The sequence below is a fragment of the Stieleria varia genome (genome assembly GCF_038443385.1).
Classification (GTDB): domain Bacteria; phylum Planctomycetota; class Planctomycetia; order Pirellulales; family Pirellulaceae; genus Stieleria; species Stieleria varia.
Genome location: NZ_CP151726.1, coordinates 2,018,501 through 2,076,171 on the forward strand (window position 1 = coordinate 2,018,501; position 57,671 = coordinate 2,076,171).

Sequence of the window (57,671 nt, forward strand, 5' to 3'; positions counted from 1 at the left end):
TGCAGTGTTGAATCAATAGCGGCTTGACCGAAGACTCAAACGCAGACAAGTTGGGTTGCAGCGCTGAATCCTCTGCTGAGTCAGCCAGTTGTGGAGCCATCTCGGCTGCGTGTTGCTTGAACCTTGACCTCTCCCAGCCGGTAGCTTTCAACGTAGCCAGAGTCGGTCGCTGACTAGCTGCTGAGGTGGCGGTTTGTTGCTCGATGGGTTCCTCAGCGATAGCTGACAGCGTGATGACTGACAGCGTGATGACTGAGAGGGTAAAAACGATCGCGTAAGGCAACAGCAGCAATCGAACGGGCGTTCGCGGAATAAATGACATGAGGCGGGGGCGATCAAGCGGTGCAGGTCAATCGACAGGGAGGCAGGGCCGACAGGGAGGCGGGGCCAGAGGTCAACGAGGCACATTTGACGTTGTTTGGTGCCTGAGAAAGTTCCCGTCTGGTGAGTATCAGTTTAGCACATCAACCCTGAAATCAAGCAATCGGAGTGACGGACTGGGCAGAGAAGACATTGCTTTCGACGTGCGAGCCCCCGGAAATGGTACGAAACTCAGGGGCGAAACCCAGAGATCGTCAGAAATCCCGTAAAAAAGCACGCTCCAATGAAGACGCTAAACGAGGAGCTGCTACTGCGGGCGGAGTGACATTCCAACCATCTGAAAGCTCACTGCGAGCGATTGGCGTAGAAACGCGATTGCTTGTCTGTTCGGGCAATCATTCGGATTGACCTTGTGTAGGACCAAAACACCTCTACAGTGAATGCTGTGTCAACGTGAGGTTGGACCGTAGACAAATTTCATCTGGCGGCAACAGTGCCCTTGGGATGATCGACCCAACGTTGGTCTTGCTGTCAGCAAGCGATTGCTGTTCTGTCCAGGGACTGTGCCCTGTGGCTCATTTCCCGCCACGTTTCCCGAAGGCTCTCTCCTTCGTTTGTTGCGTGGCGAGGTGCTCTTTCGCCATGGAGGCGACGATGTTTGCTTTCTGTGTGGAGTCGGTGTATCGATACGTGCGTCGACCAGTGTGTCGTCCTATACGGCATCGCCCCCGCGAAGGTGCAAAGCGATCGCAAGCGGCTGTGCAATGAGCAATAGACGACGAGAGTTGTTGCTATTCCAGCCTCGTGACATAAAACCTGCTCAAATCGGATACGAGGTTGTTGGTGTTCTGAATCCTGGCGTCGCAGTCTGTGACAACGGATTGGTGATGCTAGCACGTGTCGCCGAACGCCCCTACAGAGACCCTAACGGATTGACACCCTTGCCGAGGTGGGACCGCCAAGGGGGAATTGCCGTCGATTGGATTGCCAGCGTCGACCTTTGTGAAATAGATGCTCGTGTCGTGTCGCTCCGCCGAACCGGGGAACTACGACTAACGTCCACATCACATTTTCAAATCCTACGCTGTTCGAGGGCGGATGCGACTTGGGATGCGGTCGAAAAAGTTCTACCCGAACAAGAGTACGAGGAATTCGGAATCGAAGATCCTCGCATCACAAAGATCGATGACACCTACTGGATTACATATGTTGCGGTCTCAAAATTCGGGGCGTGTACCGCTCTGATGTCGTCAACGGATCTGACCACTTTCGTCCGGCATGGAATCATCTTTCCGAGCGAGAACAAGGACGTCGTCCTGTTTCCGCACAAGATTGGCGGAGACTATTTCGCACTACATCGCCCCAACCCGAACTCGCACTTTAGCCCGCCGCAGATTTGGATCTCCCGATCGCCTGACTTGATCCATTGGGGACGCCATGAGCCACTGATACAAGGTTGCGAACCTTGGGAGAGTGATCGCGTCGGCAGTGGCCCGCCACCGATCTTGATCGACGAAGGCTGGTTGCTGTTGTACCACGGCAGCGAACGTTCAACCCAGCGAGGGAGAGTTGGCCGGTATGCAGTGGGTGCTGCTCTGCTGGACCGGAGAAATCCATGTCGTGTACTCGCCCGAACGTCTGATCCGATCATGACGCCGCAAATGGACTTTGAAAAGACAGGATTCATTCCGGGCGTCGTCTTCCCTACGGCGATGCTCGACCATGGTGACACTTTGCAAGTGTTCTATGGAGCCGCCGATTCGTGTATCGCGATGGCGGAACTTTCAAAACGAGCGGTGCTAGAAGCAATGACTCACTCCATCGGCATTCAAGATGACTATCAGAGACCTTCATAAAGTCGCCTTTATCGGCAACTACCTACCTCGCAAATGTGGAATCGCGACGTTCACACACGATTTGCGTGCATCTGTCTCTAAGGCCTCCGACGCTGATTGTATTGTCGTGACGATGGACGATATCGTCGGCGGCTACTGCTACGAGAAAGAAGTCCAATTTCAGGTGGTCGAGCAAGAACTCGAACACTATCGTGCGGCGGCAGATTTTCTGAACTTTAGCAATGTGGATGTGATCTCTCTGCAGCACGAATTCGGTATTTTTGGCGGTCCATGTGGTAGCTACATCCTCGCTTTGCTGCGTGATTTGCGAATGCCCGTGGTCACGACTTTGCATACGGTACTGTCAGATCCCAGTCAGACTCAACGCGCAGTGATGACGCAGTTGATCGGTCTTTCGACTCGACTGATTGTCATGACGGAGCGATGTCGCCGTACTCTCATGAGCACCTACTCGGTGCCGAGCAATCAGGTGGATTTGATCGCCCATGGAATCCCTGATCGCCCCAACGTCGACCAAGCTGACTTGAAAGAGCAATTCGATGTGGAAGGCAGGCCGGTCGCGTTGACGTTCGGACTGCTCTCGCCAGGAAAGGGTATCGAGCACGTATTGCAAGCGATTCCGGAAATCGTTCAACGTTTCCCAGATTTTATTTATCTGGTCCTTGGTGCGACGCATCCCAGCTTGATACGTGAACAAGGGGAACGGTATCGAATCGGACTGGAGCGAATGGCAAAAGAACTCTGCATCACGAAATACGTCAGTTTTTATAATCGGTTTGTTGAATTGGACGAACTGACGGAGTTCATCGGTGCAGCGGATCTCTACATCACACCCTATTTGAATGCTCAGCAGGCCGTTTCCGGTACGCTGGCGTACGCATTCGGATGTGGTCAAGCGGTCATCTCGACGCCGTACTGGCACGCCGAAGAGTTATTGGCCGACGGCCGCGGGGTGCTGGTGCCATTTGCAGATTCAACTGCAATCGCCAAGGAGGTGATCGGGTTGCTGGGAGACGACGAGCGACGTCTGGCAATGCGAGAGCAAGCCTATTTGATGGGCCGTAGCATGACCTGGGATCATGTCTCACTACTCTATCTGCGGTCATTCGACCAAGCGCTCAATGAACAGAGCACAAAAAGAAAGCCACTTGCGGTTCGTACCCTCGATGAACAACCGCTTGCATTACCACAGATGAACTTAGAGCATCTGCAGCATTTGAGCGACTCGACCGGTATCATCCAGCATGCGATCTACTCGATTCCTGACCATGGTCACGGGTACTGTACCGACGACAATGCCAGGGCACTCATCTTGACCGTCATGCTGGAAGAACTCGGCAGGGACTCGGCAGACATACACTCCCTCGCATCTCGCTATGCCGCTTTTTTGAATCTAGCGTTCGACCGCGATTCCGGTCGTTTTAGGAACTTCATGAGTTTTGATCGCCGCTGGTTGGAAAGCGATGGCAGCGATGATTCTCAAGGCCGATCTCTCTGGGCACTCGGAACCTGTATCGGTCGTTCTCGGCGCGTGGGACTCGCATCGTGGGCGCGAGAACTGTTTCACCGGGCGATGCCAGCGTGTGAGAACACCACGTCTCCCCGAACGTGGGCCTTGGGGATCCTGGGAATCCAAGAATACCTACGTCGATTCAGCGGTGATCGGGCCGCCAGCATGATGAGCGAACGATTGACTTTGCAACTGGTTGAAATGTACGAGCGGACTGCAACGAGGGATTGGCCATGGTTTGAGAACATCGCTTCTTATAACAATGCCAAGCTTTCCCAAGCCTTGATTGTCAGAGGTCGATGGTCCGATGACTCCAAAGCGGCTGAAATTGGTTTGAAATCACTGCGTTGGCTGTGTGAGATTCAACTTTCACCGGAAGGTCGGTTCCGCCCGATAGGTTCAAACGGATTCAGTCGAGAAAATGGTGTAACGGCGATTTTTGATCAACAGGCAATTGAAGCCCACGCCATGATATCGGCATCGATCGAGGCTTATAGGGCGACGCACGATCCGACATGGTGCGAACAAGCACACCTTGCATTCGATTGGTTTCTCGGTCGCAATGACCTCGGAAAACCACTTTACGATGCCTCCACCGGAGGTTGCTACGACGGATTGATGGCGAATCAAGTGAACGAGAATCAGGGAGCGGAATCAACCTTGGCGTTTCTGCTATCGCTCACGGAAATGCAGCAACTCGCTTCACTCGGTTAGTCGCTCTTTCCCTGAGGCACCGAACCGCCCATTCTCTTTCCCATCAGCAGACATGCAAATCAAGCGAACCGGAATCGTTCTTTCACCCAACAAACAAAGAGTTGTTCTGAGACCATTTCAGCCGCCGACCGACGATCGCATTTTGCGAGTTATCGCAAGAGTTTCAACACTGGCCGAGACGGAGGTCGATGGCTTGTTGAATCAAGTATTGGTAGAGTTTCATGGGCGTCACCAAAAACCCAAAGCATTCTTTGAGCGACGGTTTCAAAAGATTCGCCATCATCTACTGACAGATGCACCGCTGAGTGAAAACCGGCGTCTGCTGCTGGGTGCGTACTTCACTCAAGAATATGCGCTTGAATCCGCAGCGTTGTTCAACCCTTCCCTTGTTTGGCATCCCAACCAGTCAGAACTCGCCACGGGGTCACGTCGATTTGCAATGAGCCTGCGGGCGGTAGGAGAAGGCCACATTTCGTCGATCGTCTTTCGATCGGGAGCGATCACAAAGGACTTGAAGATTGAGCTCGACGAACCGGTAAGGTACGTGACCACGCCGCACTTTGTCCCAGACTCACGCTACCGACGAGATCTGTTCCGCCGCAAACTGGTCGAGCTAGGGCTGGGAACTCCATTTGTCTTTGACGTCCTCTCATCCCTCGAGAACGATTTCACCCTCGACCAACTCGAAAACCGATTGAAGGTTTCACTGCAGGATGACCGTTCACGACGAAATGAACTGGAGCCCATGATCGATCAGGTGGTGATGTTGGCGAAGTCAAACTACGAAATTCAGTACAGCCCAGACCATGAACTCTCCGAACGCGTCATCTTTCCGTTTAGTCCGACAGAAACAAACGGCATTGAGGACGCAAGGTTCGTTCACTTCTGTGACGATGATGGTCGTTGCACCTACTACGCAACCTATAGCGCTTACGATGGGAAAATGGTGTTGCCCCAGTTGTTGGAAACACCGGATTTTCTACAGTTCAAAATGCACACTCTCAACGGACCGGCTATCGCCAACAAAGGAATGGCGTTGTTCCCGAGAAAGATCAACGGCCACTACGTGATGCTCGGACGACAAGACGGCGAACACTTGTTCCTGATGCGCTCGAACATGCTCTATTTTTGGTACACGAAAGAGCTGATCATCAAGCCGACATACCCCTGGGAGTATGTTCAGATGGGGAATTGCGGTTCACCAATCGAAACCAAAGCCGGTTGGTTGGTCCTGACGCACGGAGTTGGTCCGATGCGCAAGTACTGTATTGGGGCGATGCTGTTGGACTTGGATGATCCGTCAAAAATCATTGCCCGACTGAAAGAGCCCTTGATCACGCCGAACGAAGTGGAACGTGAGGGTTACGTCCCCAATGTCGTCTACACGTGCGGGGCAATCATCCATGAAAACCATCTCGTCATCCCCTACGCCATGTCCGACTATGCCACGACATTTGCTACGATCGAACTCAATGAGTTACTGTCCGCAATGACTTGCGATTGCCCATGACTAAGCACCTATCCGAATGAGTTTGTGAAGCAGGTGTCAGGACTGAATGAACCCTTTTTTCACGGTCGCTATGCCAGTTTTGTTTGACACCAGGGCTGGCGTTAAAGATACAGTCTTTTCGACGCGGATTGGACGCTCCGGTCCGAGTCCCTCGAGATCGCCAGCCTGCGGCAATGTTCAACGGTTGATCGATGCGTACAAGTCTTGTTCCTGCTGAGATCGCATTTCGTTACGTCGACCGAATCCTTTTCACCCATCGTAAAAAGTTTGCACAGGCACCAGTTCGCTATCCTGCGAGTGATGGCAAACGTACGTGACATCGCAATCTTTGCGTCTTGTGCGACAACCTTCCCAAACCATGTTCGGCCGCTAATCGTGTTCGCGCCGTCGCTGCTATATCAAAACCCGCCTCCGCCGAGGGCTTGATAGGCGTTGACGACTGCGGCAAGTTGCTCTTGCTTGGTTTCGACCAATAGCATCCTGGCCTCCATCAACTCGCGTTGGGCGAGCAGCACCTCCACGTACTCTGCTCTCGCGTTTTGAAAAAGTTTGTTGGCGGCTTCGACGGACGCTTGCAATGCGTCAAGCTGTCGTTTCTTGACCTCGATACTGCGGCGATAGTTTTCCACTTTGGTGATCTGATTGACCACTTCGATGTGGGCTTGCAGAACGGTTTGCTGGTAGTTGTAGATGGCCTGCAACTGAATCGCGTTTGCGGTCCTGTAGTCTGCTTGAATCGCCCGTTTGTTGATCAGCGGACCGACCAATTCTCCTGCCATGCCGTAAATCAGTGATTCGGGGGTCCGGAAGAGGTATCCAGTGCTGAAGGCGTTCCATCCCAGGCCAGCCGTCAGGCTTAGCGATGGATAGAAGCGGGCTCGAGCGACTTTGATATCCAAGCCGGCCGCGGCGACTTGCCGTTCGGCTTCACGAATGTCTGCACGGTTTTGTAATAGCTCAGAAGGGACACCGGCGCCGAGCGTACTTAGATTCAGATTGACGAAGTCCACATCGATTCGCTCAACGGGTTGTGGATAGCGGCCAGCGAGATAGTTGATCCTGTTCTCTACTTCAACAATCTCTTGCTGAATGAGCGAGCGTTCGCTGATGTTCTTTTGCACTTCGGCCTCGAAACGCTGAACGGCAAGTTCGGTTCCGCGACCGGCATCCTTCTTGGCCTGCGCGACTTGCAAGCTCTGTTGTTGAATCTCGATTGTCGCTTTCAGGATCTCCAATCGGTTGTCAAGCGCCAAGAGCTGATAGTAGTTTTCAGCGACTTCAGCAACCACACGCGTGATGATGTAGTTTCGGCCTTCTTGTGTGCCGAGGTAACGCATCGCAGCAGCGCGTTGCGAGTTGCGGAGTCGATTCCAGATGTCGAGTTCCCACGAAAGATTGGCTGCGACGAGGAAATCGCCGAGCGGTTCAGGGAACTCTTTACCAGGTGCTACTTCCAATTGTTCTTCGACTGCACCGGCTCGTGTGTGGCGTCCCGGTTTGTCCAATCCAGCGCTCGCACCCAGTGTGACGAATGGCCGGTATTCACCGCTACGAGCATAGGTTTCGTTGCAAGCGATGCGAATCTCTTCGGATAAGATCTTAAGTTCTTGATTGCCACCCAGCGTTTCAGTAATGAGACCGAGCAGATACGGGTCATTATAGAACGCGGCCAAAGGAAGGTCCGATGAGTTCTCATAGGGCATGATTCCAGTGTTCGCATCGGTCGGACCCTCGTCGGTATCGATCATGCCGAATTCAGTGTCGCTTGGGAGAACGCTGAGATCAGCGGTTGTCGCAGCGGCATTCGAGTTGCCTGAAGTGTTGCCAGTGGAATCACCGGCATCGCCCTGGCCAAGATTCGCATCATTGTCATCGCCAACGACCTTTTCCATCCGCTTGATTTCATCGTCGATCGCATCGGATTTCTCATCACCTGTATCAGGCGAAATGAAGCTGACGGACTTGATAAAGCTGGCGAAAGTCTTTGGTTCATCGGCAGGAACCAACGAGGCGCTGTCGTCTTGATTACCAGCAGACGGTTTATCGTCAATGGAATCAGGGAGATCCTTCAGCGGCTGGAGCTCCAGATCACTGTCTTGAATGCTATCTACGCCATCAATCGTTGCGTCAGTCGAATTGACAGGAGCGGCAAGGGGCGGTGTTTGCTGCTGGGGTTCGGAGCTCCAGAACTTTGTGCCGTTGTTCCAGTTGTAGTCGCTTGGAATTGCATGACCAGGTTGGGCACCACGTAGTCCGGGGATGCCGCACCCGAGCGAAGTTAAGGTGGAGCCGCCAACGATGATCGCTAGGCAAGCTCTCAGTGCTCGTTTCCGACGTACCGACTGGACTGGTTTGTATTGGCGGTTCATATCCGTCCCTGGTGTATCTCGCTCTGGTGGCATCCTGCCGAGCGTCTGGTGTTCCGGAAAACTGGCTGTCGCACCGACGACTCGACGTCTGCGTCGCCTGGGTAATACCAGTGGTTATCGTCTTGATGGTTGATTCTGATTTCTGCTTGAGTGGCTTTAATTCGATTGTGCCACGATTTGCAGAACGGTTCTGACAGACGCCCGGTTCTGGTTGACTTTGCCGATCAGCTGAACTTTACCCCTGCCGTCCAGATTGCGCTGCGAGCAAGGATTGAATGGATCAATTTCTGCCACGCAAACCCAGTGCCAAGCGTCGGTGAAAAGATGGGTGCCGGGGCACACGCAACGATACGGTCCGTGAATAGCAGAGCGATAGAGAAGCAGTGTTCTCTGTGGGGGCCTCCGGCAGCGGATCGAACCGTGCAATGAATGTCACGTCGGTGCAAGGTCTTGCGTCACAGATCAAGTTTTTGAGGGCACCCAAGGATTCCCGTCAACTGATCGACGGGAACAAAAACGTCGATGCAGAGCGTCAATTGGCGTTCTGCTAAGGCTAAACGATCGCTCCCAATCGCAAGCATCGGTGACTTCGGCCTGCGGATTGCTTGGTGCATTGGCATATACAATCCCATTGTTGGCTACCAAGGAGAGATACCAAGCCATGACCATATATGTTCCAGGCATTGAACGAAAAGCAGAACTCAACATTCAGAGATGGCTGCAAGCCGAGAAAACCAATCAGAGATTCTCCCAGGACAATCTGCACCGTCACGTAGGCCCGTATCTTGCATTGTCACGTGAAGCGGGCGCGGGCGGCAGTGAGGTTGCCAGGAAAGTTGCCGAGCGTCTGAAATGGGATGTCTTGGATCAAGAAATCGTCGACTACATGGAGGAGCACTACGGCACGCCCCGCTGCCTGATACGACGGGTCGATGAGCGGCATGAGAATTGGCTCAGTTCCATGATCACGGCTCAAATTGGGGGACTTGGCTATTCGGAGTGCACTTACACCCATCGGGTTGCCAAGTTGCTGATGTTGGCTGCTTCCCATGGCGACGTTGTCATCGTTGGGCGCGGAGCAACATTCATCTTGCCGCGTCACCGAGGTCTGTCGGTTCGAATCGTTGCGGCTTTGGACCATCGCATTGAGCGAGTGATGAAGCGTCGAGGAATCAGCGAAAAAGAGGCCCATCGATATGTTCTGGAAACGGATCACGCACGCAGCATGTACATCAAAAGTCATTTTGGACAAAACGCCGCTGACCCTCATGTTTATGACTTGGTTCTGAATGCCGGTAAAGATTCGCTCGACGACGTGGTTGACACGATCGTCGATTCCATGGGGCACTTCGTCCAAAAACAGAAGACCGCGTAGCAGCTTTTACGAAACAAACGATCCGTGATTTGCTGAGTCTTGGGAGCATGCGCGCAAGAAGGAAACGAAAAAATGACTGATTGTCAACTGAGCGAAGACAGCTTTCAGCAGTCGTGTGAAGTGTGCGGTCGACCGGCGATCATCTCGAATCAATGGGCAGGGAAACGGGTCGGGTGTCGCCACTGTGGCGGTACATTTACAGCAAAAAGGATCTTACCTGGGATCCTGTGTCAGCCGACGCAACGAGGGAGTGACGAAAGCGCACTTCTGCCATCAGCAAAGTCCTGGACTTTTCGCCTAGCCGCCAGTGTCATGACCGCCATCAGTAACTTGATCGGCGAAATCTTCTAGGCGTTGAGACGAGCGCATCACGACGAACTGGCATGCAGAAGCTTGCGGTGGCCATGAAAAGTTTTGCAGATGCATACCCAGAGGTGAATGATTGCTGCTCTGTTTTGGCCAATGATTTAGCGTGTAAAACGGGACGAAGCGTGCAAAGTTGAAAATGAGGGGCTCGGCCGGTGAGTCTTGGCATGGGTGATGCGTGGGTGGAGAGAAGAAGTCGTCATCGACTTGAAAACACGAACCATGACTCTCAGGAGATACTTCCCCATGCGGATTCACTTGATACTGGCTGCGGTAGTTGCCATCGCGTCCCTTTCCGTGACTGGCCTCGACAGGATCAAAGAAACGATCGGCTTGCCGACCGCCGCCGAGGAACATGTGACTCATGGCGGCGAGGTCAAAGCTGAGCACGAGAGTCCTGAGCATGACGAACACGATGAGCACGCCGCAGGTGAACACCACGCCAAGCACAAGATCGTTGTGACCAGTCCGGTTGCCAAGGACATCACGCTGACTCAGCAGTACGTTTGTCAGATCCATTCAAGGCGACACATCGAATTGTGTGCGTTGGAAGGCGGCTATCTGAAGGAAATTGAAGTCAACGAAGGTCAGTTCGTCAAAAAAGGGCAATCGCTCTTCCACATTTTGCCCACGCTGTACGAAGCAAGGCTGGACGCGGACATCGCAGAAGCTCAGTTGGCTCAGGTGGAGTACGACAACACCGAAAACCTTGTGCGGCAAAACATCATCTCGACCCAGGAGCTGAAGTTGGCGAAAGCCAAACTTGCCAAGGCGGTTGCGCAGGTCAAGCTGGCACAAGCCGAAATGAACTTTGCCGATATCAAGGCACCTTTTGATGGAATCGTCGACCGACTGCACGAGCAGGAAGGCAGTTTGATCGAAGAAGGTGCGGTTCTGACAACCATGTCAGACAATAGCGTGATGTGGGTGTACTTCAACGTGCCCGAAGCACGCTACTTGGAATACCAGACCGCGATCAACGCAGGGGAAAACCAAGACGGCTTGAACGTTCAATTGAAATTAGCCAATCACAAACTGTTTGATCATGCGGGAAAGATCGGCGCGATCGAAGCAGACTTTGATAGTGATACCGGAAACATTGCCTTCCGTGCCGATTTTCCAAATCCCGAAGGACTTTTGCGTCACGGTCAAACCGGAACGGTATTGATCCAACGCGTCGAGAAAGGGGCGATCGTGATTCCACAACGGGCAACATTCGAGATTTTGGCAAAGAAGTATGCCTATGTCATTGATGCAGACAACGTTGTGCACCAACGCGAAATTGTGATTCAGAACGAAAAGGACGACATCTTCTTGATCGCTGAAGGATTGCAAGCGGGTGAAAAAATCGTCTTGGAAGGCATCCGACAAGTGCGTGATGGCGAAAAGATTGAATACGAGTTTGAGGAGCCCGACACCGTATTCTCGAATCTCAAATACCACGCCGAATGATCGCCACTTCTTAGGCTTCGGCCAAACGATCCGTGACGCTGAAGGACACAGCGATCCTGAGCGGTCGCTGACCGCTTGATTTGTGCAAACAGTCCTGGGCGTAGGGGCATTCTGCGCCGACCCGACTGGTTGCTGCTGTCACCAACACAACCCATTTGCCCTGAACCCACCTCGCCAGCGGAAAGTCAGGACGACTCTCCCCATCAACCAGGATTGACACCCCGCCCATGTTCGAAAGATTCCTCCACCGCCCTGCGTTGGCTATCGTCATCTCGCTGCTGATCCTGTTCATGGGCGGACTGGCGATCAACGTTCTGCCGATTTCGCAATTCCCCTCAGTCGCCCCGCCCAGCGTTCGTGTCTCGGTCTCCTATCCAGGGGCCAGTGCAAAGATCCTGATCGACTCGACGATGGTGATTTTAGAGCAAGCCATCAACGGGGTGCCCAACATGCGGTACATGATGGGAGACGCCACCAGCGCCGGCGAAGGCACCATTCAAATCGTTTTCGAGCCTGGCACGGACCCCAATGTCGCGGTGATGAACGTCAACAATCGCGTGCAGATGGTCAAGAACAATCTGCCGCCAATTGTCGAGCGTGAGGGCATCATCGTGATGCAGAACATGACCAGCATGCTGATGTATGTGAACGTGTTCAGCAAGGATCCCAATGTCGATCAAAACTATCTCTACAACTACGCCACGGTCAACATCCTCAACGAAATCAAGCGGATTCCCGGCGTCGGGCGTGCCACGATTCTAGGCAACCGCTCGTACGCAATGCGAGTCGAGTTGGATTTGGACCGCATGCGGGCATACAAAGTCGATGCCGAAGACGTGATGAAGGCGCTCGATACACAGAGCATGATCGGTTCGCCGGGACGTTTGGGACAAGCCACCGGGACGACTTCGCAAACACTCGAATACGTATTGACCTGGGTCGGTCGTTACAAGACGCCAGAGGAATATAAGAAGATCATTCTGCGAGCGACGCCCGAAGGCGAAATCCTGCGACTCGGCGACGTTGCAAACGTTTCACTCGGATCCTCTTTCTACGACCTCTACTCCGACATCGATGGATTGCCGGCAGCCGCAATCGTGCTCAAGCAAACACCGGGATCCAATGCGGCTGAAGTGATCGAAAAGGTCAAGGAAAAGGTCGAAGAGATCAAGCAAAAATCGTTTCCACCGGGGATGGACTACGCCGTCACCTACGACGTGTCAAACTTCCTGGATGCGTCGATCGAAAAGGTGCTGCACACGTTGTTCGAAGCGTTCATTCTCGTCTCCTTGGTGGTCTACTTGTTCCTGGGCGATTTTCGCAGCACTTTGATTCCGACGTTGGCCGTTCCCGTTTCATTGATCGGAACGTTCTTTTTCATGCTGATGTTTGGCATGTCGATCAACCTGATCACGTTGTTCGCTCTAGTGTTGGCTATCGGCGTCGTGGTCGACGATGCGATCGTGGTGGTGGAGGCGGTGCATGAGAAGATGCACGCCAAGCACCTGGGTCCCTATCAAGCGACCCAGGAAGTGGTACGCGAAATCAGTGGAGCGATCATTGCGATCACGCTGGTGATGACGGCCGTTTTCGTGCCGGTGACTTTCATGACGGGGCCTGTTGGGGTGTTCTATCGCCAGTTTGCATTGACGATGGCAATGTCGATCGTCATTTCGGGCGTGGTGGCATTGTCACTCACACCCGTGTTGTGTGCGATGATTCTGAAACCGCTGGACGACAAGGGCCAACGTGGCATCGTCGGTGCGATCAATCGGGGGATGTCAAAAATCGCTGGCCAATATGATTTTGTCTTGCGAGGCCTACTGTGCCTGATACTGGGCTGCGCGGTGGGCGTGGCAGTCTACAGCCTACTGCACATTGAGATCGTTCACGAGGTCATTTCGGAGCAGGTTGAACTCAGTGACATGCGTATTTATGTCATCGCTGGGATAGCCGCCGTTCTCGCTGTCTTTTCGTTCCGTTCGACGTTCTCCGGGTTCAACGGTAGCCCCAAGAGACGAAGTCCCATCGGGGTGTTCTTGCACGTTTTTGACCGCGGTGTGGAGATGGTCACAGGCGGGTACGCAGCGGTGCTGAGACGTATCATCACTCGCCGTGTCATGACCGTCGTGGTGATCGGATTGTTCGGGTATGGCATCATGGTGGTCAACAAGGTGTTGCCCACCGGGTTCATTCCCCTGGAGGATCAAGGAATGATCTATGGCATCGTGCAAACGCCGCCTGGATCGACGCTGGAGTACACCAACGCAAAGTGTCATGAGCTGCAAGCGATCTGTGAGAAGATGGATGAGATCACATCTGTATCATCGATTGCGGGATACGAAGTTCTGACCGAGGGTCGTGGTTCCAACGCGGGCACCTGTATCATCAACTTGAAACCATGGGCCGATCGTGAACTGACATCCAAGCAGATCATTGAAGAATTAGAAAAACGCGGCACGGATATCGCCAACGTCAAGTTGGAATTCTTTGAACCACCGGCCGTCCCCGGCTTCGGAGCTGCTGGCGGTTTCTCCGTGAATTTGCTCGATAAAACCAATAGCGGCGACTACACGGCCTTGGGCGAGGAAACCGACAAGTTCATGGAGGCGTTGGGCAAACGGAAGGAACTCAAGGGTCTGTTCACTTTCTTTGCCGCCAACTATCCCCAGTACGAAATCATCATCGACAACGACGTTGCGATGCAGAAAGGGGTGTCGATACGTGACGCCATGGACAACCTGTCGATTGTCATCGGCAGTACTTGGGAACAGGGTTTCGTACGGTTCGGTCAGTTCTACAAGGTCTATGTTCAGGCCGCGCCCGAGTTCCGTCGTTACCCGGAAGACTTGGACAACATGTTTGTCAAAAACGAGGCTGGCGAAATGGTGCCCTATTCCGCATTCATGCGAATTGAAAAGAAACAGGGTTTGAACGAAATCAGCCGTTACAACTTGTATCCCACCGCGCCGATTCAGGGTGCACCTGCAGCGGGTTACAGCAGTGGAGAAGCGATTGCGGCGATCAAGGAAGTTGCGGCCGAGACATTGCCCAACGGTTTCGACATCGACTGGCGTGGTCTGGCGTATGACGAAGCCAAGGCGGGCAATACGGCGGTCTACATTTTCTTGATCGTGGTGATTTTCGTCTACATGGTTTTGGTGGGTCAGTACGAAAGCTTCATCATTCCTCTCGCTGTTTTGACATCATTGCCAGTGGGGATTTTTGGCTCCTTCGCTTTCTTAAAGGCGATGGGGTTGGCCAACGATGTCTATTGCCAGATCGGTCTGGTCATGCTGGTCGGTTTGTTGGGCAAGAACGCGATCTTGATCATCGAGTTTGCCGTTCAGCGACGTCAGGAGGGCCTGAGCATCATGGATGCCGGGGTGGAAGGTGGCAAGCTGCGTTTTCGCCCCATTTTGATGACATCATTTGCGTTCATCGCCGGTCTGATCCCGCTGGTTCGAGCGACGGGGCCTGGGGCGATCGGAAACCGAACGATCGGAACCACCGCGGTCGGCGGCATGTTGCTGGGGACGCTGATCGGAGTGTTGGTGATTCCCGGACTGTACTACCTGTTTGCTAAGTTTGCAGATGGACGCACCCTGATTCGGGATGAACACGACGAGCCACTGAGCGAGATTTTTGAACGCTGATGGAGAACGAATTTCACATCCTGATCGTTGACGACGAACCCAATATTCGCTCTGGGCTGGCTAAAGGTCTCGCCCAGTTTGCGGACAAGATCGAGACGGCGGGTTCGGTCAATGAAGGACTCGATAAGTTCGACGCTGGAAATTACCAACTCGTTATCGCCGATGTCCGCATGCCGGGCGATCGCGACGGCTTGGACTTGGTGTCGCTGGTGCAACAACGACGGCCTGGCACCACGACGATTGTCATCACGGCGCACGGAAACGTGGAAACCGCTGTGGAGGCCATGCGGAGAGGTGCGTTCGATTTCATCCTCAAACCAGTTGACCTGAATTTGATTCGGCAACAGGTGACCAGGGCGGCAAAGCACCACCGAATGCTTGATGAAAATCATCAGCTCAAAGAACAACTCGCCGCTGCCGGCGAGATCACCGGTATCATCGGCAACAGTCAATCGCTGCAAGACCTATTGGCTCAAATTCGACAAGTCGCGTCCACAGATGCAACGGTGATGATTCAGGGAGAAAGCGGTACGGGAAAAGAACTGATCGCGCGAGCCATACATGATCAAAGCAATCGATCGGCCAACCCATTCATTGCGGTGAACCTCGGCGCTCTACCCGAAACGCTGCTAGAAAGCGAACTGTTCGGTCATGAACGAGGATCCTTCACCGGGGCTTCGCGTCAAAAGCCAGGATGTTTTGAGCAAGCCATCGGCGGCACGCTGTTTCTGGATGAAATCACTGAGATTCCAGTGAAGAGCCAAGTCGATTTGCTCCGTGTGCTGGAAACGCAACGCTACACCAGATTGGGTGGCGAAGTGGAACTGCAATCAGACGCCAGGATCGTGTCAGCGAGCAACCGAGATGTCGCCCAAATGCTGGAAGATGGAACCTTTCGAGATGACCTGTACTATCGCCTGAATATCGTCCCCATCCAGGTCCCGCCGCTGCGTGCCCGTCGCGATGATATCCCTCTCTTGGTTCAGTATTTTCTTCAGCGTTTTTGCAAACGACATGGGCGCCCCTTGAAATCCGTCAGCAGCGACGCGATGCAGCGATTGACCGTCGCTCGCTGGCCGGGAAATGTTCGTCAGTTGCGCAATGTGATTGAGAGACTTGTCGTGACGTCGACCTCTGACGAGATTGGTGTGAGCGATTTGCCCGACGAACTGTGCCCCAGCGAGACCTTCACTTCGGTTGACCATTCTCAACGCACCCTGGCCGAGATCACTGAAGCCGCCGAGAAGTCTGGGATCGAGCAAGCGTTGGCCGCCAACGACCACCATCGCGAATTGACTGCCAAGTCGCTTGGAATCAGTGTGCGAACGCTGCACTATAAAATGAACAAGTACGACCTCTACTGATCGATTGCTTGGCTGCCGCAGTGAAGCGTAGAGGGCATCGCGATCAATGGACGAAACAAGCGAGGCATAGGATTTTTCAGACCGACCGTGACATTTAGCACAATCGTAAATGTGTCGGTTGGAGCCACCGTGAATTCCTTTGCGTTTTGCTAATCTGCAATCCAACACTGGCGCGGGCTGTTTTTGCGTCCTATCGTTCCGTGCTGCTCTTTTTAGCGCGGTTCCGTTGCCCGTTTTTGCCTCTCTCCTGATACGACCTCGTCATGACGTACCTCCTTGTTGCCTTGGGTGCCCTGGCAGTTCTCGCAGTGTTGTGGGGCGTCGTTCATCCGTTGGTGTGTCTTGTTCAGTGCGTGATATCCTCGGAGAACTCGAATGGACAAAAAGCCTTCTGGTTTCTGTTCACGCTGTTGACCGGATCTCTTGGTAGCACCCTTTATGGTTTGTTCGGAACTTGGTCGTCAGGGCTGCGTCGATTCACGGCGGGACTGGTGGCATCCAATCTGCTGATGATAGGCGGGATCATGGGGTGGCTCCATCAGCATCCTGAAATGATGGATGAAGTTCAGGCAATGGCGGGACCCAGGATGCAATGGGGTGAGGGGCAAAGCGTGCTGGGCGACTTGGCGATCACCCCAGCATCGTATTCTGAGGGAGAAAGGGAAGCTGGCGATTTGAGTTTTGAAGCGGCGACGCAAGAATCGGGTTGGATGACGGCGGAGAATGCAAATTCCGAAATGTCATCGGATAGCGGCAGTGATAAAACCGAACTGAAACTGGATGAATTGCAAAAAACAATCTCTGGCTTGCAGCAAGAGGTCCAACAAGAATTGCAGTCAAGTCGTGGACTGGAACCTGCCGTCACCCGCACCATGCCGCTGCCAACGCCCGAGCCTGCGTCTCAGAAACTTGCTCCATTGCCCCGTAAAGCGCCGCCGCGCTTCATTCCCCAAGGTCCTCGGGTTCAATCCAATCCCTTTGCTCAATAGTTCTGAGTTTGGCAAAGCGTTCGGTTGATGTTGCGATAAGTCTTTTCAAGTGGACGTGATTAGGGATAATCATCCGAAACAATCCACTGATCCACTTGATGAGCCATCGATGAGCGACCTACCCAATTGTCCGCAATGCGACTCGGAATACAGCTACGAGGACGGGCCACTGCTGGTCTGTCCGACTTGCGGACACGAATGGTCGCCTGCCGAGACCGAGTCATCGGAGGAAGATGTGACTCGCGACGCCAACGGCAATGTGCTGGAGAATGGTGACACGGTCGTTGTCATCAAAGACCTGAAGTTTCGCGGTGGCGTCGTCAAGGGCGGCACCAAGGTCAAGAACATTCGCATCGTCGATGGCGACCACGATATCGATTGCAAGATCGATGGAATCGGAGCGATGTCATTGAAATCCGAATTCGTCAAGAAGGCGTGATAGCGTCACCCTCCAGCGGCGGAATCATCCAGCACGACTCATGCCGTTGCATACCGATATGCGGGTAGTAGGTCATCGCTGCGGGGGCAGCCAGCAAGATCAACCGGGTATTCAATCCCGCGTGTTCGTGCGTCAGGTGAACCAGTTCGCGACCGATTCCGTGTCCTTGGTGGGCAACGTCGACGGCCAAATCCGAGAGGTACGTGCAGTACGCGAAGTCGGTGATCGCGCGTGCCACTCCGACAAGCAACTTATCAGCGTCACGAGCGGTGACGATCAGATCTGCGCCCGCGAGCATCTTGGCGATCCGCTGAGCGTCATCGATGGGGCGACGTTGATCCAGCGTGGACCGCCGCAGGACATCGATAAACTCTGCCGCAGTCAACTCGGGTTCGATCGCAAAAGCAGTTTGTTTGGTCATGCGTTGTTCTTGGTCAAAGGTTGCTGTTTTGTGGTGACCATACGGCAGGACTGGTCGGGGCTTGCGAGGGAGGGGGCGATGCGCACCGGTTGGGCATTTGAACACGGTTTGCCCAGCGTAGGCCTGGGCTGCCTAAAGGTTGGGGTAGACACGGACTTTCGTCTTGCATTTTTTGTTTCGCGAAGCTCCTTCCGTCAATCTTGTCTTGGCGGAGGAAACAACTGACGGCTACTTGCGCACGCCAAAAGAAATTCCTCACCGCCCGCGAATCGCCTTCGGCGATTCGCGGGCGGTGAGGAGATGAATGCGTTTAGGTTAATGTAGCTACCAGTTGTTGCTCCGAACCGGGGCAAGCCCGGCGGAAGCAAGGAATAAATCTTGCGCAAGCCGAGTATGCCACAACGCCAAATTTTGAACAGCCCAGGTTTAGCCTGAGCTGCCAAGACGTAGGGATGATGAACAGCTTACGCGTGCTCTGGTGCTTTATCACGACAGACTGCCAAGTTGATCGCAGTCTGCAACATGACTACGGTTTGCGAGACGAGATGTAGTCCTTTGCTGCCGTCTCAAAGTTGAAGACGAGTCCGGATGGCGTTGGTTTGGATTGTACGTCGCTGACGGTCAGGACATGGTTGCCCGCTGGTCTCTCGACGACAATCTTGGCTTGGTCGAGGTCGCCCGGTGTGGCGTAGAAGTCGAACCGACCTTGGTCATCGGTCAACTCGGGGGACGAGTGCGCAAAAAGTTGACTGAGATCATCTTTGCGAGAGTGAATTTCGACGAATGCCTTTGGCAGAGGACGACCATCGACTTTAAGCTGACCTGAGATGTTGATCGCCTTTTGCAGTTTCAGCTTGATCAACGCCCCACTCTCCGCATCGGGACTGAGCAGCTGGTATGCTGCTCTAAATTGACGACTGCGATCGTTGACTTCTTTTTCAAAGGCTTTCAGCTCATCGGGATCCGAGGGTGCATTGTCGTAGAGCTTTGAGATTTCCTCGGAAGTCAGGCCGGGGCGATGGGCATGAAGCCCGGCAAGGGACCAGTCAGAGGTGGTCAGTGTTAGTTTGCAACGTCCGCCTTTCTCTGTCGTCTGTGACTTCGCCAACTCCGTCGGCACAGGGAATTCCTGACCGTCTTGTTGGACGATTTGCATGTAGCGGGCTTCCACGGTGACGCCGTCGATCGGTTTGCCCTGTTCGTCTTGTACATAGACGAAGACGAAACGAGGAGGCTGTGCGACAAGACCTTTGTTGCTGAGGAGCAAGAAGGCAACCAGAAAACTGAAGGTGGTCAGTGAACGCATGGATTGACACCTCGCAGAGAGATTCCCAGCAACAGGCTACCGGCAACGACGTCGTTGGCGACGTGTCAGCAACATCGGTTTCCGTTCAGCTCTTAGTGTAGCCGACGGGCTGGGCGGTTTGTCGAGCTGGGCGGTTTGTCGATCCAATCGCTTTGAGGGGCGACAGATTTGACGACCATCCTCTCGTGGTCGGGTTAGTCTCCCGACGCGGCGGTGGCCGGGGTTTGGCTGAGGCATTTGGCGATTTGACGGACGGCCTGACGCAAGCGGTGTTCGTTTTCGACCAACGACATGCGCAAGTATCCTTCGCCCGCGGCACCGAATCCGCTACCGGGGCTGACGGCGACGTTGCCTTCCTCCAGCAACCTCATCGCGAAATCCATCGTGCTCATCGAGCTTCGCCACGGCTCGGGGACTTTCGCCCACACGAACATGCCGGCCTTAGGCGGTTCGACTTCCCAGCCCAGGCGACGCAGGCCGCTGACCAAGACGTCGCGGCGGCCTTGATAGATTTGAGATTGTCTCTGGACGCCTTCCTCTGTTTCTCGCAAAGCGACGATGGCGGCGATCTGGATGGCTTGGAACATACCGTAGTCGTAATAGCCTTTGATCGTGCCCAGGCCTCGGATCATCTCCGCGTTGCCCGCGCAAAATCCGACACGCCAGCCGGCCATGTTGTAGCCCTTGCTCATCGTCGTGAACTCGACGCCGACGTCTTTCGCTCCGGGGGCAGAAAGAAAGCTTGGCGGCATGTAGCCGTCGAAAGCGACATCGGCGTAAGCGAAGTCGTGGATCACCAGGAAGCGATACTTCTTTGCCAACCGGACGACTTCGACAAAGAAGTCCGGCTCGATGACGGCCGAGGAAGGGTTGTGGGGATAGTTGACGATCAGAATCTTGGGCGTCGGTGTCAGGTTTTCGCAAGTGTAGGCGACATTCCGCAGAAACTTGTCCGGGTCAGCAACGTCCAGTGCGACGACATTCCCCGAGGCGAGGATCACGCCATACATGTGCACAGGGAAATAGGGCGACGGGATCATCGCGGTGTCGCCCGGTCCCATCAGGGCCAAGCACATGTGCGAGAAACCTTCCTTGCTGCCCAAGCAGGAGATGATTTCCGATTCATGATCCAGCTCGACGCCATACTTGCGCGCGTATTTCTTTGCGACCTCGCGTCGCAGGTTGGCGATCCCGTTGGACTTGCTGTAGCCGTGGTTGCCGGGGTCGCTGGCGGCGTCTTGGAGTTTTTGGATCACGACGTCTTCGGGCGGATCGGACGGGTTGCCCATGCCCAAGTCGATGACGTCATCGCCGGCGCGTCGTTTTTGGTAAAGCGAGTTGTTGATGCGGCCGAACATGTACGGCGGCAAACGGTCGACGCGCGCCGCAAACTTCACCTCAAACGGCTCAGGGGTCGGATCGGTGGTTGGGGCCTGGATGGCTGGCGCGTCGATGTCGAATCGATCACCCGGGTCGTTTGAATTGCTCATGGCAAAAACGTTTTCGTCAAAGGGATGTCTTGGGATGCCGTGATGGGGCACCGCATCGGGTTGCGGTACGCCTATTGTCGGCAAGACACTGCGGTCCGCCCAGGGGTTCTCTTTGCCGTTGCCAATATCCGGTGGCCGTCGACCATTGGAGACTGCTGGCTTTGTGAGCCGCAAGGCGCTAGCCCGGATTATTCACCCAACTCACTGCGGTTTTCGCAATGCGTTTGCACAAAACGGTTTGCGCGTATTGGTACGAAAACAGTCTGCGCATATGAGCCGCCACGCGATAGCGTCCGGTTCTCACGCCTATACTCGGGAACCGGACGCTATCGCGTGCCGGCTGATGAATAATCCGGGCTAGCCGTTTGTTGATTTAGTCGTAGGTTGGCCACTCTTGGCCGACATTCAAGACTCAGACGGGCAAGAATGCCATCCTACGGTCTTTAATTCCCCAACACGGACTAAATCAAAAGGCCGCTAGCCGCGGGTAATTCGCCGTTACGGGCGGCTAGCGTCTTGCCGATCACCATTGTAGGGCTCAACACGACTCAGTCAGCAGTCCGGCTTTACGCGTGACAGTCGGTGATCAGCGGGCCGTTATGGCAGACAATCTTCCAATGCAGCCAGCAGGGTGAGCACGTGTTTGCGTTGTGCGGACTCGCCCATCAGGCCGATTCGCCAAGCTTTCCCTGCAAAAACGCCCAGCCCGCCGCCGATTTCCAGGTCGTAATCGTTCAGCAAGCGTCCGCGAATGGCTGCTTCGTCGATCCCCTCGGGGACCGAAACACAGTTGAGCGTGTAGAGGGAGTGCTGGGGGATATAGGAAAGACCGAGTTTTTCCAGACCGGCTCGCAGCAGTTGGTGCATCTCGGCGTGGCGTGCGATGCGGTTCTCCAAGCCTTCCTCGACCACGATCGCCAGGGCTTCGCGGAGCGCGTAAACCATGTTGATCGGGGCGGTGTGATGGTAGGCTCGCCCGCCTCCGCCGGTGTAGTAATTCTTGAGCATCGAGACATCGAGGTACCAGCTACGCACCGGCGTCTCACGTGCTTCCATGGCCTCCAGGGCACGAGGAGAAAACGAAACCGGCGACAGTCCGGGAGGGCAGGACAAGCATTTCTGTGTGCCCGAGTAAATCGCATCGATCCCCCAGTCGTCCACTGCGACTTCGTGACCGCCCAGCGAAGTCACCGCATCGACAGCGAGCAGCATGCCCGCATCATGTGCCATGTCGCCCAAGCCGGTCAGGTCTTGATGGGCGCCGGTCGACGTCTCCGCGTGAACGATACCGATCATCTTGGCCTTGGGGTGACGCTCGATCGCTTCGCCGAGTTGGTCCTTGGTGAAGGTTTCACCCCAGGGGACTTCGACGCTATGAACGGTCGCGCCGCATCGTTGCATGTTGTCTTTCATGCGGCCGCCGAAAACTCCGTTGATGCAAACGATGGCTTCGTCACCCGGTTCGAGCAAGTTGACCAGGACGGTTTCCATGCCCGCCATGCCGGTGCCGGAAACGGGAAACGTCAGCTTGTTTTCGGTGCGAAAGACTTGACGCATTAGTTCGCAGGTCTCGTCCATGTAGCCGATGTATTGCGGATCCAGGTGGCCAAGCGTGGGGGCGGATAACGCTTGCAGGATTCTGGCGGGCACGGTGCTGGGGCCGGGGCCCATGAGCAGACGTTGGCGGGGATGAAGCGGTGCGACCATGGATGAATATTGAGTTGGAGTGCGGGTGTGGTTGTGTACGTCAGGCTTTCTAGCCTGACACAAGCCGCAGAGTGTCAGCCTGGAAAGGCTGACGTACGGGTTTCTACGGGTTTCGTTGGGCTGCTACGGCGAGGCGTCGACGGCTTGCTTCTTGCGAGTCCGCCGTGAGGCGTCGGCGACCTTTTGCGGATCGTCCAACACAAGATAATGTCCGTGATCGGCGGTGACGATCACAGCAGTGCGGTCCCAAGCGTTGTTTTCTTCGATCCAGTAGACCACTTTCTCGAATGCGCCGTCGTTTCAATCATTACAGCCGGAACGGAACACCTGATCCACTCGATCGAAAAGTGAAATTGATTCATGTGATCGGTCGCCGCACATGGAATCAGGACTAGTATTGGTTCGTGACGGGGACGCGGGGCCAACAAGATTCAGCAACCAGATATTAAGCGTCCCCCCGTGCGAGGCGGGGTCGGTTCTTCGGAATCGGCCTCGCCTTTTTTTGTGCGCTGGCTCGCCACAGATGCATGCCACATTCTTTCCACAGTCGCTCGGCTTTCCAAGTCGATAGCGTGCTCCGCCACAGGCGTTGATTTCCGTCGTGCTTGTGTTGACCGTAGCTGCCAGTTGTTGCTCCGAACCGGGGCACGCCCGGCGGAAGCAATGAATAATCGTGTGCAGACCGAAAATCCCACAGCCCCAATCTTTTGACAGCCCCAGGCTAGGCCGCGGGGTGTTCTTTCTTGGCTTTGAGGTGTTGCCAGCCGGCTTGGATCGGGGAACCAAACGCGTAGAAACAGAACGCGAGAGGCAATGCGAGCCAATGGAGCAGGAAAACACCGCCCACGGCAAACAACGCCTGGCCGATCTGCGTGGGCGTCCGTCGCCCTCGAATCCATTGGGAGACAAGGTGCGGGTAGTTGAACCGCGAAACCATCAAAAAGGCCAACACGAGCGCGAGTCCCGGTATGAAAAAGTGAGACGCTTGTAGCACGTTGTCGGCAAATTGATGAACCCGTTCGTGATACATGTCATCGGTGGCCAACGATTTCAAATCGGGCATCGCGATGGCAAAGGCGGCCAGGGTTCCGGCGGCCGCGGGGCTGGGTAATCCTTCGAAACTCTCATGCGAATCTTCTTCGTCCGTTTCCACATTGAACCGTGCCAAACGGATCAATACACAGAGCGTGAACAGAACGCCGATCGCCCAAACCAAACGTTGGGGCAACAGATCCGAAAGCCCCCAGATGATTACGGCCGGTGCGGTGCCAAACGTGACCGCGTCACACAGGCTATCCAGTTGAGCGCCAAACTCGCTCTCTTGTCCGGTCATTCGAGCCGCTGATCCGTCCAAGGCGTCGAACAGCATTCCGCCGAAAATGAGCAATCCGGCAAAGAAAAGTTTTTGCTCCAGGGGCCAGCCCAGTGTCGCCGGATCGCTGACAGCGATCGCGATCGCTCCGAGACCACAAACGCCGTTGCCCAATGTCAACATCGTGGGCAGGACGGCCAGCGTCAGCCGCCGCCGTTTGGGTTTGCCCTGTTTGAGCAATTTGCTTCGCCCCGACGACGGACGAAAACTTTCATCGCTGTCGTCGATCGCGTTTTCGCCGTCTCGCTGTCCCATCCCACGCGAGGGCGATTCGGACATCGATTCGCCTGAGCGTTTTCGTCGAAACAGACCTTTTTTCAATTCACTCATAGAGGATTTGGTAGCCACCTGTGGCTTTTAGGGAGCTTGGATGAGTTGCCCCGTCGCTAATCTCATCGGCAATAAACTGTGATCTCTGGCGGACAGATCGACCGGCCGGGAGCATTGGCCGTCCGTTCAGTCTAATCATTTCTGGGCGTCGTCCGAGCGGACAAATCGATCACATTCGGGTTTGTTGACACGTTTCCAGCATTCAGCAGAGCCTATTGGACGGTCAAGTCATGCGGCCAGATCCGAAAAAAAGGGGGCGATGAAGACCGTTCTGCCCGACCTGAACGGCGAGAAACCTATCCGCTATAACATCTCCCTGTCGAGCAGAGCCGTTTTTTCGGTGAGCCGATCACACGAACAAGTCATTCTCTCGGTCAGCTTATCCGGTGTGGCCGTTTGGCTTGTGCCCCACCCTCATTGCTCGACCTCACTACAGAGTCCCAGACGCTGCCATGATGACCCCTCGATACTTGGTCGCATTTGACTCCCGCCGAGCCTTGCATCGTTTTACCGATGTGCTGGTGATCGGAGGAGGCGTGGCCGGTTTGCGAGCAGCCAATTCCATCGACCCTCACCATTCGGTGCTGGTGATCACCAAAGACCGATTGCGGGAGTCCAACAGCAACTACGCTCAAGGCGGAATCGCGGGCGTGATCGACCCCGATGATCGCTTCGAGGATCACATCAACGATACGTTGATCGCGGGCGCCAACCTGTGCGATCTGGATGTGGTCGGCTTGGTCATCCGAGAGGCTCCACGGCGAATCGAAGAACTCGTGCGTTGGGGGACGCAGTTTGATGCTGAAGCCGACGGCGATTTGGAATTGGGACGTGAAGGCGGCCATAGTCACGAACGCATTGTGCATGCCAGAGGCGATGCGACCGGCGCGGAAATCATGCGAGCGATGATTCAACGTACTCGCGATGCAGAGAACATTGACATCGTGGAGAACACCTTTACGATCGACCTGTTGACCCACGAGGGACGATGCAGAGGTGCTGTCGTCAAATCACCCGAGGGACCACCGATGATCGTTTGGGCGAGGGAGACGATTTTGTGCACCGGCGGTGCTGGTCAGATTTATCGAGAATCCACCAACCCGTCCGTTGCCACCGCCGACGGAACATCGCTCGCCTATCGTGCCGGAGTTCAATTGCGTGACATGGAGTTCATGCAGTTTCACCCCACAGTGTTGTACATCGCCGGTTCGTCACGTTCGTTGATCACCGAAGCCGTACGCGGGGAAGGCGCGCACCTGCTGGACAGCAACGGTCATCGGTTCATGCCGGACTACGACAAACGCGAGGAGTTGGCGCCGCGTGATGTCGTCAGCCAAGCCATCATCCGCCAGATGGCGAAAACATCCCATCCGTGTGTCTATCTGGATCTGTCACATTTGGATCGACAGCATGTCCTGAGCCGGTTTCCCGGAATCGCCAAGACCTGCCAGCAATTCGGATTGGACATTGCCAGCGACCGAATCCCCGTTCGTCCCGGTGCCCACTACATGCTGGGTGGCGTGACCGTGGATCGACAAGGCCGCACGAGCATGCCCGGCTTGTGGGCGGCTGGAGAAGTCACCAGCAGTGGACTGCACGGCGCGAACCGTTTGGCTAGCAACAGTCTGCTGGAAGGTCTCGTGTACGGTGCCGCGGCGGGCGAAGCAGCCTCGCGATCTGTCGGCGAGGAGTCCCGCACGATGGTCGCGTTGCCGATCCGGCATCCACGCAAGGAATCCGCGGAGTCGATCGATACCGAAGACGTCCGGGTTTCATTGAAAAGCTTGATGGGGCGGTTGGCCGGAGTCGAACGCGACGCGAAAGGGTTGCAGGAAGCCGCCGACTCGATTCGTTCCTTCGCCGCGTACGTGATGCCGCATCAATTTGCCACGGTCGCCGGATGGGAACTACAAAACCTCATCACCACCGCGGCCATCATGGTCGATTCGGCATTGGCACGCACCGAATCACGCGGTGTGCATTTTCGCAGTGATTTTCCCGAAACATCGGATGATCATTGGCGTCGTCACCTGCTGGTTCAAATCGATGTCAATGGTGGCCATCCCGCGATCGGTGAATTGCTGGAAAAATAGCACGATGCACCACCTGGGCTCGGCCCCCCCCGATGAAGTTGCCCGGAAGCGTTAGAATCAAGCGGACATGGTTTCACCGGATGAACCGTTATGGCATTTGTTGACTACATGAATCGTAAGGGAGGTCATTGCGAGTGAGTAACCCGTTGACTGAAAAGATCGTTCAGGATCATGACGAAGTCCCGTTGGTGATTCATTCCAACGTGACCGGGCCGATCAGTGAAATGAGTTTCCTGCGGCGTGCGTTGTTGTTCGCTGAGTTGTCCATGGTCTCCTACAACGACGAAGCCGAGGCGACGGTGGCCGCGGCCATGGCTGGGTTTACCGACGTGACGTTCTATGACAACGACGGTTCGCAAGCGTTTCGATTTCGAAACGACCACGATTGCGTGATCGCATGTCGAGGCACCGAGCCCAACGACTGGAATGATGTACAAGCCGACGCGAACGCGCGGAGCGTGTTGGCTGAAACGGTCGGCAAAGTCCACCGAGGTTTCAAAAAAGAAGTCGATGACTTGTGGCCGATGCTGGAAACCGCTCTGATCGACAACGATCAATCGCTCTACTTTTGCGGTCACTCTCTGGGCGGTGCCATGGCAACCATCTCCGCAGGCCGTTGCTTTCTCTCACACATCGACAGCAACCCCACCGAACTGTTCACCTACGGCAGCCCACGAGTCGGTGACACGCGATACATCAACTATGTCAGCATGGATCACTTTCGATTTGTCAACAACAACGACATCGTCACTCGAGTGCCACCGATCCTGCTGGGGTATCGACATTGTGGTTATGAAGTCTACTTGGATCGAAACTGTCGTATCCGAAAACTGAGCTACGCGTCCAAACGTCGTGACCGTTGGCGCGGCTTCTTTCGCGGTCTGAGAAAATGGAAAATCGATCACTTTGCCGACCATTCGATCCATCGCTACATCGAAGGCATTTTGAAAGCCGTTCGCGATGAAGACGATGCGATCGCGCGAGGGCTGTCGCCCAAGCCGCCTGAGGCATACGCCAAGGTCACTCGCAACGACAAGAACACCCGCAAAGATCAAAACACACCGACAGGCATGCCGCCAGGCACACCATCGCCTACGAGTACACCATGACAAAAAATGATGACGTTCGTGAAAATGAATCCGGTCGCCCCAGCCACGTCGAGATCGACGGGGTCCGGCTAAAGCTTGCGCAACCTTTCTCTTCGCCGGGTCAGTGGATCGGACAGCGAGAGATTTTGAGCCAACTGCTGGCCTGTTGGATTTCGCTGGACGAAGCCGATCTGCCGCTCACACCTCGACTCGTCGGTTCACCCGGAGTGGGCAAGACGCAACTGGCAATCGCGGCAGCGCTCGCTCAGCAGCGACCGTTGTACATCTACCAGTGCACCGCAGACACGCGACCAGAGGACTTGCTCGTCACGCCGGTGCTCAGCCAACACGGCGAGATCTCCTATCACGCATCACCGCTGGTGACCGCAATGGTTTGTGGAGGTGTCTGCGTGCTGGACGAAGGAAACCGAATGAACGAAAAGTCCTGGGCGTCACTCGCGCCGTTGCTGGACAATCGTCGTTATGTCGAGTCGATCGTCGCTGGCATCACGATTCACGCCGATCGTGAATTTCGGGCGGCCGTGACGATGAATCAAGACGAGTCAACGTTCGAGATTCCCGACTATATCATGAGCCGCTTACAACCAACGCTGTCGGTCGGCTTTCCCAGCAAGCAAGATGAGATGGCGATCCTGCAGTATCACTTGCCGTTCGCCGAACCCGAGATGCTGGCGATGACGGTCGAGTTTCTGCAACGCAGCCACGAACTGAAACTCGACTTCAGCCCGCGAGACGGCATCAACCTGCTACGGTTTGCACTCAAACGCATCGCCCAAGACCCGACCCACCCCGTGGGACGTGATCAAGCCTGGCAGGAAGCACTTGAGAAATGTTTGGGGGACGAAGCCGTTGATCTGGAATCACTCGCCCAACGTCGCCGCCGAACACTCGGAGGCGACGCCGTCCCATTGGGGCTGGCCGATCTGTTCTTCGATCCCGACGATCCGATGCACCCCGATCGCGACGAGTTGGACCAGATCGACGACTTGGATGACGATGACGACGATATCGAGTACTAAGTACGTCAGGCTTTCCAGCCTGACTCTCAGCAACCCGTACGTCAGGCTTTCCAGCCTGACTCTCAGGGTATGTCAGCCTGGTAAGGCTGACGTACTACCGAACCTCCACACAATCCGAGGAAACCATGATGGCGGCGTCCCCTACGATCTATGGCATCATTAACCTTGCCTCGCAATTCATCTTCTTTGTCGGGCTCTGCTGGGGGATCGCCTATGGAATGATGAACCGAGAAAAGTACCCGCAAGCCTCCGGCCGATTGGTCTTGGGCTTTGCCATCTTGATGATTCATTTCTTGCTGGGCGCGTTCATCTTCCCGGTTATCGCTGGCTTCACTGACCGTGAGTTGATTCCGTTGGTCTTCGCAATTCTCGGATTCATCCGAACCCCGATCCAACTGCTGGGGCTCGGGCTCATCGCAACCGCCGTCTACATGAACCGAAAGTCAGCTTTCGACGCTGATGAGATCCCCATCCGCCCCCGCATCATCGACGACCAAAACCCCTACGCCTCGTCCTAGGGAATGCTCCAGTCGATTTAGTCTTTCGACTCGCTGGATGAACTGCCGACGACCAACATCGCTGGAAAAATCAGCAGGTCGCCGATCAGAGCGGTGACGAGTGTCAGTGCACTCAATCCGGCAAACAACCTCACTCCCGGCAGCGGGCTGGTCATCATCGCGGCGAAACCCGAGAACAAGATGATCGTGGTGACGACCAACGCGGGGCCGACTTGACGAACGGCCTTCATCGCCGCCGATCGGGCATCACGGTCATAGCGACGTACGGCCCGATATCGGATCAGCAAATGCAGCGTGTCGTCCACGGCCAAGCCGAGACACAGCGAGAACGTCAACGCAGCGGTGATCAACAGCGGGTAGCCACAGAAACTCAATCCCGCTGCGGTGACCAGCAATGGTAACACGTTGGGGACCACGCTCAACAATCCGGTTTTGATCGAACGAAATGCGATCGTGAAGACGATGAAGATCAAAACCGCAGCGACCGCTAGGCTGCGGGCCAAGTCCATGATCACCAGATTCATATTGCGCGATGCCGCGACGACCGTCCCCGTGATGGTGAATTCAAAATCGGGAAACTCCTGACGCAGCGCCTCTAGCTCCACATCGACACCTTGGATCCGTTTGTTCAATGCCGCAGCACCATCGTTGGGCACACGTGCGGTGACCACCAACGATCGCGCCGACTCATTCATCAATCCACTTTGAATCGCTTCAGGCATTCGATCGATCATGCGAAAGCGATCGCGCATCGTCCGCCCGGGAACGGAGGCCAGCACGTTGCCGATAGAAAAGGTGCCAGAGAACTGAGGGGCAGCACGAAGAATCGACTGCGCCCTGGCGGTCGCCTTGATGATCTGGGAGTCAGGCATCTGATAGGACTCGGGCCAACGAACGGTCACATAGCACAATAACGCGCCGCCCAATTTGTCGTCCGCGTGACGCATGGCGACTGCTGACGAAGAGTGGTCGGGAATGGTCTCGGTCCAAACGATGTCGGGCTCCTGAGACAACGCAGGCCCGAGCAGCAACACGCACAGCCCGACTCCGATGGCCGCGGTGAGCCGGGACCGGCGAACCATCGGAGCGACCATGCGTTCGATCCAGTCCGACATCCGATGCGTCGCCGTTGCATTCGTGATCAGCCAACGCTTGGGCAACCACATCACCAGGGTGGGCAGAACGACAATGTTTGCCAGCATGGCGAAGCTGGTGCCGACCGCCGTCCACATTCCAAAAGCGGCGACGCTGGGTGTTCGTGAAAGCATGAGGGAACCGAAACCGATGACGGTGGTCACCGAAGTCAACCAGCAAGCCGGGCCGACGCGGACCAGCCCTCGGTAGGCCGCGTTTCGTGAAGTTCGTCCCGCTCGCAGTTCGTTTTGCATCTCCAACAGCAGATGGACCGAGTCTGTCAGCCCGATCGTGAACACCAGATTGGGCAGCGCCGTCAGCAACCCACCGACTTGTTCGCCGCACGCCGCCATCAATCCAAAGGTCCAAATCGCGCCGACGGCTGGGGCGGTGACGACCACCACGACCGCAACCAGCCCACGAAACAAAGCCAGGGCGACGAAAAAGGCCACGATGGCCGCGGCGGTGCAACTGATGAACATCGCCCGCTGCAAACTGTTCAAAACATCGTCGCGGATGGCGGTGTGTCCGGCGATGTGAACGGTTGCGCCAGTATCGGTTTCGTATTGACGGGCAAAACGTTTCGTCGGCTCGATGACCTGCGTGATCCCTGAGACCGCCAATGAATCGCCTTCGATCCGCGCCCACATCGCCAACATCTTTCCGTCGTCGGAAATCAATTGATCCTTGCTGATCGGATGCTTGATCAGTTCCGAGAGCAACGTCTCCGCGTCGAAACCCGCCCCGTCGTCCGCCACATCGCGAGGAATCAGCGGAATCATCGAACCGGTTCGCCTGCGAACATCCAGGATGCTCGCGACGTATTGGACACCGGGCAGCTCTTGGAGCTGATCCCGCAGCTTTCGCAACTGCTGGAGCTGGTTCCACTGCAGCAGGTCATCGCCTTCGATCAACAGCACCACGTCATTGTCGTCGCGACCATATTCGTCGTGAAAGCGTGCCAGGTCACGGGAGGTTTGATTGTCCGACGTGATGGTCGCGCTTGGCTGAATGTCGAAACTGATCTGCGTCATACAGACCGCCATCACGAGCGTCGTGATGACCGATCCGATCGCCCAGAATTTGGGGCAGGCGAGCACCAGTCGGGCGATGTGCCGAATCAACTTCGTTCACCTGTGATCATGGATTTGATTCGTGCAGTCGGAAACACGCAGTCGGATTTCATTGGCCAAGCAACTTATCAGCGGCAGATTTTTGCGAGCATGCTCGAACTGGCCCAGTCGGGTCTGTCTCGCAAATCCTACCAGTTCCATGAACGCTTTGCCCGCCACAACGACCCCGCCGATGGAACCGGTGACCGACGCGCCGCCTTCCCAATAAAACGTGCTGGTGGTTCCACGTGTGTCGAACTCACAGGAGTCAAAGTCTGCATCGACGGTCAATTCCCAGCGAACACCGTCCACGGGGTCTGTCACCGTGACTTGGGACGCCACCGGATAAACCGCTTGAGACAACTCCGAGCGGAACTCCCGAAGCGTGCGGAGTTGAATGTGTTGCTCGTCGATCAATCGGACCTTGCCGTCTGGAAAGATGATCGCGGCTCGTGCACAGGTGCTCGGCTGGTCTCTGCGGTGGATGTGATAAATCATCAACTCGCAATCGTTGTCCAATTGAATGGACATCCAAATCCAACCGGCGACGGTCGGGTCGGGGCCGATTTCGCCGTACTCGCGATCCAGCCAAGCCGTGCCGTCAACGTTCCGCGTCGCACCCTCGATTTCGATCGATCCGGACACCGACATTCGCGAGTATGAGACATGATGCGATCGCCTGGGCAGCAGGTGGCCGAACAGACCGTCGGGACCGTACCGGGCGATCGGCTTGCTGGGCACCATTTCCAAATTCAACGTGCAATCCGCCGCGTTGGCAGCGAGTCGATGGCGATCCTGTTCCACGACCAAAGACATGTCTTTGAGTTTCAGGTCGACGTCATTGGGCCCTGAATCCACTTGCCAGCCGAAGACTCGTCGATGAGAAAAATGTGTCCTTCGCTGTTGGTAATCGGTCAGCGAGACGTGCCCGAAACCGATCTCGGTGCCTAGTAATCGAAGGGGCAAGACCCGTCCGATAGAAAACCCCGTCGCGTTGAATCGAAAAAACGCAGTATGAAACGAATAACGATCGCTGCCAGATTGCAGGTGCCCGTTGTAGTACCACCATTCCACGGGCGCATCGTTCTTGGCTCGAATGAACGCCAGACCCAATTGATCCGCTCGAAGATCGTCGGTGCCACTGGCGTACGTGGCAGTCTGTTCAGATTCTGACAAAGACATCTTTCGACATGGGGCAGTGGAGTCGTTCCAGTGAATCGCCCCGTGGGACAACTCACAGCTTAAGCACCCCCGCAAGACTTTCAACCGTCCAGCGACATCAATCCGATTCACCAGAATTCCAGCCGCATCCGCTCGATTGCGAAAACTTTAGTCAAATTGCTCTTGCTCTGACAGAATTCGACCTTTTACTCTCCGCGGATCGGTCGATCCCCATCTTTCAGCTTCGCCGTGCCCTTGGCTGAGCATATTTCGTGAACGAATCGCGAATCGACGGGTCGAACCGGCATCAGCGGGAACAAGGATGTTTGCACCGAACCAAGACACCATCGCAACTCAGCCACGCCACACGCGTCGTTTCACCACCACTTGGGTGAGACGGACGCTGTCGTTGTGTTGCCTGGGGGTCGTTGTGATTTCCGCTGGTTGCAGTCAAAACCCCTACCTTGCGGTTCCCGGCGGTGGTGCGTGGCAAGCCCAAACGGCGGCCCCGGTCAGCCCGTCATACAATCAGCCTGCCCTGAATCCCAACGATTCACGACTGGCCGAACTGAATCGTCGCGTTCAATTACTCGACGACAACAATCGCCAGTTGCACACCCAGTTGGCCCAAAGCGAGCAGCAGGCGCAAGTCTATCGTGACGAGTTGGACCTGGTGCGTAAGCAACTTGCACAAACCACGACCCAACTCGAATCGACCGCGATCGCGGCGCGACAAGCTCAATCGCAAGTCCAGGGAATGCAGGCATCGACACAAATGCGTGGCGGTGCCTCGATTCAACCCAACACCAACTTGACCCAACTGGCGTCACGACTGAACCTGGGTGGTTTGCCGGTCCGACAAGACGGTGACACGATTCGAATCGGGATTCCCTCCGATCAACTTTTTCAGCCCGGCACGGCACAGTTGAACGCGTCCGCCGCCGCGGTCCTGGACCCGGTCGCTGCTCAGCTACGCAGTTTGTTTCCGCGTCAACGCATTCGCATCGAAGGGTACACGGACAACGGACAGATGCTGGGCGGTCAGCTCAACACCCCAGGTCACCAACTGGCTGCGGCGCAAGCCTCCGCCGTCCTGGACTTGTTGACACGACGAGCAGGCATGCCGCTGCAGCAGTTCTCGATCGCAGCACAAGGTGCCAACGGCGCCATTCAACCCAACACCAGCGCGATCGGCAGAGCCGCCAATCGCCGCATCGAACTGGTGATCTCCCCGCAAACGTTCTAGACGTCTGCCGCAACACGATTCACGCCCCGAAGGGGCCGAACATGAAAGCCCAGGGCAGAGCGTAGCGCCGCCCTGGGCTATTTTGTCATGTCCCTTTGGGACGGAATGTGTTACGTCTCGTGGGCACGAAAACAGTTCTCACGGTACCGAGGTCCATGCGGTAAATAGGTGTCGTGGAGCCCATTTAGCTCGGAGTTTCGCTTCTCGGGGGACGTGCAACTAATAATTTACCGCTGGTGGATTGTCGTTCGACTCTCCGAGTCGACAACGTACAGCGGAGAACGCTATCGACTTGGAAAGTCGAGCGACAATTATTTACCGCACGTCCCGAGAGACGCGGCTACGTGAAAGAAACGCAGCCATAGCATAGAATCGCAGATGCTCATCTACCCAGTGTTCGCGAATACGAGGACGTCTGTCATGTCTCAACAGCCAAGGTTCACCATCAGAGAGCTGCTGGTCGTGATCACCGTCGTGGCGATCTTGTTTGCGATTTTGATGCCAGTGATCCAAGTCGCCCGTGAAGCGGCACGCCGAATGTCATGCAGCAACAACAGCAAACAACTCGGATTATCCATTCACAACTATCATTCGACCTACAGGCGATTGCCACCGTTGATGTTTGGAACATCCTCCAATCAAGGACAGCTCAGCGGACTGGTTGCCGTCGTGCCGTTCGTGGAAGCGAGCGGGCGGTGGGGAACGATCAGTGGCCCATCGACCTTCAATAATATCTCGTATCCGCCCATGGGCCCGCCTCCGACGGACACCAACTACGCACCCTGGCTTGAGCAAATACCGACCTACAACTGTCCCACGGAAACGGATGTCTCACCCGTTTACGGCTTGACCAACTATGCCCTTTGCGTGGGCGATCAAGTCACGGGCCTGTATGTCAACTCAGGGCTTGATTCCGTCCGCGGTTGTTTTGCGCCTGATTGCGCGATCCAGTTCAAAGACATCACCGACGGCTTGTCCAACACCGTGTTGTTCACGGAAATCGCAAACCGTGTGGATGACCAGTCCCTGGGGAACTTCAGCATCGGCAACGGCAGCAAGCTGGCCGATCAACCTGGGGCATGCCGTCAGAGTGTGTTGGCAAAGTATCCGATGTTGTTCGCCAAGAACGTGACGTTGGACGCGATCGGACGCGGTGGCTCGTTCGCCGACGGCACGGGAGGCATCGGCTGGGTCAATACGATCTTGCCGCCCAACAGTCCCAGTTGTGCGATCGAAGGACAGCGTCTCTATGAAGGCGTGTTCACTGCATCCAGTCGTCACCCGGGCGGTGCCCACGTGACCATTGCCGACGGCGCAGTCGTTTTTGTCACGGACAATATTGAGCATGGCGATGTGACGAAACCGGTGGTCCTGGAAACAGGTCTTTCACCCTACGGTATCTGGGGTGCGTTAGGCACACGTAGTAGCAAGGAAGTGGTGGAAGAACAATTGGTTCTTTAGCCTCAGTCCTCTCATGTAGCTAATCAGTAGATCGCGTGCTCATCCCGAGTTTCGCTTTGCATCCCTTTGGTTCACTGGCTCGTCGCCACACTCGCTTCGTCACTCACATTGTCAGTGGATGATTTTTGTTTCAACTGGCGTGTTCTCTTTGGGCAGACGTAATGCCGTGACCAAGCGGCTTCCAGCTTTGGCTCTCCTGACTTGGAGAACCGTAGCGTGATCTTCTTTCCTTTGCCCCATTTTCGATACGCGGTTTGCGAGGGAATGAGGTTGAGGTCGTGAGCATGAAAACCCATCAACCGAAGAATTCGATTGACGGCCCCGAGACCTCCCGCCGTCACACGTTCCAGGTAAGCGATTCGAGCGAACCGCCAATCTTCAACTTGTTTTGGCGTCAGCTTTTGCATCTGCACCATCACGTCAATCGGTGAGACGTAGCCTTGCTTGTCCAGCACCACTGCCATCGCTCGGACGACCTTGTCGTAATACTTGTCCTGCGTGTAGTTCTCAACGGTGATCTTCTTCATGTGCTAGCGTTCACAAAGTCAGCAATTTTGTGTTCAGAGACAACGAAACAGAGTCGAGGAGCGACGCTCCATTTACTGACTTACCTGGTAATGGGATTCGCCAGAATTCCCCTCGTATCGAATTCTTGGCGAAATTCGTTTCATGAGTCATCCTGGATTTGTATGTTAGTGTACCTCTGCAGTTCGATTTCATCGAACGCGATCTCAGATTTTTGTACTCGACTTTTTGTATTCAGAGGCAGCCAAGACAATGGGAGTGACGATCCACTATCGCGGTACGTTGGACGATATTGGGCAAGTGGAAGCGATGGAAGATCGCGTGATGGATCTCGTCTTTTCACTCGGTGGTCGTGCGACGATCTGGCGATCCTATTCCGCAGGCGGTGATCCATCGCGTGTGGTGCGAGGCCTGATCATTGATCTTGAGCCCGGACAGGACACGTTCAGCTTGCTGGTCTCACCGGAAGGACACCTGATGCCGCTGTTTCAAATCAAGGATGCTGAGTCAGCTCCGTTCGATGAGCCGCCCTATTGCTTTGTCAAAACGCAATTCGGATCAGTACAAGGTCACGTCGCAATCGTCCACATTCTTGATGCCCTTGGGCAGCAGTATTGTTCCAATTTGACCATTCTCGACGAATCCGAATACCACGAGACCCGCGATATCGACAAGCTTGCGCAGAAGATGCGTTTCCTGCGTACCGCTATCAGTACCATGGCCGAGGGACTGCGGGAACACGGGTTGAACAAGGAAGCTGCAGAGGACCCGAATATTCTGGCGACCCGTATCGAACGGATCGCAAGACTTGTCCAACAAAAACTGTTGGCCGCCCCTGACCCGCCGGACTTTCCCGCTGACGCTGATGAAGTCTCCGAAGAGGACGATGGCTGGCGCGAGCCGAGTCTTGAGGAGGAAGTCAAGATAATGGACGAACTGCGTCGTAAGAACGATTTGCGGTGCGAACGCATGAATCGTCGAATTGCAGAAGCCACCGCGTCCGGCTTGTCCGTCGAAGAGGCGTTCGAGGTGGCAATGCGAGAAGAAGGGTTTTCGATCCCAAATCGAGATGCAAGCGACCAAAGTGGCGAGAAGCCTGAGATAGCGACCTCCGATGAGCCATGGAGCGAAAGTCTCCCGCAGCATCCATTCGACTCCGACGGCGGACTGGAACGCGGAGAAACCCATGCCGCAGTTGAACAGGCACAAGCATTTCTGTCGACGGCGATTGACTTGGTCGATAGGGCATCGACTCGTTCGTCATTTGCTTCGATATTGACGCGAGCCAGCATGGACATTGTCGGCGGCCTCGTCCAAGCCACCAGCGACGGGATGGACAACAATCTCGATCGCGCTCTTGCCATCACGCAACTCAAACGGGCTCTCACCGGTCACGCCTACGCGCGGGGAGCACTGTTTGGTTTGCGAAGAGAAGAGGTGATCACAACGGCACATTCCCAGGAACTGCACCAACAGCTGAAACCAATTCTCACTACGATACACGAGCTGATGGAAGCAGCCTGGGCCTGATCGACTTGATCGCTTACAATTGGTACTTTCTCAGGGGGATGAGGCCGTGCAGTACATTAATCGTCGTCGAGAAACCTATTTTGCGTATCGGGGCACGACAAAAACAGGAAAGCCGAAGTTCTTTGCGTCTAAGAAAACCACGAGCGACAAAGCCTCGCGAGTCGAGTCGTTGCCAGAATACTTTGAGTTTTACGAGAACCCGGTGAATGCGACTGTGGTCATCCGACGCCGTCGTCCGACAACGTTGACGGCATCGGAACGAAATTTTCTCGCAAGACTGGTGCTTGAATATTCATCGGTTGATGGCAACGTCGTCATCGAGGGGAATGCATTGGTCAACAAAGCACAGCGACTCTTTTCTGTTTCGCGATATTGCTGCCGGAGCTGGAAGGATGGTTGGCTCAATTTACACGCTCGGCCTTCGTCGCTTGAGGACTTGGCCGCTATCTATCTTCCTCACCTTGGTCAAGATTCTTATTTCGAGTTGGGTTGACAAGATCGGAAGCATCAAATGTTAGAAATAAAGACGGAATCTCCGCCAGCAACAACGTTGAGAGAGATGGGCACGGATGAATTGCTTCACAACCTTGGGCGGTTCCCCGGGTCCGTGTTGCCAACTGGTGTGTTGCGTGAGTTGCAGGGCCGCGGCGAAGCGCTTCATGACTCTGTGGCGGCGTTGGTTGCTGACTCGGTCAAGTCGGCTGAGATCGGATTGGGCAGCGCTACCAGCTCAAACTTCTTCGCCTTTGCTCTGCTGGCTTCCATCGCCACTTGGGACGACCGGCATCTGATCGAATCGGTGCTGACGCAAAAAGGTGAGTTGTTCGGCGACCTGGTCTTTGAGGCCACGCCAAGCATGATTGCGTGTCTTTTTCGTGACGCGAGTTCCGCTGAAGTGATCGACTGGATAGATCGCCTCGCCGATAATCAGAAACTTGACAGCCTCAAGTCGTCTTCACTTTTCCGAGCCATGTCGATTGCGGTCGTGCAGGGACACTTGGATCGAATCGCAGCGATCGATGCGATGGTCCATTGCTTGAAGCGGAGGGCTGGTCGTCGTTCGGACACCCAGTCTGCGGTCATCATAAGCGAGCTATTGGATTTGTCCGCCAATGAGGTGGATGGTGTCGATGAGATTGTCCGATCAAGTTTTCAGCGAGGCCAAGTCGACGGGGACTACATCGAGCTGGATAGCTGGGATGACTTCGGCATCTACGCCCAGCCCCCTGGCAAGACGCGAGGTTGGCATGATGTGGCAGCAGAGTTAAGCACGTGGTGCTACGACTATATTAGCGAGGATGCCGATCCGGTTGACGCCACAATCCTTGCCAATGAACACGCCAGCGGGTGGCGTATAACCAAAGCCCCGTTGAGCCCAACCCTGTTCAATGAGCTTCGACAATCGACGGATGACCATCTCCCCGTCGAGGCCATCGATGCGGTCGATTATGCATTCACTAGAGCCTACCACGCAACGATCGACTTGATTCGCGACGAGGTGGTTCGGTTTCAAGGCAATCCCGATTCTTGGAGGGGCAATGGCGCCTACCTGGGATTGGCGCTCACGACCGCCAGAGCGATGCCGCTGCCGACCGATCTATTGCAGATGATCCTGCAGATGCCAGAGACGGATCGTGAGCAGGTCTTTGGTGACCAATTCTACCTGATTGTAAATGCAACCGCTCTGACGCCGTTGAGGAATCACGATTTCATTGAGCAGTGGATTTGGGATATCGATCGTAGCAGTCCAGATCGACGCGAAATGGTCGACTACTATTTGCTTGCCTGCTATTACGGTTCATTGGATCGCCAAACCGCGATCGATTCGCTTGTCGCAGGATTGCAGCGTGCTCTACGGGAAGAACCCCTGTTGATCGCGCCGTATGCCGAGAGCCTGGCTTTCTTTACTCCGAGGAAACATCAGCAACTGTTGGAGGATGCGTTCAAGAGGGAGGATGTCGAGTGGTTCTTGCCTCTGAAGCAGATGCGTCAGATGATGCACGATGCGAAGTATGCGAAGGAGCAACTGCGGGAATACACAAGCAAGTTCCGCAATGTTCGTCAGGTGATCAGAGACGGCGTGATGTTTGGCGGGGACGTGTATGAAGAGAAGCCAAAGCCTGCCGTTCAGCCAGCGCCGACACGGCAGTCCACCCTGCAGTCTTCGTCGAAGACAACTGTCCGCGACGACGTTCGCACGCCACGCAACGCCCAGTGCCCCTGTGGCAGTGGAAAGAAGTACAAGAAGTGCTGTTTAGGGAAGTGAGCTGGTGATCATTCCGCCGCTTGCCACGGCAAACGGCAGACACCCCACTGGCCGTGGTTCTCGTCGACGGCGACTTCGATCCAGTCAATCGCGTCGCCAAACTGGTCTCTGGTGCGGACCATCACCCGCTGGGCGATCACCCGTGCGATTTCTTCTGCGGTGGTGTTGATCACCGGCAGGATGACACAGTCTTCGTTTGGGAAAACCCATCTGCGATCACGAAACGTCGCGGTGGTTTCTTTATCGTCGCTGGTGATTTTGATCTCGGGGTGTGAATTCGGCAGGATGACATGATGATCCAGCGTCAATGTCTCGTGCAAGATCGCGTCTCGCAGTGCAATGAAATCGACAACGTATCGGTTTTCATCCAGCGGTCCGCCCACGCTGGCACGAACCCCGTAGTTGTGCCCATGCAAGCGTTCGCAGATGTCACCTGCAAAGGTAATGAAGTGCGCGGCGGAGAAAACGAATTGTTCTTTCGTCACGTCGACACGAAATGTTGCTTGGCTCATGTTATCTTGCTTGGGTCAGGTTCGGAGTAGAACATACAGTGCTGCGGCGATCAGGTCGGCCGTGGTGCCCGGGTTGCAACGCTGAGAAAACACCTCATTGTTGCCACGCAAAATGCGATCGAATTCTTCACGCTGCGATGGACTTTGCAAATCGACGGCTGCCGCCATGCAGCGTACTTGCTTGGCAATCTCTGGGCCATGCTTGCGCTCAATCAAGCTATCCGGCTCGCTCGCCAGCAACCGCAAATGGGCGTCAGCGATTCCGCCCAGCACGTCTCCTCGGTCGATGATGGCGTCATGGACCACCGGGACGACGATGTCGAGCAAATCGGAGAAGCCGGTCGCGTATTGCCGGGCGATTCGATCACGCCGCTGAGCCAGATGCATGGCGGCGACCAAGTCGACTGGCTCAGCTGGACTGGGAGAATTCACGTCCATGGTTTCGGTCGTCCCCATCCCCCCAGGGTTTGCAACCCGGATGGCATCAAACACAAGCAACGATTCGGCGGCCGTGACATCAGTCAAGACCGACGCCATACCGTCGCGCCAGATGGATTGGGTTCTAGGATCGCTGGGATGTGCGACGCTATGGCGTCGGTCGCACTCGACCAGGGGCCCCAATAGCAACAAGATCCCCAGGTTCACGTTCGAGCCGCAGTTGGATTGAACCGACTGGGCCGCGGCCAAGACCCAGGAGGCGAAGCCGAGTGCCTGTGTGGATTCGATGGCGGACGCGGTGAGCTGGGCGGCTGTGACGAAATCGGAATGGCTCAGATCGGGAAACGGTCGTCCGGGATAAACATTACCCGCCTTGGGCGCGGTGGCTTCCAGCACGCACGCCCAACGAACCGCGTCGGCGGGGGTCTGACATTCGGGACGCAGCAGGTCCAGCGGATCTTGATTGGAAAGTGATGAACCTGTCGACTGATTCATGTCACGGTGGTGCTGGCGGTGTCAGGATCGGATCGCTGCGAGGCGTGTCCGATGAACCTTGCGATCGCATCCAGAGTTTCTTGCGGTGCGTCCTCCAGGACATAGTGCCCCGCGTCGGCGATGGGGAGGGACTGCGCGTCTGGCCAAACCTCTCGGAATCGCTCCAAGCATTGTGGGCGAAAACACCAGTCCTTCATTCCCCAAATGAGTAGCGATGGCAAGTCGGCCAAGGACGGCAAGTCTGATTCGAGTTGCTGCAGCGTTTGAAAGGTCGGGTGTGATCGTGAAGTCGGAATATCACGTACGAAGGCATCGATCGCTACCCGTGAGTCCCAATCGTGATACGGTGCCAACAGCCCGCTGGCAACATCGGCGGCCATCACATTGCGTGACATGGCCATCGTGACGGCCGCTCGCGCGAATACGTTCCACCGACGAATCGCCCACGACCCCAAGAGGGGAAGCCTGCACGCTCTGATTCGCCAGGGGATGTACGGTGGGGGAAACGCAGCCGTGTTGAGCAAAACCATTCGGTTGAAACGGGGACGACGAGCCGTCAATGCTCCCAGGCCGATCGCGCCTCCCCAGTCGTGAGCGATCAGGGTGACGTTCTGCAAATCCAATGCATCGATCAATGTGACCAAATTGCGTTGGTGGTCGCTGAGCTGGTAGGAGAACTCCCCACGAGCGGGTTTGTCACTTTCACCGCATCCAATGTGATCCACCGCCACGACGCGAAACGTGTCGGAGAATCGTTCGATGACTTTGCGGTAGTAGAAACTCCAGGTCGGATTTCCGTGAACGCATAGCAGCGTCGGGGGTTGGGAATCGGGGCCGCTGTTGCTCGGGTCGCTATTTGTTGGACCGACGTCGCGATACGCCATCGAAAGCGAATCGATTTCGAGTCGCTTGGCGGGGTAGGGAAAGCTGTCTGTGGGGACGTTCATTCACCAAGTTTGGCGGTTCCATCCTCTTTCCGAAACCCGGGCATCCACGAAAAAAGCCGGCCTCGCCCTCGCCAGCCGGCTTGATCATGTCGTCGGTGAAATGGTCCATTGCTCAAGGTCAGTTGTTGAACGGTTGACCAAAATTCTGAATCCGAGGCGGCGAGCCGATTGCCGATGGCGCTGGACTGCTGCTGCGGATGGAACTGGATGAGCTTGAGGACGCTGGCAAGTTCTGTGAGGTGGTCGACGTCTGATTTGACAGCCCCCATCGCACGCCGTTGAGTCCTTTGGCGGAGGTCCAGGCCAATCCGGGCACGAATAGGATTGACTGAATGGATTGGCCGTTGATCTGCGCGACACCCCATTCCGTTTCGACGGTGACCATTTTTACATCGGTCGCCCCAGTGATGGAGTCACCATTGAGCATCACGACGGTCGTGGATGCATCGTCGGCTGAGGGGAATCGGAATCCGGCGACCTCCGAAAGAGGAACGGCAACCATACCAAAGGAGGTCCTCATGTCCAGATTGGTGGTGTCCGTCAACGTTCCGGTGATCTGGGTCTTGCCAGAAATCAACTCAACGGTGACGCTGAGCGGTCGCACATCGGGAGTCGCGGATGCGATGGGCTCGGCTCGTGTGGGCTCCGCATCGGCCACCGGCTGAGCTCTTGCGACGGGTTCGTCGTCTTGGGCAAACAGAGCCGATGTAGAAAGCAGCGTCAGCAGAGCCGCGGCACACATCGATTTTGTGAAGGTCGAATTCATTGCAAAACACCAGGTCCAAGTGAACGTGAGATCGGTTGGGGCCGTGGCTCAAGCACCACGCCAAGAATGAATCTTAGTCACAGCGGTGAAACATTCCTACTGCTGGCGGTGCGGATTGCCCTGGGCTGATCAATAGTTGGTATTGAATCGATGTTTTGGTGTTATTGTTTTGGCGTTATTCATTGAGCCGTTTAGGCGAACGTGAGGGAGTGGGCCCGTCTGCTCAAGAAAGCCTTTTTGAACGGCAAAACGATTGGCGGGGCACGCTATCGACTTGGAAAGTCGAGCGACGATTGTCGTTCGACTTTCCAAGTCGAAAACGAGCACCACCATCCGCCCAAACACAAACCATCCGCCTTGTGCCGTATCCGCAAAGGTTACGCCCCCAGCGGCGCCGGCAGTCGTGACAGAAACTTGCGGAGCGCCACAGTGCCACAGTGCCACAATGCCAGTTTTTGAACAGCCAGGGATTGCTCCCCAGATGCTGCGTCGTAGCCGGCGCGATACAAAAAAACGCCACCGTCCTGCTTGGACGATGGCGTTTTGTGATTTCTATGATGCGATGAAGCAGCATCCCGTGTGCTGATCAACAGCCGCAGGGAGCGCCCACGGCGGGACCACAGCCCTGACAGGGCATTGGGGCCTGGTGGGGCATGGGGGCCGGGGCAACGGGGCCGCATCCGTTGCAGGGACTGCTGATCACAGATCCGCCGTTGATGATCGAACCGCCCATGTTGCTGCCGCTTTCCAGAACCGAGCCACCGGAGACGCCGTAGCTCGTGGCTGCTTCGGCACACGGCGTAGTGGTTTCTTCCACCAGTCGTGGAACCATGCGACAGACCTGAACCTTTTGCTCCACGGTTTCGGTGTACGGGACATCCACGGTGTACTCTTCGACGGCTTCCTCCGCGACGCGATCGTAGCGAGTGGTTTCGTACGGTTCCATTGTGTATTCCGGCACGTTGTACGTGTAGCTGACTTCTTTGGTCCGAGGTTCGGATTTGTACGTCACGTAGGGAACGGTTTCCGTCTTGGTGACGGTCGTGAACGTCAATTCTTTTCGCGTGCGAGTTCGCGTTTCGGTTTCATACTGAACGACTTTGCGATTACGCGTACGTTGTTCGTCCACGTAGACGACCGTCTTCTTGGTGCCGGTCCGCGTCTCGGGGTGATAGACGATTCGAGTGCACTCGTAGGGAACCTGCTCGCTTTGCTGCTCGAAAACGGTGTAGCTGATCACTTGTGATTGCGATGTGCTCGTGGTGACCGGGACGGTCTCGGATTGCACGTTGGGCACCCAGACCTTTTTGGTCATCGTGATCGTTCCGCCACAAGCGACCGAAGGGGCACTGGCGTATGCATTGGAAACGTGTGGAGCGTTCATCGGAGCGGCATATCCGCAACCGGCTGAGACGCCTCCGCCACATCCACCACAGGGGGCGGCGCAGCCACCGCATGACGAGCCACACGGTACACTGGCGACGCTGCCGCAGCCACATCCTGTCGTGCTGTATCCGCCACCGCAACCGGGGCCGCTGACCACGGTTGCCCCGCATCCACCAGCGTAGGTCGCTGCGTAGTTGACCGTCGTGGTCGTCGCGACCGGTGAGGCAACTTCAACCACTTGTTCTTCCCAGTGGCCGTAGTCTTTGGTCACTGTTTGCATGGTTGTGGTCGGTACGCAGACTTCGATCATTCGAGTCTTGGTCACCGGAACAGCGTTGGTCACGGTTCGAAATTTCTGTTCCGTCACGGCATGGGGGACGTTCACGGTGTAGGTGAACGTTTCATCTTGCAGCTTTGGCACCTTGACCGTGTATTGTTCAGGCACATCGACCAGTTTTGGAATCTGCACGACGTAATCTTCGGAAACTTCGTTCCACTGAGGGACGGTCTCGGTCAGCTCGACAGTCTTCTCGGACTTCACGGGGACCAGCACCGAATACTCGATCGTCTTGGTGTCGGTTTTCGGCACATAGTTGACCGTCTGGCGATACTTCGTTTCGGTCACTGGCACGGATTTGTAAACTGTCTTGGTTCGATAGCGAGTTTCCTGGCGTGTTTTTTGAACACAAACCGGTCGCGACTCGGTCACATACTTGGGCTCCATCACGACTTTGTAAGTCGTCATGGGCTCACAAATCATTTCGCTGTGCGGCTGACCGCCACCAACGACGGTGCCCAACGAAGTTCCGCTATCCGCCGTCACGACTTCACCGTAACTGACTTGACTGGCGTAACTCGTCGCCCCGTAGCTGACTGAACCTGCGCAACCGCAGGGTGACGACACAACCACTTGTGCTCCCGCACAGGGGTCACTGCATCCGCCACAGGGGACACAGTCCCCTGCTTGCGCTGTCACTGCCAGCAATGCAGCCGACGCGCTCATCAATGTTGCGAACCACTTCACCTGAAAGCTCCCTAAATCTCGAAGAATACATGGCGGAACTGCGGGCCTGTTGGATACCGCGGCCGGATTGGGGGTGCATGGAATCCCCAAATCCGAGATCCGGGGGCATCTACCCAGTGGAAAGATTAAGCGACAATCGGCCTGACACAATCCACACAACCCGCAAAAACAGGGAATTCATCCCAGAGTGCCCATTTGCCCAGCGGCTGTTGAGTGATCCGTGTGATGTCTGTTCAATAGTTCACTGGTCCAAGGGCAATGGAGCCGGACAGGGAGTCTTCACCGAAGCCGGAAAGGGAGTCTTCACCGAAGCCAGACAGGGAGTCTTCACCGAAGCCGGAAAGGGAGTCTCCACCGAAGGGGGAACGCCGACGGGCCGAACTCTCGTTAAGCTGGTCCACGGAAAACCCGTGTCCTCGGATCTGGTTTGCCGAACGTCTGAGCCCTGTCATTTCGTTAAAACGCCCCTCTTGCGCGATGATACCGTCGCGGCCTGCTCCATGAATGGTTTCCCCGTCAAAAAACCGACCAGGACTGTTGCACTTGCTTTGATTCTTGTCTCCGTGCTGATCGCGCGGACGGGAATCTTGCTGGCGGAGCCCCCTCCTCAGGATCCGGTGGTCGCGCGGGTGGAGATGAAGCTCGTGGACCAAGAGCAGGTCATTGATGTGATCGAACAAGGCGATTTGTTGACAGTGCTAGAAGAGCGGGACGACGACTATGTGATCTTGACCCACAACGGATCCAAGGGAGCCGTGGCCAAAGTCAACGCAGTGCGTATCCCAGAGTCGTTGGACATCTACACCGATCTGATCAAACGCAATCCTAAGGAAGGCCGGTTTTATACCTTGCGTGCATCGGCTCATTGGTCACTGGGCAAGTCCGACGAGGCATTGAAGGATTTCGACCGCGCGATCGAACTTGGCTACGACGCAGCCCACGCCTATTCCAGTCGCGGATTGTTCTTTGCCGCCAAGGGTGAATACGAGAAGGCGATCAAGGACTATGACGAAGCGTTCAAGCGTGACCCCGACGACGTCGGACCTTTGGTCAATCGTGCGGCCGTGCGAATGGCGCAAGGCGATTTTGCGAAAGCGATCGCAGATTACAACGCGGTGCTCTCCAAACGGGAAGACGACATCGCGATTTTGCACCAACGGGCAATCGCACACAAAGCATCAGGAGACCTAGAGAAAGCGACTGATGACTTCGCATCCATTCTCAAGCTCGACCCTAAGGACTTTCGCGCCGCGATGGGACGGGGCTACATTCGATTTCAACAGAAACGGCATGATGATGCGGTACAAGATTTCGCGACAGCCATTGAATTGAACCCCAAAGACGCCGTCGCGTGGAACAACCGTGGCTACAACTTGGCACAATTGGGCAAACAAAAGGAAGCCTTGGCAGACTACGAGAAAGCCATTGAGTTGGCACCAGAGTACGCACTAGCGCTGCAGAACATTGCGTGGTTGTTGGCCACCGCCGAAGACGAATCGCTGAGAGATCCGCCCCGTGCGGTCAAAATGGCCAAGGCGGCTTGCGAACTGAGCAACTATCAGTCCGTCGGCGACTTGTCCGCGCTCGCCGCAGCGTTGGCGGCCGACGGCAAGCACGATGAAGCCGTGGGTTGGCAGGAGAAGGTCGTTGCCGCAGTGGATGAACGATACAAAATGTTTGCCAGAAAGACGCTGCAGCGCTACGAGAATGGTCGCGGTTTTGTCATCGACCCGATCGCTGCGGAGAAAGCCGAGCAAGCGTCTGCGGAGAAAGCCGCTGTTGACGATCCCACACGCCGCGGCGAGTAGACTCAAACAAGCGATTCCTGAACGACACCGTCGTGCATCTTGACCACACGGCTGCCACGCTTGGCAAGCTCCAGGTCATGGGTAACCATCACGAGTGTGTAGTCGTTTTCTCGATTGAGCCGCTCAAGCAACTCGACCACCTCACGACCGCTGTCACTGTCCAACGCGCCGGTTGGTTCATCAGCTAGTACCAATGCGGGATCGTTTGCCAGTGCACGAGCGATGGCGACGCGTTGACGCTGACCACTGGATAGTTGATCAGGGAGGTGATCAATTCGATTGGACAGCCCGACGAGCTGTAGCAACTCAATACTACGTTGTTGTCGCTCGGTGGCGTGCAGCGTTGTCCCAAACATGGGGATCTGTACGTTCTCTGATGCGGTCAGATTTGGCAGCAAATAGTAGCTTTGGAAAACAAACCCCACGTGTTTGGCTCGGTGTTGGTCCAAGTCTCCGGAGGCGTCCAGGGGTGTATCACGAAAAAAGACTTCTCCCGATGTCGGTCGGTCCAAAGCGCCCATCATGTTCAGGAGCGTGGATTTGCCACACCCACTGGCACCCACGATGGAAATCCAGTCTCCGGGGTACACGTCCAAACTGACATCTCGCATGGCGTGTACATCGCCATCGACGTAGTGTTTGTTGACGTTTTTCAACGATACGAGCGGCGGCTGACTCGTCATGGTGTTTTAGATCAGTGCAAGTGAAATCAAGTTGGGGATGGAAGGTACACGCATGTTGAGCGGTGTTGATTTGAAGTGTTCACGTCGAGGTAAAAAAAGTAAACTTGGCTTGACTAAATCACACTGCGACACGAATCATAAAGGGACACAGGTGTCGACATGCCAAAGACTAGCTTATTGTCGGCTGCTACGAAACGGACCCCATCGACGGCGCGTCTATCGCGAATTGCCTTTAGCGATTTTCTGAGAGTTTTCATCAGGCGTTGCAGCGGACCATCGCTCACCCCGGTCATGCTGGCGGTGGTGTTTTCTGCGGGGATTGGCGTTTGCCGTGCAGAGGACGCCAATCCTCTCAAAACGCATCCGGTTTCGATGATCCCCGCAGGTGTGTTGGTTCCATCGGCGGATGCTGTGGCCTCAGAGTCCGACGACGTCCAGCCATGGAATCGCCTGGTATTGATTGCTACTCCAAAGATCAACAGCGGAGACGTCGATGCGATGAGTGCATCCATCCGAGATGCGGCGACGGCCTGTTCATTAACACTGATGGCGTCGATCAAACAAGTGACTGGCAGCGACGGCGGCGTGCAATATACCTTCCGTGATCTTGGCGTCGGTTACAGCCTGCCGATCAATGGACGGCAAACCATCATCTCATCAGACACCGCGGCACAGCAGGGTGCCGCATTGGGTTTCATTGCGAGACAGATTTTGCGAAGCAATGAGAAACGTCTCAGTGAGGTGAGGGTGGTGGCTAGCACATCGACCCTGCGGATTCTGGATGCTCCCTCGGTTGTTTTGATCGGGCAACAGCACCAGCACTGTATCACGAGACACTTGATTTGGCTGGATCCAGCCAGTGGAACAGGTGCGATGTTGGTCTGGTTGCTGCAACCAGGAGTGGAGAGTGGGGCAAACGCTGGTGATCGGATGATTGACAAACCCATGCGATTGTTGCGATGGGGAACCACGGAACAACGCATGGTTCATGTCGATGGCAGTGAATTCACACTGGGATTTCCGTCGGAGTTGGCGGTCGCCCTGGAAGATCTGCCGCCGGGACGAGACATCGCATGGCCAGAAAACGCCAAGTCGCTAACGTCCAGAACCACTTACGGCGAAGCGGACATAGAGCAGTTGGCAGCGGCGTTGAACCACGCGATCGGCGCGGCCAACTAGATTGGATGTCGACGCGAGAACCGATGAAGTGTCGGTAGCGAGACCGCAACCAGCATGATACCCACCGCTACAGGAATGGGGGCGACGAACATTCCCGCCACGCCGATCAAGAACAGCCAAAATGCGGGATGCACGATCATTCGATCGACACGATTGCGAAGAGGCCACAGCAGCAAGAATGCTCCGCTGACCATCAACAGGGTCAGCGCGTTGCTAAGCAGTGTGCGGAGATTTTCGGACTCACGCGATTGAGAAATCAGTCTTGGGCCGACATCATCGGTCGTCTGCCAGACTCCGCTGACCACAAAACCAGCCGTTCGGCTGGAGGCCAAATGTGGCGGCGAAATGCGTTGGACGTCAGGGAAAAAACGCTGGACAAAGACGGCCATTCGTTGATCCATCGTCTCCCAGTCGAGATCGCCCTCGATGGACGTTCCCTTTGCGTTGCCTTCGCTTGACGTGGAGGATTCCGTTGGTTGGACGACTTCACCCTCGGTACTCGCTGGCGACTCTTGCTTTTCAAACCGGCATCGATGTCCAGCGGATTCCGCCAAACTGATGTAGCGAGCGATCCAAGGCCGAATCCAAAGTGCAACTTCGTCATTCCTCCGCTCGGCGACCGAGTCGAGAGAACGCTCGATGGCAGATAGCGTGGATTGGGCCAGTACGAGTGACCGCTTATCCATCATGGCTTTGACAGGATTCGTTTCCGCGTCGCCCGATCGTTTGGAGTCGCCTGTTTGGTCGGTTGATTCATGCCGATACACCACCATCCACGATGGGGGCGACGGGATGTCAACCAGAGTCGGCAAAAAGTCGTCCAGCGAAGTCGGTCCCAGCGGCACCCGCAATAGAATTTCAACTGATTGCGTCAAGCGACTGAGCGTCAACGGGACGGTGATCAACTGTTGTCCGCTGCCCAAGGCGACTTCGTTTGAGTCGGCCTCTGTCTGTTCTGCATCAGCGACAAAAAATTCGACGCAGCGGTCTCCGGCCCAGGCTGCCTGGCATTGGGAATTTGCCGGCAACAGAATGCGAACTGAATCCTCTCGCTCGGGGACAATGTCCCAGCGATGAACCACGAGAACGCTGTCGTCGTGTGCGTAGATCACGGCATCGGATGACAAAGCGATGGGATCGACCGTCGTTTGCGAGAGAGGGAGCAGATCGACGGCCCATGAATTCGTCTCCGCCACATACGTGTCGTCGGAAATTGCCAGTTGAGCATTTGTATCGGAAAGAGATTGTCGCCAATCCTCCGGAATCTGCTTGGGGGTGACAGCACTGCGTCGCCAATTGATAGGTTCGTTGGTCAGTCGATCCGGGACCGAGACAAAAACACTGCGTTGTCCATCGCCCAATACACGAATCGTGGGCACGCTGATTCGTGTTTGGTCCGTGTTATCCAGTTCGCCGTGAACGATCAGGCTCTGATTTGTTAGGACTTTGGGATCGCACGCGATCCGCAGCACTTGTTTGGATGGATCGATCGACCGCCTCAACATCCATCGGGTTTCGGGCGAAACCGACAATTGATTGCACCAGCGACTGGGGATTTCCAAATCCACAAAATCAGGTGTTCTGCCAACAAAACGCACAGCGGTATCGACCGTCCAGCGGCCTTGATCAAACCGCATCGCGATGACTTGATCGGACCGAAAACGATTGGCCCGTTTGGAAACGGACAGGGTGGCGGTCTGGAGAGTGTTGTGCTGCGTCTCATCCGCATCGGAAACGGCGGAAATGTTCAGACTGCTCGCGTCCGAATCCGCGGAAAACTCCCATCGCAACACGGGGATTTTCCCGCGACGCAATAGTTCGTCCGTCTGTGCGTCGGTCGGCAGGGGCCGCGAAGGCGATTGGGAGACGCGAACAGCGACTTCGGACTGACGTGTGACCAAATACTCGGAGGGTCCTTCGGCGTCTGGCAGCAATCGCATCCTAGGGGTTTGAAAATTCTTGCCCAACGGCAGCGGCAGCGTTCCACGGACTGAGATCTTCGTCACTCCGCCGATTCGTCGATCCCCCAGTGGCAAAATCGTTCGTCCATCCTGAGTCGTTGTGACATGCTTAAAAGGAGTCTCATTGATCTTTACATCCTGAACCGTGATGCCCGGAGGAAGCTCAACACTGCGTCGCCGGACCGATTCTGATGGATCGACAAGTTCTGCCTCCAACGTCAACTGCATGTCTTGTGACGTGATGTGCAAATGTTGTCGTTGTCGAACCGCCGGCGATGGTTGAATCGCGCGCATCAAGATCAAAGGTGGAATCCTCGCACCGGCAACGAAAGCGCGATCGACCGCACTACGAAATCCTTTCCAACGCGATGCAAACGTCTGCGTCGCCATCGCAGAGACCGGGTCTCGCTCCATTTCCGCGACGCGAATATCGATGTCCCCCGACAGTCCCACCACGGCTCGGGCGACCTGCATCGATGAGTTGGCTGCGGAAATCTCTGGAATCGTCATCGTGATCCGATCGACTTCGCTTGTCGGGTCATTGATGACGGAGGGGATCTGCCAGATCAAGCTCAATGGTACGTCGTTGTCCACCATTTTCTCGAAAGTCATGGAGTAGCGAGCCGGGCTGACGATGGACGTTTGTTGCAATGACCATGCCGAATTGGCGACCATCGCGGACGGATTGTCCAGGATGATCAGTTCCAATCGATCTCCGGTGCGATAGGCAAGCGTAGGATCAATCTCGCATTCAATCGTTGTGAGTTGCGAATCTGCATGCACACGATAGAGTCGATCAAAGGACTGCAAGATTTCAGGATCGCCAAACCGATTGGATTGAAATCCAATCGCAATTTCTTTGGCAGGTCCCAGATCGGTTTCCCAGCGTCCCAAATCGGATCGACGCTTCGCAAAACCCGATGTCTCTCCGAGCGACAGGACCTCGATTAGTCGATCTGATTGAATCTCCAATCGAGACGTGGCGATCGATGGAATGGCAAGTCGAATCTTACCGACGGCACCGTCAAAGGTGACTTGGGGGATCAACGTCATCCGCAAGCGAAACGAACTCGCCGGGGGCAGATTGACGATCATTGTTCCGTCCGGTTCGACGTCGCACTGCGCGACTTGAGATTTATCCGATTGCAATAATTCGACCCGGCGGACCGCGGTGGCGACAAATGGCAACCGAACACGATTGCTGACCCGATTCAGTTGAATCAAATACTCCACCCCGATCGTGATCTCGGCCGGTTCATTCGGGTCGGGCAGCGAGCTGATTTCGACACGGTAGTTTGCGGATTGAAAAAAGGGGTCAGCTGGCTTTTGAACTTCGCGTCCGCTGAACAAGCTCTGATAGGTGGCATTGGGCACGTAGACCTTGTCACCCACTTGCTGCACGTCCGCATCGACGGGAACCAGCACCGTCAGGGGGGCCTTTTCACTGTCCGGTGACGGCGTGGTCTGCTGTGCCCAAGCCGACTGTCCCCCACAGATCGCTCCGACGTGAAGGCTGGCCAGCAAAAGAATCCCAGTCATGGGTGACGAGACGGAAAAGTCGGTGGCTGGTTTCCGCACGGTCGTTTTCGAGTTCCGGGTGGTCGCAGCGTCTTCGTCCACATGCTCATCTCGTCGATGAAAGCGAACGGATGCCTGCAGTAAACAGGCTGACACCGCGGGTAGCACCAACCAACCAATCACGGCGGTCTGCCACGGCCACCACAGCACAGCGGCGACGGCAAGAACCAAGATCGAGGTGGACACACAGAAGAATCCATGCCGCCAGATTCTTGTCAAAGTCCAACACACAGAAAAGACAATCGCAGCAGTAAACCAGCCGAAACCGATCGCCAAATTTCGATCCAGCAACATACGTGTGGTCCCCGGCGCTACCTCCAACGACGTGCGACCACCAGAGAGCATTTCGACGGAACCCATCAGGCTGCAGGGGGCGAATGTGTCACTGGCCGCGGTCATTCGAAAACGTTGGTTGAATCGAATCCCCGTCACCTGCACGTTGGGAATGGTGCATGCTCGCAACCAACCGCTCTCTACCGTGCTGCGATTCCAGGACAAGCGAATGATGTCGGTATCCCGTTCCGGCTCAATCAAGATGCTTCCATGTTCCGATCGCTGCGTCTGGATCGCCTGACCATTTCGCGAAGCCGAAACCAAAATCATGTCTTCGTCGCACGTGATTTCGATCGGTCGTACCGACGAAACACGATAGGTTGCTCGAATCGAGTCGGTGCCACGGCTGGATGCGGAGATGTTGATGTCTTCATCCCAGACGAGGCATACCCTGGGATCTCGTGAAGGGCGAGATAATTGGATGGCCGGCTGGTTGATCGGATCGTATCTCAATCGCGTCGCATCGGTCGACCAATTGCGATCTTGATCAAAACCTTGAACATCCACCAGCTCCAAGGCATCGTCTGCGATGGGAGGAACCTTCAAGATCGTATCGTCTAAATCATCGATCAACCAACTGGACCCTATCACTGCTTCGGCCTCCTGCGTGGCGGCACCGCGAACACCAGGCAATGGCAAGTTCATCGTCGTTGGTGCGGCGTATCGTCGAGTACCCACCAGCAGATAGCTTCTCAAGCTCTGATCGCGTAGTGGGATCGTGTAGATTCGCTGACCTTGGTCCTCCGAGACTTGGGTGTCTCCGGGCGGAACATTGATCGCTTCACTACCATCAGCAGCGACAAGACTCCACTGATAATCGGGACGCTGATCGATGGGGCCTGACACCACCGTGATGGAGTCGGGCAAGCGGGCTGAGTCGGTTTGGATGGAAAGGGTCTCGATACACTCGGTGTCCTTGCGATCCAGCCACAACCGAGTCTTGACGTCAAGCGAGACTGCCGGGCGCAACAAGATGACCGGTGGTGTGTCTCCCAACGCGTTCCGCGCAAACAGGGTATCGGGCGAGAAAGGCTGCAAGAGTGTCAATTGTGCATCACTGAGTGATTCTCGCGGAACCAATCCGTCAGCCATCGATGTTTCGCTGGACCACTTCAGCTGCGTCGGCGGCGAAATCGCCGCGACAAACTCACCACGACCGTCGGCGGAGCGAAAGAACCAAGTCGAGGGAACGACGACACGATTCTCGTCTCCCATTCTGCGCAATCCCTTCGCCAAAATCGTCAATTGAGAATCGTCAATGTCTCCGGGCTCGGGCCAAAACACAAAACTTTGGCTTGCGGTATTCACGACCGGATTCTCAATCACTCGCCCAGAATGTGGCAAGACGATTGACGTCAATGTCCAACCCCGTTGCACTTCGAATCGCAACGGTGCCAGACTTTGCGTGCCGACTGACAATCGAATCCGCACCGATGCGTCCGTCACTCGATCTTTCTCAGCGTTTCCCACCGAGAGTTTCAGGAGCGTTTCTTCGGTTGACCATTGACGACGAGCCGACAGTCGCAGCAATGACCAACTCTGAGTGGGGGCTGTCGGTTGCGATTCTTGTATTGAGTCTTGTGGCTGGGAACCGTCACGGGCATCGATTGTTAATTCGGATGGTTTGATCAGCGCGCCTGAACGCTCGGGAGGACCGGTGGCAAAGAGAGTGGTGTTCGTCTGGCCGTTTCCCGCCTCCAGCTCTTCTTGTTGCCAATCGACGGGCAACTCCCATGCGACGACCGACAGTGGCGCAGCGATTTCAACCCGAGCTTCTGTGGCCGCCTGTGAATACAAGATGTCGCTTTGAGACAATTCAATTTTCGGCAGCGGACAGGCTCCGTCTTCGATCTGCCAGGTCGACATGCCGTCGACGTTCAGTGTCACGAAATCCGTGTTTGATGTCTGCGGATCCAACGGCGCGCGCACCAGCACGGTTGAGCTGCCATCGGGTTGCATCTGCTGATTGAATTCGGATTCGATGGCGTTCACCCGGACTCCCGTGATCACGCCGAACGGGACACGGATCGGAGGCAACGTGCGAGCGAACGGCACCTGCAGCGTCATGCGGTGCGACCAAGTTACCCCACTGGGCGCGATCGAATAACGACGAGACTGGCGTCGTACGATCACGAGGTCACCCTTTCGATCCGTTTGTCGATGTCGGGAACGCAAACGGATTCGTTGCATCCCTCCGGCATCAAGGGTGTACCACCGCAGCGACTGAGAGCTTTGCGATTCCAATCTCGCCGGCATGGACAGATCGGCATCGGATGGTGCATCGGACATTTCGCTCAAGACACCGTCATCGGTCTCCAGTTCCATGTCCGCAGATGTGGAGAGAACGACACGGGTTTGAGGAGAGCGTGGAATCAAAAGGTCAAAATCGACCAATCGATTGCTACGTCGTCCTTGCAGAGTCCAACTCATCGTGATCGGTGTGATCGCGGTTTGAGGCGAATCCGAATCCGGGTCCACTCCGCTGACGACGGCAAAAAGCTGCCCTTGCGAATCAGATTCCATTCGTGGCAGCGAGTCCGCAAAGGAGCCTTGCGCCAGCAGACTGCGTCCTCGAATGGCTGAAACGGCAAAATTTGCTGTGCCCAGCGAGCGCCGCAGCACTCCCGATTGGTTGGTCTCGATTTCCAAGATGCTGTTTTCGCTGACCAATGTGTCACCATCGACATGAACGTCATAGAACGCTCGACGAAAGAAACCTGCGTTCTCGCCGTTGATTTCTTCTGGGTGGCGTGTCAGGGCATCGGCCAACTGTTCCATTTGAACGGGACGATACCCCCGAGGAATCATCTCAGTGAGTTGTGACTGATAGACGGCAATGGCGTGCAACGGGCGACCGTCAGATGCCCTGAGCGGCAACCCGATTCTCAACGGTTGCTTGTCCGTTTCTTTCTTGGCCGTCTGCGCCGTTGTCGGCTCTGGTTGTAGCTCTGGTTGTAGCTCTGGTTGTGTCGTTGGCTCAGGTTCTGGTTCTTGCTCCGTGGATGGCTCCGTCTGCGTCGCTGGCTCGGGCTCCACCTGAGACTCGTCAGACGACTCTGTCACCGCTTCGGATGCAGGCGTGTCCTGCGCGTAGAGACTTGCGGATGTGACTCCCAGTAGCAGTGGGATGACGAGCAGTGTGATCGCGAGCAATTGGATGACAAGCAATGGGGCCGCGGCGACACGTATCCAACGACTCGCCGTGTTGGATACGGCGTGTTGTCGCAAATGGATGAAGCGACTCATCCGACCACCTCGCCGTGTTGCATGCCTTTGTTGGATCCGCCAGACGCTTCCATCTCGATGGATCTTGTTGCCGACATGCTGCTGGGGCGTTCCGCTTCCGATGGAGGGACGATCGTTCGTGTAGAACCCTCGCTGGTGGATCGTTGACGTGTGGGCACCAAAACGCGTGCCGGTGGAGGTTGCAGAAGGCTACGTACCGCCAGCATGACGACGACCAAAGCCAAAGCAACGGCCGCGATCTGACCGACCATCACTGCGGCGTCGGGTGCGATGATCAGCAGCCCGGCGAATGCGAGTGCTGCCAGCACAGCGGTAAAGGGGTGACGTGTTCGCGGAAAGTAGATGAGCATGATACTGATCATGACCATCCATCCCGACACCCAAAGCCAAATCATGGTTCGGCTGGCGACACGTACCGAAAACGATCTGGCATCGGAACCGACAAAAAGATAACGATTTCCCTCGGGCATCGGTACCGTTTCGCTTGCGCCAACCCAGGCTGCCAACGATGCGTCGTTGTGCAGAGGTTGTCTCGCGAAACGAAGACGATCCAGCGTCCAGGTCATTGCACGTCCGACATCCGGCGATGCCCAAACGAGATGCGAGTCCGACATCGCGATCAATTGCCAATAGGTTCGTGTGACACCGTAGGGTAGCTGAATCAACGGACTGACTTTCTCAAACGCGGTCGGCTTGTTGAGTGTGGCCCAGACACGCAAGTCGACGATGTGTACAGCCTGATCGTCAGGCAGACGCACCATGATTCGCTTTGCCTCACGTCGAAATTCCGCGGGGGCACCGTTGACGTAAGCTTGAATCTGAATGTCGATGTCGGCTACAGTCAGTTCGACGGTCAAAAAATCGCCGCCTTCCGTACTGACCAACAACTGCTCCTGACGATTGCGTTCGCCGATCGCTGATCGCAGTACAGCACGTCGAATCGTCAAATCTTGCTGTCCGCTTTCGGTGGCAACGACGGACACTCGCAGCGACTCTCGGGGCAGACTCTGTAGCACCAACTGCGAACGGGACGCCGAATTGGGCACCATCAGCTCGTTGGACTCATCGCCCACCAATTGCATGACAATGTCGCCGCGAATGGTCGTGTCATCCACGATCGGTCGCGGCAGGCTGATCGGTTGCGGCTGGCTGTTCGCTTGCACTGTGCGGGTCGCGGATTCCGGATCGGCGACGATGCGTTCCGCGACGGTGCGCCAGCGAATCACATGGGTGCCTCGTGACAATTCAGGCGAGATCAGCTCATAGACCGATTCGTCGGCGTCTTGTGTAACGGGACGCAGGATGGCAAATCGTTCATCGACAAATACCGTCCATGTAGAATCTTTTTGAGCAGACGAGTCTGTTAACTTGGTCGCTGCCGGTTGTTCCGTCTGAGTGTCACCTGCAATCGCAGCCACCGCCGTGTTTGCACTTACCGCAGCGTTCGTAGCCGCCGTCGCGTTGGTTGGGGTTGCTGCATCGAAGCGTGGAATTGCCACACGCAATCTTCCTTCCAAGTCCGTTTGCGACGTCAGCGTCCAGTTCACGACCGTCTCGATGCTTTGGCCATTCAATGAAATGGAGCCTGCTGCGG

At 55.7% G+C, this 57,671-nt stretch carries 40 protein-coding genes (2 of these 40 running past the window's edge); 21 read left to right on the forward strand and 19 right to left on the reverse strand.

What is annotated here, in order from left to right:
* Positions 1-322, reverse strand: the start of a protein-coding gene (locus Pla52nx_RS06950) for a DUF1592 domain-containing protein (RefSeq protein ID WP_146522334.1). 2,534 nt of this gene lie to the left of the window's left edge; only the first 322 of its 2,856 coding nucleotides appear in the window; the start codon lies at positions 320-322; its stop codon lies off the left edge, out of view.
* A 763-nt stretch (positions 323-1,085) separates the two neighbouring features.
* Here Pla52nx_RS06950 and Pla52nx_RS06955 point away from each other — a divergent pair.
* From Pla52nx_RS06955 to Pla52nx_RS06965, 3 genes are read left to right on the forward strand one after another with little or no spacing between them, the layout of a single operon-like run.
* Complete coding sequence (locus tag Pla52nx_RS06955; RefSeq protein WP_146522335.1) at positions 1,086-2,177, forward strand: glycoside hydrolase family 130 protein; 1,092 nt, start codon at positions 1,086-1,088, stop codon at positions 2,175-2,177.
* Positions 2,155-4,401, forward strand: coding sequence for a glycosyltransferase family 4 protein (locus Pla52nx_RS06960; RefSeq protein ID WP_146522336.1), 2,247 nt, complete (start codon positions 2,155-2,157; stop codon positions 4,399-4,401). Before Pla52nx_RS06955 ends, Pla52nx_RS06960 begins: the two co-directional genes overlap by 23 nt.
* A 52-nt stretch (positions 4,402-4,453) precedes the next feature.
* Positions 4,454-5,911, forward strand: coding sequence for a glycoside hydrolase family 130 protein (locus tag Pla52nx_RS06965; RefSeq protein ID WP_146522337.1), 1,458 nt, complete (start codon positions 4,454-4,456; stop codon positions 5,909-5,911).
* A 398-nt stretch (positions 5,912-6,309) separates the two neighbouring features.
* On the opposite strand, the gene Pla52nx_RS06970 is transcribed toward Pla52nx_RS06965, so the two are convergent.
* Entirely contained in the window at positions 6,310-8,280 is a 1,971-nt protein-coding gene (locus tag Pla52nx_RS06970) for a TolC family protein (RefSeq protein WP_342190356.1), read from the reverse strand.
* 661 nt (positions 8,281-8,941) lie between these two features.
* Here Pla52nx_RS06970 and Pla52nx_RS06975 point away from each other — a divergent pair.
* The 7 genes from Pla52nx_RS06975 to Pla52nx_RS07005 all read left to right on the forward strand — a co-directional run bounded on the left by Pla52nx_RS06975 (position 8,942) and on the right by Pla52nx_RS07005 (position 17,921).
* A complete protein-coding gene (locus Pla52nx_RS06975) occupies positions 8,942-9,655 on the forward strand; it encodes an AAA family ATPase (RefSeq protein WP_146522338.1) in 714 nt (237 codons plus the stop codon).
* Between the two features lie 72 nt (positions 9,656-9,727).
* Positions 9,728-10,006 (forward strand): hypothetical protein, encoded by a 279-nt coding sequence (locus Pla52nx_RS06980; protein ID WP_146522339.1) that lies wholly within the window; start codon positions 9,728-9,730, stop codon positions 10,004-10,006.
* A 237-nt stretch (positions 10,007-10,243) separates the two neighbouring features.
* On the forward strand, positions 10,244-11,473 hold the full coding sequence (locus Pla52nx_RS06985) for an efflux RND transporter periplasmic adaptor subunit (protein WP_342190357.1): 1,230 nt from the start codon (positions 10,244-10,246) through the stop codon (positions 11,471-11,473).
* 227 nt (positions 11,474-11,700) lie between these two features.
* Positions 11,701-15,129, forward strand: a complete 3,429-nt coding sequence (locus tag Pla52nx_RS06990; RefSeq protein WP_146522342.1) for an efflux RND transporter permease subunit — start codon at positions 11,701-11,703, stop codon at positions 15,127-15,129.
* Entirely contained in the window at positions 15,126-16,493 is a 1,368-nt protein-coding gene (locus tag Pla52nx_RS06995) for a sigma-54-dependent transcriptional regulator (protein ID WP_146522343.1), read from the forward strand. The genes Pla52nx_RS06990 and Pla52nx_RS06995 overlap by 4 nt, the downstream gene beginning before the upstream one ends.
* A 263-nt stretch (positions 16,494-16,756) precedes the next feature.
* On the forward strand, positions 16,757-17,482 hold the full coding sequence (locus Pla52nx_RS07000; RefSeq protein WP_146522344.1) for a hypothetical protein: 726 nt from the start codon (positions 16,757-16,759) through the stop codon (positions 17,480-17,482).
* 109 nt (positions 17,483-17,591) lie between these two features.
* Entirely contained in the window at positions 17,592-17,921 is a 330-nt protein-coding gene (locus tag Pla52nx_RS07005; RefSeq protein ID WP_146522345.1) for a zinc ribbon domain-containing protein YjdM, read from the forward strand.
* On the opposite strand, the gene Pla52nx_RS07010 is transcribed toward Pla52nx_RS07005, so the two are convergent.
* From Pla52nx_RS07010 to Pla52nx_RS07035, 6 genes are all read right to left on the reverse strand, one after another.
* Entirely contained in the window at positions 17,908-18,342 is a 435-nt protein-coding gene (locus Pla52nx_RS07010) for a GNAT family N-acetyltransferase (protein WP_146522346.1), read from the reverse strand. The two genes, Pla52nx_RS07005 and Pla52nx_RS07010, sit on opposite strands and share 14 nt — an antisense overlap.
* A 526-nt stretch (positions 18,343-18,868) precedes the next feature.
* Positions 18,869-19,648, reverse strand: a complete 780-nt coding sequence (locus Pla52nx_RS07015; protein ID WP_146522347.1) for a hypothetical protein — start codon at positions 19,646-19,648, stop codon at positions 18,869-18,871.
* A 194-nt stretch (positions 19,649-19,842) separates the two neighbouring features.
* Complete coding sequence (locus Pla52nx_RS07020; RefSeq protein ID WP_146522348.1) at positions 19,843-21,138, reverse strand: aminotransferase class I/II-fold pyridoxal phosphate-dependent enzyme; 1,296 nt, start codon at positions 21,136-21,138, stop codon at positions 19,843-19,845.
* Between the two features lie 597 nt (positions 21,139-21,735).
* Positions 21,736-22,845 carry a pyridoxal-phosphate-dependent aminotransferase family protein gene (locus Pla52nx_RS07025; protein ID WP_146522349.1) on the reverse strand — a complete coding sequence of 370 codons (1,110 nt, stop codon included), beginning with the start codon at positions 22,843-22,845 and terminating at the stop codon, positions 21,736-21,738.
* 123 nt (positions 22,846-22,968) lie between these two features.
* On the reverse strand, positions 22,969-23,124 hold the full coding sequence (locus Pla52nx_RS07030; RefSeq protein WP_197454934.1) for a hypothetical protein: 156 nt from the start codon (positions 23,122-23,124) through the stop codon (positions 22,969-22,971).
* A gap of 442 nt (positions 23,125-23,566) precedes the next feature.
* Complete coding sequence (locus Pla52nx_RS07035) at positions 23,567-24,547, reverse strand: CDP-alcohol phosphatidyltransferase family protein (protein WP_231742372.1); 981 nt, start codon at positions 24,545-24,547, stop codon at positions 23,567-23,569.
* Between the two features lie 452 nt (positions 24,548-24,999).
* On the opposite strand from Pla52nx_RS07035, the gene nadB reads away from it, so the two are divergent.
* From nadB to Pla52nx_RS07055, 4 genes are all read left to right on the forward strand, one after another.
* Positions 25,000-26,640: an L-aspartate oxidase gene (gene nadB / locus Pla52nx_RS07040; protein ID WP_146522350.1), complete on the forward strand. Its 1,641-nt coding sequence runs from the start codon at positions 25,000-25,002 to the stop codon at positions 26,638-26,640.
* A 134-nt stretch (positions 26,641-26,774) separates the two neighbouring features.
* Positions 26,775-27,749 carry a lipase family protein gene (locus Pla52nx_RS07045; RefSeq protein ID WP_231742376.1) on the forward strand — a complete coding sequence of 325 codons (975 nt, stop codon included), beginning with the start codon at positions 26,775-26,777 and terminating at the stop codon, positions 27,747-27,749.
* Complete coding sequence (locus Pla52nx_RS07050; RefSeq protein WP_146522351.1) at positions 27,746-28,768, forward strand: AAA family ATPase; 1,023 nt, start codon at positions 27,746-27,748, stop codon at positions 28,766-28,768. The genes Pla52nx_RS07045 and Pla52nx_RS07050 overlap by 4 nt, the downstream gene beginning before the upstream one ends.
* Before the next feature lie 128 nt (positions 28,769-28,896).
* The gene (locus Pla52nx_RS07055; RefSeq protein ID WP_146522352.1) at positions 28,897-29,286 is read left to right on the forward strand and encodes a hypothetical protein; all 390 of its coding nucleotides are present in this window, start codon (positions 28,897-28,899) and stop codon (positions 29,284-29,286) included.
* Positions 29,287-29,303: 17 nt separating this feature from the next.
* Here Pla52nx_RS07055 and Pla52nx_RS07060 read toward each other — a convergent pair whose 3' ends face one another.
* A complete protein-coding gene (locus Pla52nx_RS07060; RefSeq protein WP_146522353.1) occupies positions 29,304-31,544 on the reverse strand; it encodes an efflux RND transporter permease subunit in 2,241 nt (746 codons plus the stop codon).
* Between the two features lie 6 nt (positions 31,545-31,550).
* Positions 31,551-32,714 (reverse strand): lipocalin-like domain-containing protein, encoded by a 1,164-nt coding sequence (locus Pla52nx_RS07065; protein WP_146522354.1) that lies wholly within the window; start codon positions 32,712-32,714, stop codon positions 31,551-31,553.
* A gap of 301 nt (positions 32,715-33,015) precedes the next feature.
* On the opposite strand from Pla52nx_RS07065, the gene Pla52nx_RS07070 reads away from it, so the two are divergent.
* A complete protein-coding gene (locus Pla52nx_RS07070) occupies positions 33,016-33,939 on the forward strand; it encodes an OmpA/MotB family protein (RefSeq protein ID WP_146522355.1) in 924 nt (307 codons plus the stop codon).
* Positions 33,940-34,359: 420 nt separating this feature from the next.
* The gene (locus Pla52nx_RS07075; RefSeq protein WP_197454936.1) at positions 34,360-35,400 is read left to right on the forward strand and encodes a DUF1559 domain-containing protein; all 1,041 of its coding nucleotides are present in this window, start codon (positions 34,360-34,362) and stop codon (positions 35,398-35,400) included.
* A gap of 71 nt (positions 35,401-35,471) precedes the next feature.
* Here Pla52nx_RS07075 and Pla52nx_RS07080 read toward each other — a convergent pair whose 3' ends face one another.
* The gene (locus Pla52nx_RS07080) at positions 35,472-35,927 is read right to left on the reverse strand and encodes a hypothetical protein (protein WP_197454937.1); all 456 of its coding nucleotides are present in this window, start codon (positions 35,925-35,927) and stop codon (positions 35,472-35,474) included.
* A gap of 250 nt (positions 35,928-36,177) precedes the next feature.
* Between Pla52nx_RS07080 and Pla52nx_RS07085 the strand changes: the two genes are divergently transcribed.
* Genes Pla52nx_RS07085 through Pla52nx_RS07095 form a run of 3 tightly spaced genes read left to right on the forward strand, consistent with a single transcriptional unit; the run spans position 36,178 to position 39,721 of the window.
* On the forward strand, positions 36,178-37,455 hold the full coding sequence (locus tag Pla52nx_RS07085) for a hypothetical protein (RefSeq protein WP_146522357.1): 1,278 nt from the start codon (positions 36,178-36,180) through the stop codon (positions 37,453-37,455).
* Positions 37,456-37,501: 46 nt separating this feature from the next.
* The gene (locus Pla52nx_RS07090; protein ID WP_146522358.1) at positions 37,502-37,948 is read left to right on the forward strand and encodes a hypothetical protein; all 447 of its coding nucleotides are present in this window, start codon (positions 37,502-37,504) and stop codon (positions 37,946-37,948) included.
* Between the two features lie 18 nt (positions 37,949-37,966).
* Positions 37,967-39,721, forward strand: a complete 1,755-nt coding sequence (locus Pla52nx_RS07095; protein ID WP_146522359.1) for a YecA family protein — start codon at positions 37,967-37,969, stop codon at positions 39,719-39,721.
* A gap of 8 nt (positions 39,722-39,729) precedes the next feature.
* On the opposite strand, the gene Pla52nx_RS07100 is transcribed toward Pla52nx_RS07095, so the two are convergent.
* From Pla52nx_RS07100 to Pla52nx_RS07120, 5 genes are all read right to left on the reverse strand, one after another.
* Entirely contained in the window at positions 39,730-40,233 is a 504-nt protein-coding gene (locus tag Pla52nx_RS07100; RefSeq protein ID WP_146522360.1) for a 6-pyruvoyl trahydropterin synthase family protein, read from the reverse strand.
* Positions 40,234-40,248: 15 nt separating this feature from the next.
* Positions 40,249-41,166: a triphosphoribosyl-dephospho-CoA synthase gene (locus Pla52nx_RS07105; protein ID WP_146522361.1), complete on the reverse strand. Its 918-nt coding sequence runs from the start codon at positions 41,164-41,166 to the stop codon at positions 40,249-40,251.
* Positions 41,163-42,113, reverse strand: a complete 951-nt coding sequence (locus Pla52nx_RS07110; RefSeq protein ID WP_146522362.1) for an alpha/beta fold hydrolase — start codon at positions 42,111-42,113, stop codon at positions 41,163-41,165. The genes Pla52nx_RS07105 and Pla52nx_RS07110 overlap by 4 nt, the downstream gene beginning before the upstream one ends.
* Before the next feature lie 118 nt (positions 42,114-42,231).
* Positions 42,232-42,879, reverse strand: coding sequence for a hypothetical protein (locus Pla52nx_RS07115; protein WP_231742377.1), 648 nt, complete (start codon positions 42,877-42,879; stop codon positions 42,232-42,234).
* A gap of 586 nt (positions 42,880-43,465) precedes the next feature.
* Entirely contained in the window at positions 43,466-45,289 is a 1,824-nt protein-coding gene (locus Pla52nx_RS07120; RefSeq protein ID WP_231742378.1) for a ferredoxin, read from the reverse strand.
* Positions 45,290-45,789: 500 nt separating this feature from the next.
* Here Pla52nx_RS07120 and Pla52nx_RS07125 point away from each other — a divergent pair, with 500 nt between their 5' ends.
* Positions 45,790-47,097, forward strand: coding sequence for a tetratricopeptide repeat protein (locus Pla52nx_RS07125; RefSeq protein ID WP_146522363.1), 1,308 nt, complete (start codon positions 45,790-45,792; stop codon positions 47,095-47,097).
* A gap of 2 nt (positions 47,098-47,099) precedes the next feature.
* Here the strand turns inward: Pla52nx_RS07125 and Pla52nx_RS07130 are convergent, their stop codons facing one another.
* On the reverse strand, positions 47,100-47,780 hold the full coding sequence (locus Pla52nx_RS07130; RefSeq protein WP_146522364.1) for an ABC transporter ATP-binding protein: 681 nt from the start codon (positions 47,778-47,780) through the stop codon (positions 47,100-47,102).
* Between the two features lie 159 nt (positions 47,781-47,939).
* Between Pla52nx_RS07130 and Pla52nx_RS07135 the strand changes: the two genes are divergently transcribed.
* Positions 47,940-48,959: a hypothetical protein gene (locus tag Pla52nx_RS07135; protein WP_146522365.1), complete on the forward strand. Its 1,020-nt coding sequence runs from the start codon at positions 47,940-47,942 to the stop codon at positions 48,957-48,959.
* Here the strand turns inward: Pla52nx_RS07135 and Pla52nx_RS07140 are convergent.
* Together Pla52nx_RS07140 and Pla52nx_RS07145 are read right to left on the reverse strand one after the other, a co-directional pair.
* Positions 48,956-56,077: a hypothetical protein gene (locus tag Pla52nx_RS07140; protein WP_146522366.1), complete on the reverse strand. Its 7,122-nt coding sequence runs from the start codon at positions 56,075-56,077 to the stop codon at positions 48,956-48,958. The two genes, Pla52nx_RS07135 and Pla52nx_RS07140, sit on opposite strands and share 4 nt — an antisense overlap.
* Positions 56,074-57,671, reverse strand: the final stretch of a protein-coding gene (locus tag Pla52nx_RS07145; RefSeq protein ID WP_146522367.1) for a hypothetical protein. 1,873 nt of this gene lie beyond the right edge of the window; the window shows 1,598 of its 3,471 coding nt (coding positions 1,874-3,471); the start codon falls outside the window, past its right edge — the gene reads right to left on this strand; the stop codon is at positions 56,074-56,076. The genes Pla52nx_RS07140 and Pla52nx_RS07145 overlap by 4 nt, the downstream gene beginning before the upstream one ends.

Excerpts from the sequence above, each read along its gene's own strand:
- Pla52nx_RS06955 (WP_146522335.1), top strand. The coding sequence starts at position 1,086 with ATGAGCAATAGACGACGAGAGTTGTTGCTATTCCAGCCTCGTGACATA.
- Pla52nx_RS06960 (WP_146522336.1), top strand. The coding sequence starts at position 2,155 with ATGACTATCAGAGACCTTCATAAAGTCGCCTTTATCGGCAACTACCTA.
- Pla52nx_RS06965 (WP_146522337.1), top strand. The coding sequence starts at position 4,454 with ATGCAAATCAAGCGAACCGGAATCGTTCTTTCACCCAACAAACAAAGA.
- Pla52nx_RS06970 (WP_342190356.1), bottom strand. The coding sequence starts at position 8,280 with ATGAACCGCCAATACAAACCAGTCCAGTCGGTACGTCGGAAACGAGCA.
- Pla52nx_RS06975 (WP_146522338.1), top strand. The coding sequence starts at position 8,942 with ATGACCATATATGTTCCAGGCATTGAACGAAAAGCAGAACTCAACATT.
- Pla52nx_RS06980 (WP_146522339.1), top strand. The coding sequence starts at position 9,728 with ATGACTGATTGTCAACTGAGCGAAGACAGCTTTCAGCAGTCGTGTGAA.
- Pla52nx_RS06985 (WP_342190357.1), top strand. The coding sequence starts at position 10,244 with ATGACTCTCAGGAGATACTTCCCCATGCGGATTCACTTGATACTGGCT.
- Pla52nx_RS06990 (WP_146522342.1), top strand. The coding sequence starts at position 11,701 with ATGTTCGAAAGATTCCTCCACCGCCCTGCGTTGGCTATCGTCATCTCG.
- Pla52nx_RS07000 (WP_146522344.1), top strand. The coding sequence starts at position 16,757 with ATGACGTACCTCCTTGTTGCCTTGGGTGCCCTGGCAGTTCTCGCAGTG.
- Pla52nx_RS07005 (WP_146522345.1), top strand. The coding sequence starts at position 17,592 with ATGAGCGACCTACCCAATTGTCCGCAATGCGACTCGGAATACAGCTAC.
- Pla52nx_RS07010 (WP_146522346.1), bottom strand. The coding sequence starts at position 18,342 with ATGACCAAACAAACTGCTTTTGCGATCGAACCCGAGTTGACTGCGGCA.
- Pla52nx_RS07015 (WP_146522347.1), bottom strand. The coding sequence starts at position 19,648 with ATGCGTTCACTGACCACCTTCAGTTTTCTGGTTGCCTTCTTGCTCCTC.
- Pla52nx_RS07020 (WP_146522348.1), bottom strand. The coding sequence starts at position 21,138 with ATGAGCAATTCAAACGACCCGGGTGATCGATTCGACATCGACGCGCCA.
- Pla52nx_RS07025 (WP_146522349.1), bottom strand. The coding sequence starts at position 22,845 with ATGGTCGCACCGCTTCATCCCCGCCAACGTCTGCTCATGGGCCCCGGC.
- Pla52nx_RS07035 (WP_231742372.1), bottom strand. The coding sequence starts at position 24,547 with ATGAGTGAATTGAAAAAAGGTCTGTTTCGACGAAAACGCTCAGGCGAA.
- nadB (WP_146522350.1), top strand. The coding sequence starts at position 25,000 with ATGATGACCCCTCGATACTTGGTCGCATTTGACTCCCGCCGAGCCTTG.
- Pla52nx_RS07050 (WP_146522351.1), top strand. The coding sequence starts at position 27,746 with ATGACAAAAAATGATGACGTTCGTGAAAATGAATCCGGTCGCCCCAGC.
- Pla52nx_RS07055 (WP_146522352.1), top strand. The coding sequence starts at position 28,897 with ATGGCGGCGTCCCCTACGATCTATGGCATCATTAACCTTGCCTCGCAA.
- Pla52nx_RS07065 (WP_146522354.1), bottom strand. The coding sequence starts at position 32,714 with ATGTCTTTGTCAGAATCTGAACAGACTGCCACGTACGCCAGTGGCACC.
- Pla52nx_RS07070 (WP_146522355.1), top strand. The coding sequence starts at position 33,016 with ATGTTTGCACCGAACCAAGACACCATCGCAACTCAGCCACGCCACACG.
- Pla52nx_RS07075 (WP_197454936.1), top strand. The coding sequence starts at position 34,360 with ATGTCTCAACAGCCAAGGTTCACCATCAGAGAGCTGCTGGTCGTGATC.
- Pla52nx_RS07080 (WP_197454937.1), bottom strand. The coding sequence starts at position 35,927 with ATGAAGAAGATCACCGTTGAGAACTACACGCAGGACAAGTATTACGAC.
- Pla52nx_RS07085 (WP_146522357.1), top strand. The coding sequence starts at position 36,178 with ATGGGAGTGACGATCCACTATCGCGGTACGTTGGACGATATTGGGCAA.
- Pla52nx_RS07095 (WP_146522359.1), top strand. The coding sequence starts at position 37,967 with ATGTTAGAAATAAAGACGGAATCTCCGCCAGCAACAACGTTGAGAGAG.
- Pla52nx_RS07100 (WP_146522360.1), bottom strand. The coding sequence starts at position 40,233 with ATGAGCCAAGCAACATTTCGTGTCGACGTGACGAAAGAACAATTCGTT.
- Pla52nx_RS07105 (WP_146522361.1), bottom strand. The coding sequence starts at position 41,166 with ATGAATCAGTCGACAGGTTCATCACTTTCCAATCAAGATCCGCTGGAC.
- Pla52nx_RS07110 (WP_146522362.1), bottom strand. The coding sequence starts at position 42,113 with ATGAACGTCCCCACAGACAGCTTTCCCTACCCCGCCAAGCGACTCGAA.
- Pla52nx_RS07115 (WP_231742377.1), bottom strand. The coding sequence starts at position 42,879 with ATGAATTCGACCTTCACAAAATCGATGTGTGCCGCGGCTCTGCTGACG.
- Pla52nx_RS07125 (WP_146522363.1), top strand. The coding sequence starts at position 45,790 with ATGAATGGTTTCCCCGTCAAAAAACCGACCAGGACTGTTGCACTTGCT.
- Pla52nx_RS07130 (WP_146522364.1), bottom strand. The coding sequence starts at position 47,780 with ATGACGAGTCAGCCGCCGCTCGTATCGTTGAAAAACGTCAACAAACAC.
- Pla52nx_RS07135 (WP_146522365.1), top strand. The coding sequence starts at position 47,940 with ATGCCAAAGACTAGCTTATTGTCGGCTGCTACGAAACGGACCCCATCG.
- Pla52nx_RS07140 (WP_146522366.1), bottom strand. The coding sequence starts at position 56,077 with ATGAGTCGCTTCATCCATTTGCGACAACACGCCGTATCCAACACGGCG.